Source organism: Flectobacillus longus (assembly GCF_030056705.1).
Lineage (GTDB): Bacteria > Bacteroidota > Bacteroidia > Cytophagales > Spirosomataceae > Flectobacillus > Flectobacillus longus.
Genome location: NZ_JASHIC010000019.1, coordinates 1 through 57,671, shown reverse-complemented (window position 1 = coordinate 57,671; position 57,671 = coordinate 1). Strand labels below are relative to the sequence as shown.

Genomic DNA, 57,671 nt, shown 5'->3' with positions numbered 1-57,671 from the left:
ATGGCGTTTGGCTTGGAGCTTAAACATATCTAACATGGCGCCATAATCATGTTCTGCCATGAGCGCTTCGTCACCCGTTTTCCAATCAAAACCTGCAATAATAGTATCTAATGACTCAGTCGTATTTCTTGTAATTATTAACTCTTCGTGTGAGCAACCCAACAACTCTGCTAATTTTTTTCGAGAAATCATTTTATCATCAAACTGACGAGTTCGCATGTAATACGAGGATACTTTATTGACAGCCTGAATATGCGCCAAATATTTTTGCATCACTGGTTTGGAAGCCATAGAATAATAGCCATTTTCCAAATGAATAAAGTCCTTGGGAACGTCGTATGCCTCTTTGATTTTTGTCCAAAACTGTTCATCTGCTGCTAACTTTTCCGCAGGTAAATGTTCATGGCGTTGTATTAAATCTGTTAAATTAGTCTGCGATAAAACGGCGACACCTGTAAGGTTTTTAAGAAACTGACGTTTGGAGAGATAAGGTTTCATGCGTTTGTTGAAAATTAATTGAATTATGTAAGACGTTAATGGTACATAAGTTAGCGGATTATACGATTAACTAATAACATCTTTTGCTTTCTTTCTAAAAAGATAAGTAAAGAAAACGAAATGAGTATAAGTAATGAGGAGAATTACTATATAGAAAGTGGCTTAATATCATATTCCCAATTTAATTAAAAACAGTATGACCTTTAAAAGTATTATTACCTCTCAGATAGCCAGTTTTTGTCTTACCACAGCACTGCTATCCTCCTATTCAAGCATCAGTATTTCCCAAAATATTCCACAGGCTGTAGGACCCGTTCCTACCGAAAACCAGCTCAAATGGCAAGAAATGGAATATTATGCCTTCGTGCATTTTTCGACCAATACTTATACCAATCAAGAATGGGGGTTTGGTGACGATGATCCAAAAATCTTTAATCCTACTCAACTAGACTGTCGTCAGTGGGCACGTGTGTGTAAAGAAGCAGGTATGAAAGGCATTATCATCACGGCAAAACACCACTCAGGCTTTTGTTTGTGGCCTTCCAAATACACAGAATATTCAGTAAAAAATTCTCCTTGGAAAAATGGGAAAGGTGATATTGTTGGCGATTTGGCAAAAGCTTGTAAAGAATATGGCTTAAAAATGGGTATCTATCTTTCGCCTTGGGATAGAAACTTTGCTGACTATGGTAAGCCTGAATATATCACTTATTTCAGAAATCAATTACGTGAGCTGATGACCCAATACGGCGATATTTTCGAAATTTGGTTTGATGGTGCTAATGGCGGCGATGGCTATTATGGTGGTAGCAGAGGAACTCGCAAAATTGACCGAAAAACCTATTATGATTGGTCAAATACCTACAAACTGATTCGAGAATTACAACCTAAAATCGTGATTTGGAACGACGGTGGCGACCGTGCAGACCTCCGTTGGGTGGGTACAGAAGAAGGATATGTAGGTGAGAAAAATTGGAGTTTACTCAATGCTAAAGGTGATGTGCCTGAGGATATGCTACGTCATGGCGTAGAAAACGGTGAAGTATGGGTACCAGGAGAAGTGAATACTTCGACTCGCCCAGGTTGGTTTTATCATGAATACGAAGATAGTCGTGTTAAAACATTACCCGATTTAATGAATACTTATCACCACTCCATCGGTAGAAATGGAACCTTGTTACTCAATTTTCCTATTGACAAAAGAGGTTTGATTCATGAAAATGATCAAAAAGCGGTAAAAGCCTTGGCAAAAGCCGTAAAAGAAGCTTACTCTGTAAATTTGGCACTAAACAAAAAAGCAACAGCGACGAACATTCGAGAAAATGCCTCTATGTTTGGTGTAGCAAAAGCATTGGATGGCGACAAGAATACCTATTGGGCAACTGATGAAGGTATCACAAATACCTCTATGACAATAGATTTAGGCAAACCAACGCTCTTCAATCGCTTTATGGCACAAGAATTTATTCGTTTGGGGCAACGAGTAAAATCTTTTAAAGTGGAAGCTCTTGTTGATGGCATTTGGAAAGAACTAGCACAACAAACTACCATTGGCTACAAGCGAATTCTCATTTTCCCAACAGTAAAAGCCAGTAAAGTTCGCTTCACGATTTTGGATGCAAAAGCTTGTCCACTGATTTCGAACATTGGTATTTTTAACGCTCCTCAGATACTCACAGCACCAAGTATTACAAGAAACCCAAAAGGCGAAGTAAGCATCAAAGCAGACGACCCAGAATCACTTATATATTATACGCTTGACGGAAGCGCACCAAGCTCAAAATCAACAAAATATACGGGAGCTATTCAAACAACCGGCAAAACAACAGTAAAAGCGATAGCAGTGGAAGCCAGTACCAAAAAGAGTTCGGAGATAGCCGAAGAGAAGTTTGATATGCTGAAAAAAGACTGGAAAATTATGGGTATCGCAGATGAAAAAGCGTATAATGTAATCGATGGGAATTCTCATACAGCTTGGTATCAAGCTAAAACACAAGCTCTACCAGCCGATTTGATTATTGATTTAGGGAAAGAAGTTACTCTTAATGGATTTAAGTATTTGCCTTGGCAAAGCACAGATGGGGTCATTTCCAAATATCAGTTTTCTGTTTCGTTAGACGGTAATAATTGGACAATAGTAAATGAGGGAGAATTTTCAAATATTAAAAATAATCCTCTTTTACAGGTCAAAACCTTTGCTCCAAACAAAGCCAAGTTTATTAAGTTTACAGCTTTAAAAAATACGAAAAACGATAATTGGGCTGGCTATGCCGAATTAGATGTGATAACGAAGTAGACATCCTACATTTAGTGATTGAGTGGTTTAGTGAATTAGTGATTTTACAATGAATCTTACTAGTAAAGACACAATGCTTTGGGTCTAAAGAGGTCTCATTCTGAAATATAGTATCAAAAAAGGCGTTCGAAATTAGTTTTCCGAACGCCTTTTTTGATGGATGACTCAACTTAATACGCAAACATTGCGTCTCTACTGCTAGATTACAGATTTATAAATAATCACTCATTCACTCAACCACAAATCACTCAATTACTTATAAATCTCTCAACATTTTTTCAAGAGCGTCTAAGTCTTTTATATATACTTCACGAGCTTTGGAACCTTCAAACGGACCGACAACACCTGCCTTTTCAAGTTGATCGATGATACGTCCCGCACGGTTATAACCTAATTTTAAACGACGTTGAATTAATGAGGTCGAACCTTGTTGGTGAGTAACTATCAACCTTGCAGCTTCTTCAAAATATTCGTCTTTATCTTTAGAGTCAAAATCACCTTTTTCGTTTCCACCGCCTGAATCACCTTCAAATTCTGGCAACAAATAAGCTGAATCATAACCACTTTGCTCGCCAATATATTCACAAACGTCTTCTACTTCTGGCGTATCCACAAAAGCACACTGCAAACGAATAATATCAGAACCTGTCGAAAGCAACATATCCCCCATTCCGACTAATTGTTCGGCACCACCTGTATCCAAAATAGTTCTTGAGTCAATTTTAGATGTTACTTTAAACGACAAACGAGCAGGGAAGTTTGCTTTAATTGTACCCGTAATAACGTTTACTGATGGACGCTGTGTGGCAATAACCAAGTGTATTCCGATAGCACGAGCCAACTGCGCCAAACGAGCAATTGGTTGTTCTACTTCCTTACCTGCTGTCATCATCAAATCGGCAAGCTCATCGACTACCAACACGATATAAGGCATAAAATAGTGACCTTTATCTGGATTTAATCGACGATTGACAAACTTGGCGTTATATTCTTTAAGGTTACGGCAACCTGCATCTTTCAACAGATTGTAACGATTATCCATTTCGATACACAAGGAATTTAGGGTATTAACTACCTTTTTGGTATCGGTAATAATAGCCTCGGCTGCATTTGGAAGCATAGCCAAGAAATGACGTTCAATTTTATTGAAAAGCGTTAATTCCACTTTTTTAGGATCCACTAACACAAACTTTAATTGCGAAGGATGCTTTTTATACAACAAAGACGTCAGAATCATATTCAAACCTACTGACTTACCTTGACCTGTTGCCCCTGCCATCAACAAGTGAGGCATTTTAGCAAGATCAGTCATAAATATGTCATTACTAATGGTTTTACCTAATACAATTGGTAAATCAGCCGTTGATTTTTGGAATTTTTCTGAGCCAATCACCATTTTTACAGGTACCATTTCACGGTTTTTGTTTGGTACTTCAATACCAATCGTACCCTTTCCTGGAATTGGTGCAATAATACGAATACCCAAAGCTGCCAACGCTAGGGAAATATCATCTTCAAGGTTTTTGATTTTCGAAATTCTAACCCCAGCATCAGGAATAATTTCATACAATGTTACTGTTGGACCAATCGTAGCTTTAATATCGGCGATACCAATACCATAGTGCCCAAGCGTATCAACAATTTTATTTGAATTAGCCTTTAATTCTTCTTGCGAAACCTGAGCTTTCCCCATATCATAATCCTTCAATAAAGAAACTGACGGGAACTGATAATTAGGCAAATCTAAAGTCGGGTCATATAAACCAAATCGTTTTACTAACTCATCGCTAGCTTCATCTTTGGATACTTCTGTAACTGGAATATCTTCTTCTATTTCTTCTATTGTCTCAGGTAAATCTCCTTCTAACGTATTTTCTATAGTCAAAGAGACCTCCTTTCTAGCAGTACTTGCAGGACTAATTGTTTGAGCTGGTGTATTGGCTCTAGCTTCAACAATAGGCGGCAAATATGGTCTAATACTTTCTTCGTCTGCGTTGTCTTCTCTTATTGTATCCTCATCAAGATCAATTTCAGGCTCCCTCATTGTGTTTTTAGCACCTTCAGCTACTTTACCCAAATCTTCTCTAACTCTTTTAATATTTTTGGCTTGGTTAATATCGTCTGTATCTCCTTCTTGTTCAGCAGTTTTGGATTCAGATGGAGCTAGTAATCTTTCCATAAAATCAACTAGTACTTCTGTGCCATAGAAAAATGAAATAAAGAGTATTAGCAGAAATAATATTACAAAAATTGTAAATGGCCCCATAAGGCTATCCATATATTCGTTGAGATAGTAACCCATTCCTCCACATAAATCACTCCAATTATCGGCAATATGAAATAGATACACCCAAAAACCTAAAAAGGTACTTCCCCACAAAATACCAAAAATAGAAAGTTTAGTAAACCTTTCTAAATTAACAAGGCTTCGTTGTAACCCAATTTGTACTCCTGTAAAAAATGTCATTGGCACTAACCAAAAAGCCGAAACACCAAAGTAACGAAGTACTAAAAGATCAGCTAATTTTGCCCCAAATACCCCAAAAAAGTTTTTGGTTTTCTTACCCGTCTCTGCCAAACTCGACAACGAATTATGTATCTCACTTTGATCTGCTTTACCTGTAAAAAGGTGAGAAAAAAATGAGAAAAACATAAATACTGAAAATAATACCAAAACACCACCAATCAATAGGCGGGTACGTTCAACACCTGAGCCTCCAAAATCTAATTTGAATGGACTTGATGAAGCAGAACGAGCTTTTTCCTTAGGTCGGTTTTGTTCAGGATCTTTAGGGATATTTCTAGCCATAATATTTTAAATATTTCGAAGTGAATACACATCGAAATGATGATTCAAGAGAATTCAACATCTCAAATCGGATTAGAGTAAGGAAAAAAATATCAATTATAGACAAAGGTTCAAAGGCACAAAGTGAAATAGTTGTTTTAACTATAAATACTAAACACTTTGTCACTTTGTGCCTTTATAACTTATGCCTTTATTTACTACTTCTTCGCCAAATAACGATTAATTCTACTTACAAGTCCAGGTCCTTCGTAAATAAAACCTGTATATACTTGTACTAAGTCGGCGCCAGCATTTAGTTTTTCTTCTGCATCTTCAGGAGAGTGAATCCCTCCTACCCCAATAATTGGAAACGCTTTTCCTGATTTTTGAGCCAAATAACGAATCACTTCTGTTGAGCGTTTGGTTACGGGTTTTCCACTTAATCCCCCCATTTCTTTTACTAATTCCTCTGAAGATTGTAAACCTTCTCTTGAAATAGTGGTATTAGTGGCAATTACTCCCGCAATTTTAGTTTCTTGTACAATTTCAATAATATCGTCCAATTGTGATTCTGTCAAATCTGGTGCAATTTTCAATAAAATTGGCTTTTGTTTCGGACGACTTTCATTATCTTTTTGCAAAGTTTGTAACAAATCTTTCAATGGTTCTTTTTCTTGTAAAGCTCTCAAATTTGGCGTGTTTGGAGAACTAACATTTACCACAAAGTAATCCACTACATCAAACAATTCATTGAAGCAAATCATGTAATCATTAACTGCCTCTTCGTTTGGAGTTACTTTATTTTTACCAATATTTCCCCCAATCAAAACATTGCTATTGCGTTTTTTTAGACGAGCTGCCGCTTCCTTTACACCATCATTGTTGAAACCCATTCGGTTGATTAGCGCTTCATCTGCTTTCAGACGAAACAAACGAGGCTTGTCATTTCCGGGTTGAGGTTTGGGTGTCAATGTACCTATTTCTACAAAGCCAAAACCCATGGCAGAAAGTTCATCTACGAGTACAGCATTTTTATCCAAACCAGCAGCCAAGCCAACTGGATTTTTGAATTTTAGCCCAAATACCGTTTTTTCTAAAGCAGGATTTTCATACTGGTAAATAGCTTTGAAAATAGTAGAAAAAAAAGGTATTTTAAAGAAAAACTTTACTAAATCGAAAGTAAAATAGTGAGCCTTTTCGGCATCAAAACGAAATAAGAGTGGCTGTAAAAAAAGTTTATACATTGTATTGTCAGAATCTGCGCCCGTATCTGTAGGATTGGAGGACTTTTTAAGATTTATTACAATGACAAAATTACGAAAAGGGCAAACAAAAACCTCACAGCTTTTAGATTTAGCTATGAGGTTTTGACTTTGTTTTGACCAAATAGAAAGGTTTTGGCTCATTCATGGGCTCAAACCTGAATAAGTTGGCAAAAATCCTATATACTATTTCTTAGCAGGCTTTTTAAAGATAGCCTCATCAACACTTGGATTCAACTTAATTGAATCTACTTCCATAGTCATTTGACCTCCACCCATAGGCGATGGAATTTCGGTTGTATATGGGAAAACCAATCCATCAACTGCTTTAAAATTTGAGAAGGATAATTCAATATCTGTACTTTTCGCATTAATCACTCTGTTAGCAGTAGTTTTTACGATATAGTATGTCGACGGAGATACAAATACATTTGTTACATCACCATTCTTTTCTGTTAACTTCAATCGATACGTCTCTACATTATCTACTTTTTCTTTGCCAACTAATTCTAGTGTAGCGCCTTTTTCAGCATAATCTATGAGTGCCCCACCAAAATTCATTTGACCTTTGGTTTGTTTAGTTACCGCATTCGGCAATTCTTGAGGTTCGCCCGTACCACCCATCATTGTAGGAAGGATTGTCCAACCTTGATCGCCATCTAATGCTGTAATAATTTTTTGTCCCATAACCGATGCTTCAGTACGAAGTCCTTTACCCACTAAAATGATAGACTTGGATTCGACTTCCATGCCACCAATCGACATACGATTTTGAATTTCTATACTTTTAATCGCTTTCCATTTTTCTACTCCACCTATAGCATCTATGTGTTTTTTTACTATTTCTTCTGCTGTTTGAGCCATTGACGAAACTGTAGTTGCGACAACAACTAGGGCAGAAACCAAAAATCTTGAAACCTTCATTTTATGTTTAGTTTTAGTTAATAAGGTAAAATAAGATTGTATTATAACGCTTTAAGCAGTAAGCTGTAGGCATTAGTCCAAAAAAGTATTCATGATTTCATAGGAATACTTTTGGCTTACAGCATACTGCTTAATGCCTATTGCAGGTAAAATTAATTTAATTTTACCCACTTAATTCAATCAAAGCTATGAGCTCCAATTTCTGATTGAAAGCTACTTTAATTATCTCTACTTATCAAACGGAATTAGGACAAAACGTATTATTCGCTGACAGATGGTTGTACTTTCTTTTTGGGAAAAGATAAATACGCAATCACAAGCCCGAGAGCAGCCAACACAGAACCAGAAAAAAACGCCGCCCCAGGAAAATAGATAGGAGCATTGGGTGAAGAGAAATAGCTAAATAAGTTAGACGCAATAATAGGCCCTAATATTGATGTCATACTAAAAATACTGGTGATTCCGCCTTGCAATTCACCTTGCTCGTTAGCTCCAACCTGCTGTGTCATAACCGATTGTATGGCAGGACCTGCAATACCTCCCATAGCAAATGGCATCATCACGACATACATCATCCAGCCTTTCCAAGCTAAAGAATACAAGAAAAAACCAGCCGACCAAAAGGCTAATCCTACCAAAATTGATTTCTTTTCGCCAAGTTTAGGAATAATTTTTCTACTCAAATACCCTTGTACAATCGCAACTGCCACACCTGCAAAGCCCAAAGAGAGCCCTATCTCGGTTTTGGACCAGTGAAATACTAATTTGGTATAATACGCCCATGTACTAGGATTAGTTTGTCCAGCCAATTGAATGCAGAATAACGCAATAGACAAGCCAAACAATAAAGGATATTTGGTCATGTTCGACAAAGTTCCAATGGGATTGGAGCGACGCCAGTCAAATGGGCGACGATTTTCTTTGGGTAAAGATTCTGGCAAAATAAAATATCCATATAACCAGTTGATAGCCGTAAGAGCTGCCGAAGCAAAAAACGGTAATTTGATATGAATTTCACCCAAAACACCCCCGATTACTGGTCCAATGATAAATCCAAGACCAAATGCAGCACCAACCATTCCAAAATTTTTGGCACGATCTTCTGGTTTTGTAATATCAGCAATATACGCACTTGCAGTGGTGAAGCTCGCTCCTGTAACGCCTGCAATCAAACGACCCACAAATAACCAAGTAATATTGGGTGCAAAAGCCAACAATAGATAGTCGACAGAAAAGCCCAGTAATGACGCCAGAATAATTGGACGACGCCCAAATTGGTCGCTCAAACCACCTATAACAGGTGACAGCAAAAACTGCATAACCGCATAAGAGGCCATCAGCATTGAACCATAAATGGCCGCATTGGAGGTTCCTCCTCCCACAAACTCCTCGATTAAGTCTGGTAAAATTGGGATAATAATGCCTATACCAAGAACATCAATGAGCATTGTGATAAAAATAAAAATAATTGCAGGGTTGCGTTTGTCCGACATAACGACGAAGTGTTTAGCGATTGTTTAAGGTTTTTCTGGACATTAACTTTTTTACGAGACACGACAATATAACACTATGATAGCACGAATTACAGAATCACTCAGCATGACAGTTTTTCATGAGACCATAAGTATCTTGTCTGAAAATCAGGAAGTCAATAATTACCGAAAAATGTATAATAAAGAATGTTCGAAAGGGCATTTTCGCTGCCAAAAGTCAGCTAATGGGTGTACTAGATAGGGTTATCCAATGCCTACACCAAATCTTAGAGGAAATTGTTAATTCATAATATGCTGGTTTTGAAAACCCTGCAAGATAGGTGTTTTTATAGAAAAAGGCAAAATATGAGGTATTCCTGATTTAGTAAATTTTGATTGAGTGATGAACAGAATTAAAAATAATCACTCATTCACTCAATCTCAATTTACTCAATTGGATATTTATCCAAGTCAGTCCAGTACCTTCAAAAATTCTATATCTTTTGTTTCAACTTATCGTTCAAATAGGTTTTGCTGATAGTTGCTGATTCGAGAGGGGTGCGATTAGGCTCTGGCACACCATCTAACTCAACTACAGCCCAACGATTAAATTTAATTTTTTCTAAAGCCTTAAATACCGCTGGCAAATCCACATTTCCTTGTCCTAACTCTACAAATTTATAGGCTTTTGGGTCATTTGGTTTATCAGCCAAAGGGCTTTTTACATCCTTGATATGCAAGGCAAATAATCGATCTTTATACTGCTCAACGGCCTTAGCTGGTACGCCTCCTCCTTGGTGATAATGAGCCACATCCAAAAGCATTTTTACAAATTTAGGATTAGTCTCTTGCATCAAGATATCTACTTCTTCAGGCGTTTCGCCCCATTGGTGCATGTGATTATGATAGGTAGTTTGAACACCCAAATCAGCCGTTTGCTCCCCTATTTGGTTCATCACTTTCGCTAGTGCTTTCAATTCATCTTTGGTCGGCGCTTGATTGTTTTTTCGCAAACTATTAGTCAACTGAAGGGCATCGCCACCCAATGCTTTCACAAAACTTGCATGAGCCACGTGATAATCTACATTACTCGAAACACGAGCAGGATCGATTTCTACATTACCACTCGAAAACATAGCTAATGTTAAATGATGCTGACTCAATAAGTCCTTTAATTCCTGAACCTTAGTTTTGTAATTATCATACGCATTGGCACGAAGCTGAATTCCCTTGAAGCCCAAAGATGAAATATCTTGCATGGCATTGAGGTCTTTGCCACCCCAAGTAATAGCCGAATAGGCAATTTTGATAGATGATGGTTTGGCTGCAAAAAGCGATTGTGAGAGCATAGAGGCAGCTCCAATCATAGCTAAGTCAGCAATAAACTGACGACGGTTTGAAGTAGACATAAAGGTAGTATGTTTGTTTCTCGAAAAAGTAAACGAGTGGGTATTTATACTGATTTTCAAGGAAAAGCTTTTTCTCTATTTATATTTTAGACGATAAGATACCTCTATTAAATAATAGTGCTGAATTGTGAGTGATGAATTGTGAATGTAATTTTTTTATTATTGCTGATTTCGGAAATAATGTGAAATAGTAAGTTACAAATCCGAAATCAAACATCCCATATTAGCAATCACATCATTGCCTAATAAATTCAACTCGACGGTTTTTCTTTTTATTTTCTTCAGTGATATTCGGCACAACAGGATCTAGCGGTCCACGCCCTACAGCCTTTAGCCTATCTGCTTGGATTCCTTTGGATATCAAGTAAACAATTACTGACTGACAGCGGTCTTGAGATAGTTTTAGATTTAGGTTAAAATCTCCCACATTGTCAGTATGACCACGTATTTCAAGCTTGAGACTTGGGTTATCTCTTAAAAGATTTACTAATGAATCTAGTTCTTGAAACGATTCTTTTCGCAAAACTGGGCTACTTTGGTCAAAATATAAATTGCGTAAGGTAATAGCTTTGCCTTTTTCGATTACACCAAACTCTTTTGATTGGATAACAATATTAGACTCTGCTTTAGGCACTATTTTTTTCTTTTTTAGGATAAAGTCCTTCGAAAATTGTTTACTCTTAATGAAATTTAAGGGCGCAAAACGCACAATCACAGGCTCATAACCATTAGCAGCAACCTGAATACTATATTCTTTGTAAGGGAACAATTCGACCATAGGAAAAAGCCCCTGAAAAGCTAAAGGTAACAGTGTATTGGTTTCCAAATCAAATACTTTATAGGTAGCTTGGATATTTTCTGTAAGTGTTTGGTCTTCCCAAGATTTTAGTAGAAAAGTATAACTCTTACGTTCAAGTGGAATAATCAATTTAGCAAGATTCAGGAGTGTATCTGTCACCAGAAAATGCCTACTGTAGGGTTCATACTCTTTGGCAAATAATTCAATATCTATTTCGTCTCCGTCTACCAATAGTATTTTGTATGGCTTGGTTTCAGTCAACTTTAAGTTAGTCGAAACCATCTCAAATACAGGAATCAAATCTTTGGTCAATTGGTCTTGTGCTACTAATGGAATTACCACACTGGCTTTTTTGACGGGAGTCAACATATAATTCAACACTCTGTCGAGACTAGCAGAGTCTAGTTTGACCGTTTTGGGCTCATATCCTTTTGCCGAAATTTCCAGTTCATATTTAAGCGGCGAATCAAAAAGATTCAGATACACTAAGCCATCTGTACTAATTGACAAGTACTTTTGCGACTCTTCAGTATCAGTATTTCTGACCATATAATTCACCTTTTTAACGGGCTTCTTGGATTCGGCATCAATCGTATTGACACGAATAACCCCCACTGCTTTTTCCATCAATGCTTCAAACTCATAATGTTTTCCGAAAGGGTCAAGTAAAATCTGAAAGGTTCTTTGTTGATGTTGATATCCTTCTGATTGGGCCGTAATAGTTAGTTTTGTCTCTTTTGTAAAAGTAACGATATGAGTAGAGGAGGTTTCTATAAATGTCTTTTGACCATTTTCAAACTTTACGAGAAACTGACCAAAAATAAATTTTCGGGAATGTTTATCACGCATACGTAAAGTAAGCGTAGATGGCGCATAAGCTTGTCCAGTTTCTTGCTTGGTAGAGTCAAAAGCGAACTCTTTGGCAAAAAGAGGAATGGTACAAGTCACCAGTAAAAATATTAAGTACGCATATTGTAAAATACCTTTCATACAGAGCACAAAGAAAAAATCAATAATTCACTCAACAAATAAGTTAGTGGGCAAAATTAATTTTACCCGCTCTAAGCGGTATTTAGCAAGCCGAAAGTTCAAAAGCGTTTCTAATGAATTCATTAATACATTTTTGCCTGATGCCTACAGCTTAAAGCGTATTAATACAATTTCACTTTGCATTAATACTTAAGTGGTTGTGCAACAAAATATATAAATTGAGGTATTGGGTTCGTATAAAAGCTCATCGATTCAAAAGCAATCGAAAGCCACTTAAAATTTAGTAGTGTAAGATTCTTAGGAATTCCTTTTAAAAGGTTATAGAACAACATCAAGTTTGAAATTTTAACGGATAGGATGAGGAGGATTTTGTCCAAATTTAGTAGACTTCTTGAATAAATTCAAAATATTTGGAGACTTCTACATTAAAGCACAAAGCCCCAACTACCGAAGTAATTGAGGCTTTGATATATAGGTCGTTTTAGGACAGAATCCTAATAACGGTATAAGTCAGATTTGAATGGACCTTCTACTGTAACGCCGATATAAGCAGCTTGTTCTGCGTCTAATACTTCTAATTTAGCACCGATGTGAGCTAAGTGCAATTTCGCTACTTTCTCATCTAAGTGTTTTGGAAGGATATATACGTTTTTCTCATATTTGTCTGTGTTCAACCACAACTCTAATTGAGCCAAAGTTTGGTTACAGAATGAGTTAGACATTACAAAAGATGGGTGACCCATTGCACAACCCAAGTTCACTAAGCGACCTTCAGCCAATACAATGATTTCTTTTCCTTCTACAGTGTACAAATCAACTTGTGGTTTGATTTGTTGTTTAGTAGCGCCGTAAGTTCCGTTCAACCAAGCCATATCGATTTCGTTATCGAAGTGACCGATGTTACAAACTACCGCTTTGTCTTTCATTGCTAAGAAATGACGACCTTTGATGATGTTTACGTTACCTGTAGCTGTTACAAAAATGTTTGCACGAGTAGCAGCTTCGTCCATTGTAACTACTTCAAAACCGTCCATTGCCGCTTGAAGCGCACAGATTGGGTCGATTTCAGTAACCAATACACGACAACCAGCACCACGCAAAGATTCAGCAGAACCTTTACCTACATCACCATAACCAGCAACTACAGCTACTTTACCAGCCAACATCAAGTCAGTCGCACGACGGATTGAGTCAACTAATGATTCTTTACAACCGTATTTGTTATCAAATTTAGATTTTGTAACAGAGTCGTTAACGTTGATAGCTGGTAAATACAATGTACCATTTTTCAAACGCTCATACAAACGGTGAACACCAGTTGTAGTTTCTTCAGACAAACCTTTGATACCATCGATTAATTCTGGATAGTTATCAAATACCATGTTAGTCAAGTCACCACCATCATCCAAAATCATGTTCAAAGGTTGACGATCTTCGCCAAAGAACAAAGTTTGTTCGATACACCAGTTGAACTCTTCTTCATTCATACCTTTCCAAGCATAAACAGGGATACCCGCAGCAGCAATAGCAGCAGCAGCATGATCTTGTGTCGAGAAGATGTTACAAGAAGACCAAGTTACATCAGCTCCCAAAGCTACCAATGTCTCAATCAAAACAGCAGTTTGGATTGTCATGTGCAAACATCCTGCGATACGAGCACCAGCCAATGGCTTAGATTCACCATATTCAGCACGAAGCGCCATCAAACCTGGCATTTCAGCTTCAGCCAAACGAATTTCTTTGCGACCCCAATCAGCTAGGGCGATGTCTTTTACTTTGTACGGAGTGTACGGTTGTGTTGTAGTTGACATTTATTTTTTACTTTTATTATTTCTAATATTTGAAAAATTAAGCCTCTAAAAAACTCTATTTCAATTACTTAAAGCCGAAAAGTATTTTTTATTTATTTACTCAATTCTTTATAAAGTACAAAATTAGTAGGTTTTAAGAAGATTTAAAAAGCAAACCAATAAATCATTTAGTATTGTACCAAAAAATAGAAAAAACAGAAGATTAAAGACTATATATTTGATAAATTATCTAAAAAATTACAGTTTGTAAGATAATTTATTTATTTCAGCATATACTATTTTCTAAAATGAAAAGGCACAGTACAAATCAAATAAAATCCTTGACTTGTACTGTGCCTTTTTCATTAAGTCTTAAACGAATACCTACTTAATCTCAAAACCACCATTTCCGATTTTAAAACCTTCAGCAAATAACTCAACGGTGTATTTGCCCGAACGATAAGCAGTTCCTCTATGATAAGCGACTTCTACAAATTGATTGATATTGTCGTAATATATTTCAGCTTTGGTGGTATAAGCGTAATCTTTACCTTCAAAAATAAAGCTCCCTGAACCAGTTGCTGCATCAAAAAGGGTCGAACCATCTGGATCAAGAATTCGAATGAATACTGTTTTCTTTTCATGTTCGGTTAATTCATTTTTTGCCAACATAAAAGAAATTTTTAGACGAGCAAGTTTGTCATTTCTCATCCTTTTATCATCAAACTCTCTACCTTTTTGATTAATACCCGTAATCTTCACAAACTCTGTTTTTAGAGCTGTCGCTCTTGATACCTTTTCGGTCAAGGCTTTATTACGAATATCAGCATCTTCTTTTTGGGCACGTATTCGAGCAGCAGTATTGGCTAGTGCACTTTTCTCAGTTTTAAGCGTTGTATTCTCCTCGCTTAAATTTTCATTTTCTGAGGCCAGTTCTGTGTTTTGGGCTTTTAGGCGTTGTATTTCTTGCTCTTTAATAGTAAGCAAGGATTCGTAGTTCAGAATTTTAGCCTGATACGTTGCCTTAATACTGGCAATCTCTTCAGAAGTATTTTTGAGGAGCTGCGCTTTGTCTAGCTCCAACTTGGCTTTTGCTTTTTGTAGCTCCGATATATCTCCACCCAATTGCTGAATCTCTGCTATTTTGGTATCCAACTGGTGCATAATAGAATCCAGCTTGATACGAGTTTCGGCCAACTGCACCACCTTTTCTTCGATGACTTCTTGTTGACTTTTTTTAATATCATTGCCTTGAATCACCATGTATAGCAACACCGCAGCTACCACCGATACGACAGCGATACCCGCTCGTAGCATTCCATTGACACCTTGATTGGGTCCTCTTAGTTCTTTAAACGAATCATTACTCATATTTTCAAACAAAGTTAGAGAAATTGCACTATAACACTTTAGGCTGTAAGCTATACGCCGTAAGCTAAAAGTTAAATGTTTTTTTAGGAAAGAATCGAAATTTTCTTGCCTAACGCCTATGGCTTACAGCCTAGAGCATATTAATTTACAAAAACTGTAATACACTTTCCAAGCCCATTCCTCTCGAGCCCTTTACCAGAACATGAGTATTTTCGACTTTATGGTCTTGCAACCATACGTGCAAACCAAACTTGTCAGGGAAATAATGGACTTTCATAATGGGCAACTGAGACACAGCGGATTCCATCAATTTTCCTGCCAAAAGAATATAATCAAAATTACAATTCTTCAATAGTTCTCCAATAGCTCTGTGTTCTGTTTCCGCTTCCTCTCCCAACTCAAACATATCGCCCAATATCACCATTTTTTTATCCGCCTTCAAGTTATTAAAATTGGTAATGGCAGCATTCATCGACGATGGATTTGCATTATAGGCATCCATCAAAACGAGGTTCGTTCCTTTTTCAACAAACTGAGAACGGTTATTATTCGGTACATAATCAGCCACTGCCTGACAAGCGATTTGGGTGTCTATGCCAAAATATTGTCCAATTCGAATAGCAGCGCACATATTATAAAAATTATATTTTCCTGTTAAGTGCGTCGTGTATGAATGACCATCCAAGTCTTCAAAAGTTACATTAGGAATTTCCTCAGTCAATGTAACTACGATAGGGAAATCGGTGCTAGGCTCAGCACTGTAAGTAATTACTTCTGCAAAGTTTTTGCCTTGTGTCATTTCGTAGGTTGAAACAGATGCTACATTGACAAAAACGGTACGATGATTTTCTGATAAAAAATCAAATAATTCACCTTTTCCCTTTCTAACGCCTTCAACACCACCAAAACCCTCTAAATGCGCTTTTCCGATATTGGTAATAAAGCCATGTGTGGGCTCACAAATATCCACTAGCTCTTTTATATCTCCTTGTTTGTTAGCGCCCATTTCGATAATGGCAAGTTCTACAGAATCATCAATCGCTAAAACAGTCAGAGGTACGCCAATATGGTTATTGAGATTACCAAGGGTTGCATAAGTTTTATATTTCTTGGATAAAACACAGTTTATCAACTCCTTAGTAGTAGTTTTTCCATTTGAACCTGTGAGTCCTACAAAAGGAATATTCAATTGTTTTCGGTGGTAATTTGCCAGTTGTTGTAAAGCCAGTAGACCGTCCTCCACCAATAAATAGCGCTCATTCTGAACAACTGCTGGATCGTCAACTACCACATAAGCAGCACCTTTTTCTAGTGCTTGGGTAGCAAACTGGTTGGCATCAAAGTTGGGCCCTTTCAATGCCACAAACAAAACACCTTGATCAATCTTACGGGTATCGGTAGAAACACCTGTACATTCTTTGTATTTTTTGTATAATTCGCTAACCGAAATCATCATATTTGTCGTTTAGTTGTTATCAACAATTTCCGAAGAAAAGGTTTGAAGTTTATAGAATCTCTAAAACTAGTTGTGAAGACTACGCTATTTTTTATTTTATTTTGAAAAAACATGCAACCCTCTCTATATTCAATTGGGTCTTTGAAACAAGGTGGTCTTTTCTTTTTTTCGTTAAAAAAAATAATATACTGATTAATAATCAATTAAACCTCACAAACTAGTTATCTGTTAAATACTCATCGAATTTCGTATAATTCAACTACGAAATAAGCAAACAAATATCGAATGAAAAAATTACTTACGCTCTATATAGTTTGGTCTTCTATTCAAATTTATGCCCAAGAAATATCTTTTAAGTACAACGACCAAGTAAAAATCCTTCAGAATGGACAAAACCTTGTCAATGCCTTTGCTGGTGGTTTGAATGCGCCACAATTTTCGACTTGTCAGCTCAATAACGATGGTCCCGAAGACTTAGTGGTTTATGACCGAACCGCTCAAAAGGTATTTACTTTTTTGGCTACAAAGAATACCTCTGGACAATATTATTGGCAATATGCACCGCAATACGAAACGTTATTTCCTACGCTTCAAAACTGGATGTTGTTGGTAGATTATGACAACGATGGTCGCAAAGATTTGTTCACACATTCATCGGCGGGTTTGAAATTATATCGAAATACTACCACAGCCGATAAGGTTTCATGGCAATTGATTGCAAGTCCTTTATATAGTATTGGTTTTTCAGGAAAAATTAACCTCAACGTAACCGCCACAGACATTCCCGCTATTACGGACATTGATAACGATGGCGATATTGATGTATTGTTGTTTGACCCTTCTGGTGATTTTGTCGAATTTCATAGAAATAATGCCGTCGAAAAATACAATGACCCTACTCGGCTCGAATTCGTGAAGATTGGTTATTGCTGGGGTGATTTTATCAAGCAACTATGTCAAGACTTTCAGTTTGGAATAGATTGTGGCAATACTCCTGCAGGACAAAAAGCCACTGAACCAAGTGCTCAAAAAGTCCTCCATTCGGGCAATGCCTTGCTCCTCCTCGACCTAAATGGCGACAATAAAAAAGATGTACTTTTTGGTCATATCACCTGTAACAATATAGCCGCTCTTATCAATCAAGGTACGCAACAGCGAGCCTCTTTTACTTCAGCTAGCTATGTTTATCCAACCAATACTACTGCCATCGATTTCCCTATATTTCCAGCAGTATATTTCGAGGATTTAGATTTTGATGGTATTAAAGACTTAGTGGCAGCACCCAACGGCTTTGATAGCGCCGAAAGAACTATTGATTTTCAACAATCCGTCTGGTTCTATAAAAATACTGGGAAAGATAATTTGCCCATCTGGAATTATCAGGGGAAAAATTTCCTCCAAAATACCATGCTTGATTTGGGCGAAAACGCCTCTCCTGTTTTGGTCGATATTGACGGTGATGGCGACAAAGATTTGGTTATCGGATACAGCGGAAATATCACATCAACTGGAGTAAAGGCAGGTTTGGTTTTACTAGAAAATAAAGGCGATAATATTTTCGAAGTAAAAGATACCGATTATTTAGGAATCGTAAAATCTATGCAATTATTGGATATTCGTCCGTTCGTAGCTGACATCAACGGTGACGGTGTCGATGATTTGGGCTTTAGCTCCAACTCATCTAAAGGCATGGAAATCAGATATATTCCTAACAAGGCTTCACGTAATCAAGCTTTTAATATTCAGTTGAGTAATGCGGTGTTATTGCCCACATTTACAGACTTTTTAGCTGGCGAATCTGTAACTTTTTTTGATTTTGATAAAGATGGTAAAATCGACATTTTGCACGGCACCTCTCGTGGGAATATTCGTTTCATTCAAAATACAGGAAGTAATCAGTCGCCCAAATATGTGGTACAAAATGATAACCTAGGTAAGCTTCAGACGGATTACATTGCAGGAAATATATTTCTGACAACAGGTGATGTCAATCTTGATGGGAAAACAGATTTGTTAGTAGGTAATCGTACTGGTAATATGAGTATTTATAGAAGTTTTCAGGAACAAAACATCAATCAATATGTAGCAGATACTAGTCTGATATTCAACAACTTTAGCAACAAACCTGAAAATTTATTGATTGGAGGAAACGCTACGATTGCTATAGGTGATTTAGACAACGATTTGCTCCCTGATGTAATCGTAGGCACTAATACAGGAGGATTAAGAGTACTTAAAAATCTTAGCAAAGTAGTTATCACAGGTACTGAGCAAGACCAAATTAGTCAGGTTTATCCTAACCCCACCAATAGGTATGTCTATGTAAAAATGACCGAAAACGCACAGGCAACATTAATTGATTTGAGCGGTCGTATAATCCAAAATACCAGAATGTTACGTGCCAATACAGAGGAAGTATTTGACTTGCAGGGACTTCCTTCTGGAATGTATTTACTTAAAATAGAAACAGGTACAAAGTCACAAACCTACAAAATCATCTTAAGAAATTAGGACTAGCTTTCAGCTTTGGGCAGTCGGCAAAAAAATATTTCTCATGAATCAATAGAAGTTTTTCTGCCTAATGACTATAGCTTTTAGCTGGACAAAATTGAAGGTTCTAGTTAAAGACTAAAGAGTTCGTCAAAAAAGCGGTCGGGAATTATTTTTCTGACCGCTTTTTTGATGAAATTAAGGAAATTACCCTACTTTCAAAGTCTGGGATGCTTCCTGTTTTTGCAAAAAAACTTATAACGAAAACCCGAGGAAGTTTGTGCTAACCACTTTATTTGGCTAATGTATTTATTTTCTCATAAAGGGACAATAATTGAATTATTTCTATTTAATTTTGTTTTTAATCACTTACTCGTACGTTTAAATAAATGGAGTAAACATTGATTATTGTCATAAATGATGTTTTTCCCTAAAAAACAAGACACCAAGCTGAATAGATGTTTTTATCTTTACAAAAAGAAAGAAAAGAGTTTTGGTCAACAGAAAAAGAGTTATTTTGAGTAAACCAAAAGTTCAAAGTCATAAAACTATCCCAAAACGATGACGTCTATCCAACATATACTATTGAGTGCTATTGAGGCCACAGCAAACGAAAAAGAATTAGAATGGGTAAAAACCAAGGCTAATTCTGAGGTAAAAGCTATTCAAATAGCCTTTGTTTCAGCGCCTAGGTTTATTCGCAAAGTAGCGATTCGTATCGACGAAAAAGTACTTCATGAGGCAGTACCCAATTGGCAAATTGAAGAGTGGACTTTAGATAGATTAGTGCGTGTATATCTCCTCTTACATATCCCAAGCGATCAGAGTGAAGAATATGTCAAAAATATTGAAATACTTTTTGATACCGCCGAAATCAACGAGCTAGTAGCTTTATACTCAGCATTGCCAGTGCTATCCTATCCAGAAAAATGGCTTTTTAGAGCCACAGAGGCTGTTCGCTCAAATATGGGAGTAGTTTTTGATGCCATCGGGTTTGGTAATCCTTACCCTTTTCTACATTTTTCAGAACTAGCATGGAATCAATTGGTGTTAAAATGTATTTTCAATGATAAGCCTATTCACTTAATTGTAGGATTGGAAAAACGTGCCAACCGCAAACTTGCTGAAACACTTTCAGACTTTGCCCATGAGCGCTGGGCGGCCGACCGTAAAGTGCCTGCGCAAGTGTGGCGTCTGGTAACCAATTTTATGAATGATACAATTTTGGCTGATTTGGATAAACTTTTTCAGTCAAATGACATCCAAAATCAAACAGCAGCAGCTTTGGTATGCTCCGAAACAACGTTTCCTGGCGCTGAGAGTTTGCTAGAAAATTACCCTCAATTAAGAGCTTCCGTGCAAAAAGGACAATTGAGCTGGAAGCAATTGGAGGTTCATCAACTGTGTTATGTGTAGTGAATAAAAGATAAGAAGGAAACGCCAACAACTCACTAACTCACTCATTTTCAATTTACCTGTAATACTGCATAAAGGATTTTATACGATTGCAGATTGAGGATTTTTGATTTCGGAAATAAGGTATAACACACTTTTTTACAACATATAACTTTAAAAGTGGATTATATTTCCGAAATCCAACATCCGATATCCCAAATAGATGGTGCTTACAATCCTTTGTAGTCGACTAATTCACTCATTCGATTATGTGTAATAAACATTCAGAAATACAACAAAACCCTTCGCACTTTGAAGGTTCGGCAGAGGAGAAAGTAACTGCACAACACGTGCAGGCCAATTTCATGGATTATATTAAGGATATGAAGTTTTTTGACCCTCATATCCACATGACTTCACGTACGACCGACGACTACCAAGCCTTAGCCGACGCTGGTGTTGTAGCGATTATTGAACCTGCTTTTTGGTTGGGGCAACCTCGCACAGGTTTGGCAACATTCAAAGATTACTTTAGTAGCCTTGTGGGTTGGGAAAGATTCCGTTCGTCGCAGTTTGGTATCAAACATTACTGCACAATTGGGCTTAATTCTCGCGAAGCCAACAACGAACCTTTGGCAGAACAAGTCATGGAAATTTTGCCATTGTATCTTTACAAAGAAGGTGTTGTTGGAGTTGGTGAAATTGGTTTTGACGACCAAACTCCCGCAGAAGAAAAGTATTATCGTTGGCAATTAGATTTAGCCAAAGAAGCCAATCTGCCAGTACAAGTTCACACACCCCACCGCGATAAACGAAAAGGTACCGAACGTAGTATGGCTATTGCGCTCGAACATGGTATTGCACCCAACATGGTAATCATTGACCACAATAATGAGGAAACCGTAAAAAGTGTGCTCGACCAAGGCTTTTATGCAGCATTTACGATTTATCCATTTACCAAAATGGGTAACGAAAGGATGGTAGAAATAGTAAAACAATATGGCTCAGAAAGAATCATGATTAATTCTGCGGCCGATTGGGGAATTAGCGACCCACTTGCCGTTGCAAAAACTGCTGCTTTGATGAAAATGAAAGGAATTTCAGATCATGACATCAAAATGGTTACTTATCAAAACGCCATCGACGCTTTTGCTCAAAGTGGTCAAATCAATGTGGAGGATTTCGAGAATAATACGGTTATTGACCAAAGTAAAACCTTTAATGGAAATACGATTTTGAGAGGAGGACAACAACCTCGTATTGATAAAAATGCGATAGTGATTAGATAGGTAGGAGTGATGAATTGTATTTTAGGCACAAGGCAACAGGCACAAGGCAAAGAGTGTTAAATTGTTTAGATATGTTTTTGCCGAATGCCCATAGCTGAAAGCCGAAAGCTCAAAAATTGAATTTTATTTTGCTTACTTACTAAGGTGCTGAGCATTATGCTAAATTTGAAAAGTATTTCTCATGAAATAACCAAAGCTTTTTGCCTGTAGCCTACGGCTTACAGCCTAAAGCGCATAAACCAATTCTCTATTTTTAACTTCTTTAATAGACAAATTGAAACTTAAATATTATTTACAACTCATGCGACCGGCGAATATGATAACGGCGGTCGCAGACATTTTGGCAGGTATGAGTATTGTACACTTTGTATTTGACACAAACTATTTTCATGTACAATCTGTTCTATACTTGTCTATATCCACTTTGGGTTTGTATGGTGGTGGAGTGGTATTCAACGACGTATTCGATGCCGAACTTGATGCCATCGAACGTCCTGAACGAGCAATTCCAAGCAAAAAAGTGACTCTTACCGAGGCAAGTATTTTAGGAAGTATTTTATTACTAATCGGTGTGATTAGTGCCTATTTACAAAGTCCATTAAGTGCGATTTTTGCGATTATAACCGCTATTGCAGCCTTAGTATATGACAAATGGGGAAAGCATCATTCATTTTTAGGCCCCATCAACATGGGCTTATGTAGAGGTTTTAACCTGTTACTTGGCATGAGTGTAATGCCAGAACAATGGCAAGATTTCCAATATTTAGCCATTATTCCTGTTATTTATATTGCAGCTATTACGATGGTAAGTCGTGGCGAGGTACACGGAGAAAGTAAAAATATCCTATACTTTGCAGCGCTTTTATATCTATTGGTAAGTTCGGCGCAGTTGTATGTATCTTTTACAAGAGGAACACTTTGGCTAACAGCCATTTTGGTGGTAAGCCATATTTATTTGATAGGAAAACCCTTATTCAAAGCTATTCAACATCCTATAGGTCCCAATATCGGAAAAGCTGTAAAAGCAGGCGTATTATCATTAATCATAATGGATGCCGCTTGGGTGAGTTTATCAGGAAATATTGTTCATACCTTAATCGTTGTATTGCTTTTACCACTATCAATGCGTTTGGCAAAAATGTTTGCCGTAACGTGAGTATGAATGATGAATTGTGAATGGTGAGTTGTGAGTACAAATTTATGATTACTAATATCTTACATCATCAATAGTCAGCTATAGCATTAGGTAGAAAAGCTTCTATGAATTCATAAGAAACATTTTTGCCGAAAGCCCATAGCTGAAAGCCGAATGCCAAATAATTGAATTTAATTTTACATTCACGATTCATTACTAAATAATCACCACATGTTAATTGTATGACTTAGCGCCCAAAAGTATTCTTAGGCACTAAATGACTTAAAATCTTAATTCAATGTCAGTTATTCAGCAATCTTTTCAGGTACAATTTTCTTATAATATCCAATTTACTAAAAACTTATTTGCGCCTGAAAACTCATTATTAATAGATTTTCTCCGTAATTACGGTAGTCCAACCTTCAAAAAGAAAATACTTTTTCTTATCGACGAAGGTGTTGCCGAAGCACATCCTTACTTGCAAGACGCCATTCGTAATTATTTTGCAACACAAGATGCCATTGAACTAGCTTCGGATATTTTGGTATTGCCAGGAGGAGAAATTGTCAAAAATCAACCACGTTATTTCGATCAAGCACTCGAAGCAATTGATACTTATGGCATAGACCGCCATTCGTTTGTAGCTGCCATAGGTGGTGGTGCATTTTTGGACATGACAGGCTACGCTTCGGCAGTGGCACACCGTGGGGTCAAGCATATCCGTATTCCAACTACGGTTTTATCTCAAAATGATTCGGGAGTTGGCGTAAAAAACGGGATTAATTATATCGGAAAAAAGAATTTCCTAGGCACATTTGCTCCTCCCGTAGCAGTGTTCAACGATAGTAACTTCTTAACAACCCTCAACGACCGTGATTGGCGTTCTGGTATTGCAGAAGCAGTTAAAGTAGCCTTAATCAAGGACTTGAAGTTTTTCACTTGGCTTGAAGATCATGCTTTTGCTTTGGCAAATCGTGATGAAGACGCCATGTACCAGCATATTTTCCGCTGTGCCGAATTGCACGTCCAGCATATCTCTAGTGGCGATCCATTTGAAAGTGGTTCGGCAAGACCTTTGGATTTTGGGCATTGGGCTGCACATAAATTAGAATATCTTACCAATTTTAGTATTCGTCACGGTGAAGCTGTTGCGATTGGTATTGCCTTAGATTCTGTTTATTCGCATCTTAAAGGTGATTTAACCGAAAATGATTTACATAGAATCATTACGCTTTTACAAAATTTAGGTTTTGAATTATATCACCCAGCCTTGGCTGAAAACGATAAAATCAATCTTTGGAAAGGCTTAAATGAATTTAGAGAACACCTCGGAGGTCAACTAACCATTACCTTATTAAAGGATTTAGGCAAAGGTGAAGAAGTTCACGAAATAGATTTTGAGTTAGTGAAACAAGCCGTAGATTATTTGGCATCGAAGGTTTGTGTATTTTAAGGCTTTTACGAAATTAACAATAAACTAGCATGAAAACTCTCAATGGTCATTTGACTTATTGTAGCAATATCCATACAGGCGAAGATTGGCAACATCATTTTTCGGTACTTCAAAATAGTATTCCAGTCATAAAACAACAAGTTAGTCCCAACAATCCGATGGGAATTGGCTTACGTTTGGCAAATCAGGCTAGTATTGATTTAAGTCAAAAAGATAACCTTGAAGCTTTCAAGCATTGGCTTTCCGAGCAAAATTGTTATGTATTCACGATGAATGGATTTCCTTATGGAGATTTTCATGATGCTGTAGTAAAAGACCAAGTTCATGCACCCGATTGGACTACCATCAACCGTCGTGATTATACCATCCGAATGTTTGAAATTTTGGCAGATATTTTACCAAACGATATGCAAGAAGGTGGGATTTCGACCTCTCCTCTCTCCTATCGTTATTGGTGGGAAACGCCAGAAAAACTAACTGAAGCCATTGCTATTTCTACGACTCATATCTTACAAGTTGTGGAGAAATTAGCTGAAATTCAGCAAGCAACAGGCAAAGTATTGCACTTGGATATAGAACCTGAACCAGATGGTATTCTCGAAAACTCGACTGAGTTTATCGACTGGTATCAACATATTTTGTTGCCAACAGCAAAAGAATATTTTAAAGATAAAAACCTAACAGACAAGCAAATAGAAGAACTCATTCATACGCATATTCAGCTATGTTATGATATTTGTCATTTTGCGGTAAACTACGAAAAGCCTGAAGAAGCTTTGGCAAAATTAGAGCAATTAGGTATTAAAATTGGCAAATTTCAGGTTAGCTCAGCGATTCGAGTAGTATTTGATGAACAAAAAGCGGAAAAACTCGCAGCTTTGGCACAATACAACGAACCAACCTATTTGCACCAAGTTGTTGCTTTAAAGGAAGATGGAAGTTTTGAAAAGTTCACTGACCTTGGCGATGCCTTAACCGCTGCTCAAACCGTATCTTATCAAGAATGGCGAATACATTTCCACGTCCCTTTGTTTATCGAACATTATGGACTTTTGTCATCTACCAGAAACGATATTGTTGAAACATTGGCTTTGCACAAACAAAAACCAGCCACTAATCATCTCGAAATCGAAACATACACTTGGGGAGTATTGCCCGCAGAAGTGCAAGCGCCTTTAAATGATTCTATCGTTCGAGAAATAGCATGGGTAAAAACCTTAGTCTAGCCCTAAATTTATTGCTCCCAATTTTGTAGAAACATGAAAAAAACTGTTGTTATTGATATAGTTGGACTAAGTACCAGCGTAATTGGTGAACATACACCATTTTTAAAAAAGTATTTTGAAGAACATCATTTTACTCATATCAAACCTGTACTTCCTGCCGTAACTACCACGGCTCAAAGCACGTATATAACAGGCAAATTCCCTGATAACCATGGCATTGTAGGAAACGGCTGGTATGATAGAACTGACTCAGAAGTAAAGTTTTGGAAACAATCTAATAAGCTGGTACTATCAGAAAAAATCTGGGATGCTGCCAAAAAATTAGATCCCAACTTTACTTGCTCAAAGATGTTTTGGTGGTATAACATGTATTCAACAGCCGATTATTCTGTCACGCCAAGACCTCAATATCATGCTGATGGTGTAAAGGCACCCGACTGTTATTCTCACCCTTCGAGTTTGAGAGATGAACTACAAGCTGAACTTGGGACTTTTCCACTTTTTAACTTTTGGGGACCCAATGCCAATCTAAAATCTTCGAAGTGGATAGCAGACGCTTCTGTTTGGGTAGACAAAAAACATGACCCTACTTTGACTTTAATCTACCTTCCTCATTTGGATTATTGTTTACAGAAATATGGCGTTGATTTTTCGAAAATTCATAAAGAACTAGGTGAAGTAGACAAATTGGTTGAAGATTTAGTGACGCATTATCGCCAAAAGGATTGTAACATTATTTTGCTTTCTGAATATGGTATCAATACCGTCAACAATCCTATTCATGTCAATCGTATTTTACGAGAAAACAACCTAATCAATGTTCGTGTAGAAAAAGGATTAGAGCTATTGGATGCAGGCGCTTCACAAGCATTTGCAACCGCCGACCACCAAATAGCACACGTATATGTTAACGACAAAACTCAGCTAGAAAAGGTAAGAACAATCTTAAATAATATTGCTGGTGTAGCTTTAGTATTGGACGAAAACACCAAAAAAGATTATCATCTTGACCATGAACGTTCGGGCGATTTTGTCTTAATGGCTAATGCAGATAGCTGGTTTACCTATTACTATTGGTTTGACGATGCAGTGGCGCCAGACTATGCCCGTTTGGTGGATATTCACCGTAAACCTGGCTATGACCCAGTAGAGATGTTCATGAACCCTAAAAACCCTTTGATTAAGTTACGTGCCGCTTACAAACTTGCGCGTAAACTTTTAGGATTCAGATACTTGATGGATGTTATCCCATTGGATGCCACATTGGTAAAAGGCTCGCACGGTGGTATTAACATCGGCAAAGAATATTATCCAATCCTTGTGACAGACAAAGCACTCGACAAAAAGGAAATCGATGCTACAGAGGTTTATCAAGTGATTTGGGAGCATTTGGTCAACTAGTAGAATTTACTGAGCGATTGTAGAAAATACGACAATCGCTCAGCAATAACTCAACAAATACTATTGATTTGTCATTTCAATGAATTCTACATTTACTCCTGTGTAGTACAAAGTTGTAGTCGCTTCAAAACCAGAGTCGGTACCAATAATGAGCCACAATTGTCCATTTGTATCAGTTTTACCTGTAAAAGTACCTGTTCTCTTCACCAAAGTGTATTGATTTTTATCTGTACCATTAGCCACATTTCCCATAACTTTCATGTCTTTACCATCGGTTGCCTGAGAAATTTTCCCTACATTTTTAATTCTGTAATAGCCATTATCAACCTCTTTTTTCGGTTCGATTGCGCTAAATCCTGCTCCAAAATATACACTTTCGCCGGGCGAACCACCTACTCCCATCATGCCATTGGGTACAGTACTTGCAAACTCAACTTCAAATTTTGCACTATAGGTTTGGTTCGGTTTCAGACCTGTGATTTTCTTCTTCAAGAACATAAATAAATCATCGCTGTGATTATTTCCCGAAATTCGTAGTGCTTTTTTCGCCGTATCTAAAGGTGCAGGTAGTTTGGCATGGCTATAACTTAATTCATAAAATACAGAATCTGTCGTTGGGTAGTCTGCAAAATCACCAATCCAACCTTGACTACTTGTAGTAAATTTATCTGATAAAATAAATCGAGTAGGGATGTTTTCATTGTCTGAGCAAGACATCAAAGTAGCCGCAGCTACGATACTAAAAAAGAATTTTTTCATAATGTTGTGTTGATTTGTTTTGCTTTAAAGAGTCCGCAAAATCAACGGAAGGTTGGAAAGAGGTTATATTTTTCTCAAAAAAAATATTTAATAAATTGACTTTCAGAATATTATTTTTTCTTTTTCTACAAAACCTTTAGGGTATAGGTTTACTAATAAGCTCTTGATTTGTCAAAAAACTGAGTATAATTATTTTTTTTATCATTTTTTTGTAACTTTATCGAATAAGTATTTTCCTTGATTGACACAAACACACACAAAAGCCATTTTTCTCCTCTGTAAGCTACAACTTTCAAGATTTTTTCAAAAAATATTTATAAATACTATCAACAAACTTTAAATTCTACTATTTTCTTAATTCATTCTTCCAACTCAATTTATTTAAGTTTTACATTTTTTAATATTGTACCATTCTCTTTAATTTAATAATTTCCCACTATTGTATAATATTATGACACCTAAGTTCGACAATTTACATCGCTTTGAGCATCTAAGCTCGACCCTCAAAGCAGCTCTTGAGCTAAGAGCAATAACACAAATGAATAAGTATCATGTGTTATTCAAAATCATGAAAGTCACAGATCATGAGATAATTATTCAAACTAGCCAGCTTCAAAAAGTTGAAAATGAATCAAATATTAAGGAGCTTTTGGTAAAAGTAACTGAAGACGTATTTAGTCCATTTTTATATGGTCGAAGATTACGCATTGGCATTAAGCTTTTTATTCCAACCAATACTGACATAGTAGATGCTCAGTGGATTTTGGATAAAATGGCGCAACAAAAACTAAAATTTGAAGACTTGGAAAGAATTTTAGGAATAGAAAAATATACACTTTCGGTCTATACCTCAGGTAAGCACAAGCTCAATCGTGCAGAAAAGGGGATGTTTTTTTACTTTTTCAACTATCGTAATTTGGTGATCCAAATCAAAGCAAGTATGAAAAATAGAGAAAATAGGAAAGAGGAAGAATTTCAACAAAATCAATAGGGTGTCATCCTTTCATTTTGATGCCAGTTTATAAAAATGTGTTATTCAAAAGTAAAAAAATGACCAAACGATTTTCATCGTTTGGTCTGTCAGAAAATGGCTTATTAAGACATTTCACAAAGCTTTTTTCAAATTTGTAATTGTGGCTCCGGCGGGAATCGAACCCGCATCAAACGTTTAGGAAACGCCTATTCTATCCATTGAACTACAGTGCCAGGTGGTCTACAAACAGAGACCACATATCACAAAATTACTTAAAAAAGTAAGTAATAAAAAGTTTCTATAATCGAAACAACAGACTTTATTCCTCCAAGTTTTCGCTATTATCTGTGAATGATTCATCAGATGTGAGCCAATTTGGAAAAATCTGAATATGCTTATTTTTTACCAAATTAAGCACAGTGTCTCTCAATTCATCTAAATTTTCCTTTTGTTCTGCCGAAATAAACACAGCCAAAGGCTGAGGAGTATGTAAGTACGATTTTTTCAAAAATTCTGTAACCTTCTGAATTCTTGAAGCTTGGTCTTTAGGCTCTTCCTCCCAAAGGTTTTCGCCATGAACTACTTCCCAATCTTCTTGTTCTTTTTCGATAGTAACTGGCTCTACTTCAAACTTATCTATTTTATTGAATACCAAAATAGTTGGTTTATCTGCTGCGCCAATTTCGGTCAAGGTGTCATTTACGATACCTATTTGTTCTTCGTAATTAGGATGCGAAATGTCCACTACGTGCAACAAAATATCTGCTTCACGAACCTCATCTAGTGTCGATTTGAATGATTCAATCAACATAGTTGGCAATTTTCGGATAAATCCTACGGTATCAGACAACAAAAATGGGATGGAGTCGATTGTTACTTTTCGAACAGTAGAATCCACAGTGGCAAACAATTTATTTTCAGCAAAAACATCTGCTTTTGCCAAACGGCGCATCAAAGTAGATTTTCCAACGTTGGTATAGCCTACCAAAGATACACGCACCATTCTGTCACGATTTTTACGCTGGGTTAAGGCTTGTTTATCAATTTGGCGCAGTTTTTCCTTCAAAAATGAGATACGGTCGTTGGCTGTACGACGGTCAGTTTCCAATTCTTTTTCACCTGGACCACGCATACCCACACCACCACGTTGTTTGGATAAGTGAGTCCACATACGTGTCAATCGAGGAAGAATATATTGCTGCTGAGCCAACTCAACTTGTGTACGCGCTTGTACTGTTTGAGCACGCATGGCAAAAATATTGAGGATTAGTAAACTTCGGTCTAATACCTTTACCTCTTTTTGGAAATGCGCAAATTCTGCTTCGATGTTACGAATCTGAATAGGAGAAAGCTCATCATCGAAGATAATCATATCCACATCATTGTCGATTACGTACATCAAAATATCCTGCATTCTACCCTTTCCTACATACGTGCGATTATCGGGTCTTTCGAGCTTTTGAGTAAAAGTATATAGTGTTTCGATACCCGAAGTATCTGCCAAAAATGCTAACTCATCGAGATACTCTTTGGTTTGAACAGCATTTTGTTTTTGTGTTTGAACGGCTACTAAAACTGCCGTTTCTTTTTCTTTATAAGTACTATGCATAAAGCTAATTAATCGAATTTACTTATCAAGAGGATAAGATTTATATCGCTGAAACATTATGGTTCAAAACTATATCCACTCTAAGTGTGTGTGCAAATAAAAGGCATAAGGTTTATGAAACCCGATTATGCCAGACAAAATTATTTTATATTTACTAGAGATTTATGTCGTGTCAAATTCCTTGTTGGATGACATAAAGCCGAATTACAAAGATACTGCTTTCTTACGATACTTATCTCTATGAAGTTAGCATGTCAATATTTAAGATATTGATATACTAGGTATTACTATGATTGTTGCTCCAATGTATGCTGATAAGGTGCAATAATCAAGTGATTCTCATTATATACTTTGAGAGTATGACCGAATTTTTGTGCTATTTCGACTACTTCTTGAGGTTGTAAACTACCTTTTTGAAATAAAACCTTTGACAAGGTAACCAAATAGTCCTTATTTTGGACCAAAAGCTCTTGAGTTTCTTGTTCCAAATTTTTCATCATTTTCTCAATCGGCCAATCAGTCACTGTCATATCCATACTATACTCAGCAGAACTCATGTAATAGGACGCAAAGTTGCGGTCAAAACCAAACTTTCGAATGTATTCCATTACTAATCCTGCGGCATCTTCTCGGTCAAAGCTTTGGGCAATTGTAACATTTTCTTCTCCAAAAATCATAGCTTCTGCCAAACCGCCCGCTAAATAAATTTTGATTTTCTTTAACACATTTTGCTCTGACATGTGTATTTGGTGAGGAAATGAAAATCCGCCCGCATACGACGATGCTACTCTTGATTTCAATTGTAATGGTGCAACACCCAAAAGTATTGAATATGCCACTGCATGACCAGATTCATGTACTGAAATATTAGCAATCATATCTGGCAAATTATTTTGGCGAATCAAATCTACTTTTCCTATGTAGGGAATACGCTTTTCGGAGGTTTCGCCCCAAGTGGCTATCAGTTCCTTTTCAGAAAAATTATAATCCAAAGTAATTTCTTCTGCACTTTCAACTAATGCCTCAAAAATAACACTAGATAAATTGGCTTCGACAACATCGACAATACTCGAAAAAACAGGTCGAACTCCTTGTACTGGAAATACACCATTTTGATAAATCAACTGTTTTACGGCATCGGTTATCGTTGTTTTCAATCCGAAATGTTCAATATTTCTTTCCGCAATCTTATGAATTTCTAAATCTATGAGTGCATTAAAATCTTGTTTTTTGAGCGAGCGATAAATCAAATGAATATTTCCAAAGCGTGCGACTTGCTCAGGTTTAAACTTTCGAGACAAAGCCTTCTTGATATCAATGATGGTAATCTTTTCAGTAAAAGCTCTAAAAATATCTGCATCTACATCTGTTTCGCCTGCTTCGTCGGCCATCGAATATGCTTCGTCGAGGTTACCACTGATGATGATTAAAGTTTTGGCATGATTAATTGGTTCAAAAACAATCTTTTTATCTCGTTTTTGTTGCATAATTTTCAACATATCATCCTCTTTCATCTCTGCAATTTCATGTACAGATTCATTGAGAACAAACGTTTTTTTCAAATTATATGCTTCCCATAACCCTACCAAGTCATCATCCTCATCAGACATATCATCATCTGCTGGTTTGTTTTTACGTTTTTGACGCTGTGTTGACGAGTGCATATAACGCTGCATGTATTCATCTATCGACTCTTTGTTGTCTTTTTTAGAAAGTCTTCCATCTGACAACAACTCCCAAAAATCCTGAGAGCGGGTATTAGTTACCACTTTTCCTTCGGGGTCGATAGTGTAAAAGCGTTGTATTTCATCAAATAGTACAATTGCAGGCTTTCCATCATTGATACAGTTGCTCTCAAAAATCGAGGCTACCGATGTGTACCAATAGTTTTCGCCATGTGATAGTTCAACTTCTACAAATCTATCTTGATATTCTAACTTTGAAACCAATCGGCGAATCAAATCCGTTTTACCCACCCCAGTCATTCCCCAAAGGTTTACAACAATAGGACGAGCCAATACATCTGGCATCAAATACCAGATTTGGATGTAACTAATTAATTCGTCGATAATATAGTCAATGCCGATAAATTCGGACTTCAGTTCTTTTTTGATAACCTCTAGGCGACGTTTTTTGGTATTTATTTCCTCTAGGTTTACCTCAACCTTCTGTTCTGTGCTCATAAGTTTAATTGTTAATTACGTGGTGGGAAAACTAAGTCTTTGGGCATCGTATTCATTTCATGCTACGGAACGAACGAATTGGGCAATGACATCCAGAATAGCTTCTGAATACATAACAATTGCTAAAACAAAAAAATTGAAAATTTACAATGACTAAGTTCCCTAAATAATTTGTAATGAATCAAAATATCAATAGACACTAACGTTAAATTACGTTTATCTAATTGATAGATTCTAAAATGATGTAAAGGTTCAATGAAATGCCTTTACTAAGAGAAGAAATTAGGAGAAAAATATAGGAACTTCATGACTTTACCCTAAGGGTGTTTTTATTTTTTTGCAAAGGTACTATTTTTTTATTTATTATAAAATAGTTAAGTGGATTTTATTAGGACGAAATAACAATGAGCAAATTGAGTGATTTAGTGATTAAATCTAGATGTAACCAGCAGAGACGCCATGTTTTGCGTCTAAAGATGAGTAATCCTGTATTTAAGTATCAAAAAAGCGGTCGAAAAACAATTTTCGACCGCTTTTTGATAAATCCATGCTTTAATACCTAAATATTAGGTCAAAAAGTATGTATTATTTCGAAATAAATTTTCTAAATTTTTCGATTTTAGCATACAGCTTACAGCCTAAAGCAAAATATTACTTCAACGTAGTAATCAATTTCTCATTCAATGCCACGTAATCATCGTTTTTAGCCTCTTTAGCCAATGCAATAGACTGATTTGCTGCTGTTACTGCGGCAGTTTTGTCACCCATTTTAGCTAAGATTTTTGCTTTTAAATGTACCATCCAAAAAGCTTTCGGACTGTTTTCAATAGCCTTGTTTGTCCAAGCTAAAGCTTGCTTCAAATCTTTTCCTGTTTCGAAATAGTAGCTAGCCGCTTGGAAATAAGGACGGTTATCAACGTTCATTGCTGTCTCAATTGACTTCGAAATCTTAGAATCGATATCTGCCACTACAGGAATATTGATTTGTGTTTTTTCCCAAGAAACTTGAATATCAGCCGTCGCAGGAGTTACATTACCTAATTGAATTGTGAAAGTCTCAACTGATGATGACAATGCTATAGGTTTTACTTTAAAACGCGCTACATCTTCTTCTTTTTTATAACCGTCGATTCCCCAGTTATTTAATCCTTTGTTGAAAATCACTTCCCATTCATCTTTATTTGGAACTGTGTAAAGCACATAAGTACCTGCTTTTACGGCTACACCTCCTACGGTTACGTCTTCACCAAAAGTTACTTTAGTAGCTGCATTAGCACCTGTTCTCCATAATTTACCATAAGGAGCTAAGTCACCAAATACAGTTCTGCCCTTCATGTTGGGTCTTGAGTAATTTACTTCAATAGAAGAAAGTGCAAAATCCTGCTTGATGGTTTGCGTCGGACTAGGTGCAGGAGTCTTGATACCTTGCGCCTGAGCTGTCATAATAGAAGCCACGGCTACTAATGCTAATAAAATCTTTTTCATGATAATGTTAAAATTGGAGAATTGTTTGAAGACTATTCAATCATTTTGAACACTCAAAAATACGATATTGTTTTACCTAATGGCATATTATAGAGACAAGAAGATATAAAAATTCGACAAATAGCTCTATTCTCTCCCCTATCAACATTTATAATTGTACTGGTAAATGCTTAATTACAGAACCTACCATCCAATGTACACTCACATCATAACCAGTCATTAGATTAATCATTTTCTTATCTTTCAAGGCCATTTTCTGAATAATTTCAGCCGTTTTATAGCCCTGATTATACCAAAAGCACACCTGTTCGGTGAAAGATTCAAAATAGTCAAGTTTTCGTTCCAAGGACCTTCTACCAAATTCTACTTGTGGATTATGTGCACAAAATACTTTATCAAAATCTTCCTCTAAGACTCGCTTAAGTGAATCAATTTGTTGCCAGATGTTCTCTCCTTTTCGAAAAACTTTTATGCGTTGACTTACAAATAAATCTCCAGAAAAGAGCCATCCTTTGTTCGGTTCTAGGTAAACATGATGGTCATCGCTATGCCCTGGCGTATAGATAGGAACGAAAGAATATTTGGAAGTTTGTATCACTTCTGGGAGCGTTTGCATGGGTATATCTTGTGGGCGAATTTTCCCGAAGAAATACTTTTCGTACAACATTACGTCAAAACCTTGTCGTACTTTTTCGGCTGTTAAAGGATGCGCAAAAACAACTGGATGAAAATGATTATAGAGTGTAGAAACGTTTCCAATATGATCTTCGTGCCAATGCGTAAGTGCAATTTGTTGAAGAGGCATCTGTTTAAACAATGATAAAACTGTCTGACGACAATTATACTGTCCTGTATCTATCAAAAGTCCGTCAATATAGTAAATATGTACTGTAAAAGTTGGCAAACCAGGCCAATGATATCCTAGTTCAAAAGCTTTGACAGGACCATATTGTTTTGTTTTGAGATACTGCATATTCGTTCAGAATCCTAATTGCTTCGTTGGTCGAAAAGTTTGGATGAAAACTTAAATATAGCATTTTACTACCATAATAATATGCTAAATTTTGCTATGTCTTTCCTCGGTAACCCATTTCCAAAGTAAAGGCACAAAAGATAAACTCAAGAGCAATGTATTCATAATTAGTGATGAATTATGAGTTTTGAATTGTGAATGTAAAATTTTAATTATCAATATCTTATATCTCCAATTGATCAAATTAATCAGATAAAATATTAGTAATCATAAAATTACACTCAAAACTCATCACTCACAATTCAGCACTCATACTTAAGTCTCTGATTTCATGGATTATTTTCTTTTGTACCTTCATCTCAAACAATCCCAATCTGATAAATTTTAGTTTTTAAGAAAACATACGAATCATTCCTTTCTCTAAATTAAATACAACTCTAACAATCATTTCTATGCAAAGAAGACTCTTTCTCCAACATTCTGCTTTCTTGATGGCAAGTCTCGGTGTGAGTTCCTATAAATTTCCATTTGATACTCCCTTCAAAATCAAGGAGTTACGCAATGGCGTAGGAGTATTTACCGAAAGGGGTGGTACCATTGCCTTCGCATCAACCAGTAAGGGAATTGCTGTGGTAGATTCTCAATTTCCCGAACAATCTAACCATTTGATTGAAGCACTAAAAGGAATGTCAGAAAATCCTATAAAATTGCTTTTCAATACGCATCACCATGGCGATCATTCTAGTGGAAATATTGCTTTTAAAGGTATTGTTGAACATGTTATTGCTCACGAAAACTCCTTGAAAAACCAAAAAGCTGTTGCTGAAAAACAAAACACTGTAGAGAAACAGCTTTTCCCAGATATAACTTATCAAGACACCCATAAAGAGAAATTAGGAAAAGAGAGCATTAAATTGCACTATTTCGGAGCAGGACATACCAATGGTGACTCTATCATTCATTTTGAACGCGCCAATGTAGCTCATTGTGGAGATTTGGTATTCAATCGCCGTTTTCCCGTGGTAGACCGCAATGCTGGTGCTAGTATGAGTTCGTGGGTAAATGTGTTGGATAAAATCAATTCTACTTTTGACAAGGATACGATATTTGTTTTTGGACATGCTTTTGACCCTGAGAAAATTACGGGCACACATGAAGATATAAAGGCATTCAAAAACTATATAGAACAACTTTTGGGCTATGTTTCGCAAGAAATAAAAGCTGGGAAAAGCAAGGAGGAAATCCTTAAAACTACCGCTATTCCCAATGCTCCAGAATGGAAAGGCGATGGAATCCAACGAAGTTTGACGGCAGCTTATGACGAATTGACCAGCAAATAGGTAAACTATAGTAATGCAAAATAACAATTCTATTATTTTCTTGTTTAAGCAATATCCTTCCTTTAGTTTTGAACTAGAAAAAATCGAAAAATTCATGAAAAACATTGCCTATATATTACTGTTTATAGCTATTATCGCCACAGTTACATTAATCACTTGGGGTGCTATTGCACTGTTTGATTCGACCAATGGATTTAATGAAAAAACCTTTTTTATTCTACTAATTGGAGGAATTATCTCGGTAGGATTGATTGGGCGAGTAGTAATTGTAATCAAAGATTCGAGAAAATAGGAAAGAAAATAACGAGTTTAAAATTTTGTAGATGTTAAAGTCTAAACATAAAAAAAGACCTTTCTTTCGGAAGGTCTTTTTTATAATCTTTTTAACAAGACTAAGCTGAGGCTAACGCTTCGGCACCACCAACGATTTCGAGGATTTCCTTCGTAATCGCAGCTTGACGAGAACGGTTGTAAACGAGTTTTAAGTCTTTCAACAATTCACCTGCATTTTCTGTAGCCTTATCCATTGCAGTCATACGAGCACCGTGTTCAGAAGCATTTGATTCTAAAACAGCTTTGTAAACTTGCAATTTCAACGCTTTAGGAATCAACTCGCTGATGATTTCTTCTTCCGAAGGTTCGAAGATATAATCAACAGTTGAAGCTTTCACGTTACTATCTTGTTTATCAACTAATGGCAACATCTGTTCTGCTCTCAAAATTTGAGTTGCCACGTTTTTGAACTCATTGAAAATAACTTCTACAACATCAAACTTTTCAGTAACAAACCCGTCCATTGCATATTCTGCTGCTTGACGAACCGACGTGAAAGATAATTTTGAGAAGATATGAACAAATTTATCGTTTACTTTATAACCACGACGAGTTAAGTATTCAGCACCTTTTTTACCCAAAGCCAAAACCTCAACATTGCCTGCGGCATTTTGACTAGCGTATTTTTCAGCGATAAGGTTTACTGTAGCCTTACCAACGTTGGCGTTGAATGCTCCACAAAGACCACGGTCAGAAGTAACAACGATTACTAACACTTTTTGAATATCGCGAGTGATAGTATATGGGTTCGATTGAGCACCTTCTGCATTAGCCGAAACAGTTGCAATCATTTCGGTTAACTTCTGCGAATAAGGGCGCATTTGAACAATAGCATCAGTTGCACGGCGAAGTTTAGCCGCCGAAACCATTTTCATGGCTTTAGTAATCTGCTGAGTAGAGTTTACTGACACTATTCGGTTACGGACTTCTTTTAATGAAGGCATCTTTTGCTAATGTTTGAAACAGTGAATGATAGAAATGATGTATTTGATGTAAATAAAATCGCTACTTGTGATTGGCGTATCTATAATTAGTAAGAACTCAGAAAGTTTACGTTAAAGTTACCTCAAGTCAAGTAATGATTTTATGTTTTGTAACGGTAATCATTTTTCGAAAAAGTATTGTGGTGATTTCTCATTCACAATTCAAAACTCGTCGATTGATTAATTACTGTAAAAGAGAGAGTAGCGTACTACCCTCTCCTACATTCAAATATTATCCTTGGTATTTAACTGCCACTTCTTTCGCCACTTTCTTCAATACATCAGTCAAAGAATCGTCAAATTTACCTGCCTTCAAAGCATCCATAGTAGATTTTTGAGTAGCATGCATAACTGTAACGAAATCCTTCTCGAACTCACGTACTTTTGATACCGCAACAGAATCAATTAACCCGTTTGTAGAAACATAAATCATTGCGACTTGATCTTCTACACGTTGAGGGCTACCATTTGGTTGCTTCAACATTTCGAGGTTACGACGACCACGTTCGATAGTCAATTTAGTAGAGGCATCCAAATCAGAACCAAATTTAGCGAAGGCTTCCAATTCACGGAATTGAGCTTGATCCAATTTTAATGTACCAGCTACTTTCTTCATTGATTTGATTTGAGCGTTACCACCTACACGAGATACAGAGATACCTACGTTGATAGCTGGACGGATACCTGCGTTAAACAAGTTAGTTTCCAAGAAGATCTGACCGTCAGTAATAGAGATTACGTTAGTCGGGATATAAGCAGAAACGTCACCCGCTTGAGTTTCGATAATTGGAAGAGCCGTTAATGAACCACCACCTTTTACGATTCCTTTTAAAGATTCAGGAAGGTCGTTCATATTTTTTGCGATTTCGTCAGATGCGTTGATTTTCGCAGCGCGCTCCAACAAACGGCTATGTAAATAGAATACGTCACCAGGGTAAGCTTCACGACCTGGAGGACGACGAAGAAGCAATGAAACTTCACGGTAAGCTACCGCTTGCTTAGACAAATCGTCATACACTACTAATGCTGGACGACCTGTATCGCGGAAGAATTCACCAATAGCAGCACCTGTAAATGGAGCAAAGAACTGCATTGGAGCTGGGTCTGCTGAACCAGCTGCTACGATTACTGTGTAATCCATAGCACCTGCTTTGCGAAGAGCTTGCTCAACTTGTTTGATAGTTGAAGCTTTCTGACCACAAGCTACATAGATACAGTACACTGGTTGACCTGCATCGTAGAATTCTTTTTGGTTGATAATTGTGTCAATACAAACAGTTGTTTTACCTGTCTGACGGTCACCAATAACTAACTCACGTTGACCACGACCTACTGGAATCATAGCGTCGATCGCTTTGATACCTGATTGAAGAGGTTCTGTTACTGGTTGACGATAAATTACACCTGGAGCTTTACGCTCAAGTGGCATATCGTATAATTGTCCTGCGATTGGACCGTTGCCGTCAATTGGCTCGCCAAGTGTGTTCACGACACGACCTAAGATACCGTCACCTACTTTGATAGAGGCGATTTCGTCTGTACGTTTTACGGTGTCACCTTCTTTGATTTCAGATGATTCACCCAATAATACCGCACCTACGTTGTCTTCTTCGAGGTTAAGGGCTAGGGCTTTCAAGCCGTTTTCAAATACGAGCAACTCACCCGCTTGTACTTTCGATAGTCCATAAATACGAGCTACACCATCACCGATTTGTAGCACGGTACCTACTTCTTGGAGTTCAGCCTCTGACTTAGATCCTGAAAGTTGTTCTCTCAAGATGGCTGACACTTCATCTGGTCTGACTGATGCCATTTCTTTATAGTTGGATTTGTGATTTTGGAATTCGATTTGAGAGGTTATTCGTTGGATGCAAGTCCTTTACAAGATAAGGAAAGAGATTTTTTTCGCTTTGCTTGGCTGGGGTTTATTACATCTTAAACTTACTAACTCTTTTCGGGTGCAAAATTAGGGAAGAAATTTCACAATTCCACGACAATCTAATTTTTTTCGTGCTAAACGTTATACTTTTTTGAGAGAGCCATTTTTGCTATAGCATCCGTTTTCACTTCAAAACATATCCTCTGCAATGCTTTTTTTGGCGTTAATCTTTATTTATTCTAATTTTTAAAGAAGATTTTCTGAGATATTGTCTAATCCTTATAGCATCTTCGTTTATTGTACCAAACAGGATAAAACAAAGAATTTTATCTTAAAGTATCTACCAACACAATATTATTCCATGACAAACGAAGTTTTACCAAATTATTCAAAGATTACAACTAGCAAATTTTCGCTAAATACAAGTCATATTAAATCTTGGGATTGTACTAATGTGTTGATAGGATTTGATTTATCTTCTTTTTATTCAAAAAGTAGGAACGCTTTGCAACTAATTCCATATTTAATATTTCTGTCAGGTATAAGAGTAAAACTGCCTATCTATACCCAAATACAAAGTAGATTTATTCTTTTTGATTAAATACTTTCATGGTGCTTCATGTGTATCAATATGCTTCTCCTTAGCTGTTGGGCACAACCGCTTATTGAATCCTAAAACCACTCATCCTTTTCTCTCAATCATTTCCAACTTTCTATGATTTTCCTGTATCTATTCAACTCAGAACCATTTAGACTTTGTAAAAGTCGAACATACTGTTCTCTAAAATTTCTGTTTATCACTCTTTAAATGTAACAATCTATCATGAAAGCGTTTAGTGTTTTTCTCTTTGTCTTGTTTATACTAACAGGATGTAGCCAAAATGAGGATCAAGTAATTACCTCCCAACCTTCTAAAATTCGATTTTTGTCTACCTCAAAAGCCACCTATGAAGAAAGTAAATCCGATACTTTTAGCATCAAACTTGTACTGGACAAACCTTCGAAAAAAGACGAAGTTGTTGAATTAGTTTTTAAAGGTACGGCCTCATTAGGTCAAGACTTTCAATTAATCACCCCTTCCCCTTTGACAATCAAAGCAGGAGAAACGTCCACTCTGATTAAGTTTAAAATCAACAAAGACGCTAATGCCGAGAACGCATTAGAAAATTGTATCATTACGCTCAAACCTCTCAATGGTACTCTTGTAGTTGATAATAACAGTAGTATAGAATTTGAGATTGTCGAAACTCCTGCCAAATCAATCATTGGATTTGAGTTTAAGACCTTGGATATTGAAGAATCAAGTGAAGTAAAAGTTAGACTCAAAATCGATAAGCCTTTAACGGAGGATGTAACTATATTGCTAGAAAATCAAACGGAAAATCAATACTATAGACAAAATGCCAACTCTATGTATTGTGTCATGCCTGCTGGAAAAACAGAGACAACTGTATCACTTAACTTGATGGATTATAGACCAACAAAAGGACGAAATCTTTTTTACAATCTAAAAATTAAGAGTATAGATAATGATAAAATAGATATTGACATCGAAAAACAAGCAATAGCGATTAGAGCTATCGACGCCAACCAAGGTTTGCTTCTGACCATAGAATGGGAAGGAATTGCTGATATTGATTATTACGAAATTATTGACAAACAAGGAAGTAGATCTGATTGGGAATACACACATAAAGGCTCGGTTAGTGTTCAAAATCTACAGGAGGATGGTTTGTATTATTTGAAATTTAAAGCTAGCAAGCCTCTGAATAAGAAGATTCCAATCACTATCATTGCCCAAAACAATACCACAGTACCAACCTCGACAGTAGGAAAATATAAATTTGATTTTAAAGATACTAATGACTCTCTAGCCCTAAAGATATACAAACAAGGTCTCAACTATACGATTATCCCACGCGATGTGGTCATAGTCCCACCTGTAGGGATTGGATAAAACAAAAAAAGGTGCTGGACAATAATCCAGCACCTTTTTTTATATTTAGTATTTAATCGTAAAAAATTTATGAGATTAATTCAATTACTATACCTCTTAGTCATACTCAGTTCATGTAATGAGCAAAAGCAGTATAAAGCATTTAAAAATAATTTTTATGTAATCAAGCATGAGTATGGAAAATCGGACACCCTCTGGGTAAATCATATTCCTGAGGGTTCAGATAGGATGGTCATTGTAGATTCTTTTGACTATACTATCCATCAAAAATCTATTCGGATATTAAAGTTTACTAATCCTGATGCAGGTATAGACAGCAAAGTAGAGGCTTACTTCGAAAAATCTTTAGGAATATTTTTGGTAAGAAATAAAACTTGGTCGTTAAACTATCAGCTGAAGTCTACGGATGATTCGGTTGAGGCTTGCATTGATAAAATTCAGCATTTGGATTTCGTCAAATAATCTACAGATATTCATCTTAAACTTTAATGATATATGGGCTTTGGATTTCGCCTATTCATGATATTATTTATGGTTCCTTTATCCGTAATTCTTTTGATTACATGGTTCATAACAAGGAAAAACCATTGGGGGAAAATCATTGGTTTCTTGTGGTTAGGTCTTTTGGCGATGGTTATGTTTTTATCTGGTCTAAATTGGATATTAGGAAAACCCAATCTAGAAAAAGATGATTACTATGGGCAGTACATTGTAGATAGAACCTATTTTTCGGGGAAACAAGCCGATTGGCAATACAATCATTTTCGATTTGAAATAAAGGATAACGACTCTCTCTACTTTTACGTTACCGAAAAAGAGAAAATTATAAGAACTTATGTTGGTAAAATCAAGGTTACTGAAAACTATATTTCTGAGCATTTACTGATAAACATGCCTCAACCAACACATCATATCCTTAGTTCTAATCCTACAACTTACCGTTATCCTTGGTACTTTCATTTAGTTTTTTACTCACCTAAATTCAATAATCTTTATTTCAAAAAAGGAAAATGGGAGGCAATAGATCCCAACTGATATGATTCTATCACAAATTTCAAATACAATTTACCCTTTACCTAAAGCTTCCATGCAAAAACTGGAAGAACATATTTCTGAGGTTAGTTTCCCAAAAGGTCATATTCTACTGCGAGCCAATAAAGTGGAAAGTAGTATTTATTTTATAAAAAAAGGAATTGCAAGACTCTATACTCAAACGCCTGACAATGAAATTACTTTTCTGTTTTGCAAAGAAGGGGATACTTTAATGTCTTTAAAAAGCTATGTCACTGGACAAAAAGGCTATGAAGATGTAGAGTTATTGGAAGACTGTGAACTGTACCAATTAAAGGCTGAAGTGTTGGAAAATCTTTATCAAAGTGATATTCATATCGCTAATTGGGGACGAAAATTGGCAGAACTAGAGCTCGTCAAAACGGAAGAAAGATTTATTGCCCGACAATTCAGAACCGCCAGCGAACGCTATCATGAACTTCTGCAATTACATCCTGACCTAATTCAGCGAGTCCAACTGGGGCATATTGCTTCATACCTTGGCATAAGCCAAGTAAGTCTGAGTAGAATTAGAGCTGAGATTCGATAGAAAGTATTTTTTAACATTTGTAAAATTTATTTCCCTCTCCGATTCAGACCTTTGCTAGTGAATTTTAACACAAAAAATATGAATTGGATTATATTGATTATCGCAGGATTGTTTGAAGTGGCCTTTACATTTTGTTTGGGCAAAGTAAAAGAAAGTACAGGAAACGAAGTATATTTTTGGTACGCAGGATTTATCATGGCTTTGATTATCAGCATGGGACTTTTGATGAAAGCCATTGAATCGCTTCCTATTGCTACAGCTTATGCTGTTTGGACAGGCATTGGTGCCGTTGGAACGGTACTTTTGGGAATTCTTGTGTTTAATGAACCTGCTACTTTTTGGCGCTTATTCTTTATCAGTACCTTAATTGGCTCTATTATTGGATTGAAAATGGTGTCACATTAATATCGAATATCTAAAAAGCATTTATGACAGAAAGACCTCATATTTTGGTTGTTTGTGCTCGAAATAAAAAGCGAAGCAGAACAGCAGAATGTATTTTAAAAATGATATGCTCATTTACTAACCAATCTTTTGCATCAGCTCCGTAGGAGCTTTTCTACAAAAGAAACAAAGACTCTAGCTTGTTAAAGCTTATTTACATGACTTATTTTCATTTGGAAATTTTTGCTATATCTTTATTTATAAAACTTAGTCTATAAATAAAGATATGTATGTCTGACAATACGTTTCTGTTGAAGAATAGTAAATTTAACCTATAAATAGAACTATCAAATAATCTTTCGCTTTACTAATGAATCCCAATACCAGAGTTTTCAAAATGTCTTTTGCGAGTGTATATCCTCACTATGTACAGAAAGTTGAGAAAAAAGGACGTACTGTTGATGAATTACATGAGGTGATTTGTTGGTTAACAGGCTATGATGTTACCAATATTCAACACATTATTGAGCAAAAAATAGATTTTGAAAGCTTTTTTGCCAACGCTCCTCAAATAAACCCCAATGCCCATAAAATTACAGGAGTCATTTGCGGATACCGCATAGAGGAGATTGAAGGTACATTGATGCAACAAATTCGTTATCTTGACAAACTTGTCGATGAGCTAGCAAAAGGTAAAAAAATGGAGAAGATTTTGAGAGCTTAGTCCTAGTCCCTTTTTATTCTATTTTGATTTTTATTAAATTGTATTTTTAGAAATATTCTTGCAATATTTCCTCTTAAAAGCAAACATCATCATAATTTGAACAATAGCCCGACATCCAAAGTATCACACTTCTTCATTCCATCTTTGACACCTTTTATCCAAAAACCAAATCTAAATGACACAGGAGCAAGTTTTAAATGGCCTTCAAGCAGAAAAGGATAATTCTCTAGCGCAAGAATGTGTAGTTGCCCTCCAACAAAACCCAGAGGGTTTTCAAAAAGGGATTGTGCAAACGAGAGAATTTTTAGCAGGTTTATATGCTACAAGATTGAGAATCAACAAAAGTTTAAAAAGGAGTTTTTTTGAAAATGAAGAAATAAGTTCTTGGGAAGAGGCTATCAAACAACTTTCGGCTTCATCTGCTGAGGAGGTGCTCCTAAATTCTGTAATTACTGAAGAAAAAGCTTACTTGATGTTTTGGGATACTGCAACAAACCAACTGATTACTATTTTCTATTTATATCGAGAAAATGCTCAAGATTTATAACAACTCTTTTCGTGCAAGACTTTAACCTTATTATTCAAGACAACTTTGGGCAACTTTCTGAGGTAGAATTAACACTTCTTCGCACTTACTTTAAGGAAGAAAAACTTCCTAGAAATGCTTTTTTTACCCAATCGGGCAAAGTTTGTGACAAGCTCAGTCTAATCAAAAGTGGGATTCTAAGAGTTTATGCAGTTGTGGACGGCAAGGAAATTACACAATGGATTTCGACTCAAAACTATCTTCTAACTGAAATCTCAGGCTTTTTCTTCAACCAGCCCAATCGTTGGTCGATTCAGGCTTTTACCGATGTCGAATTACTGACGCTTTCTAAAAGTAATTATCTTAAACTTTGCCAGGAATTTCCCAAATGGCTCGATATTGAAAAACGATTCATTGTCAAATGTTTTGCCATGATTGAAAACCGTGTGTTTTCGCATTTGTCAATGACCGCCGAAGAACGCTATGATGCGTACTTCGAACACAACAAAGAGCTTTTTAATCAAGTTCCGCTTCAGTACATCGCTTCGGTATTGGGCATGAGCGCCGAAACATTTAGTCGTATCAGAAAACGTAAATCCGAGAGTTCTTGATTTTTGTCAAGAGTAAATACTTTTTAATGCTCGAATTTTGTGTCATCACAAAAACAAAAACGAACATGACAAAAGATATGAATTTCCTCCTCAAATTAGAAGAACTTGGTCAGCTACTTCTTTCAATACTATTATTTCAACAACTAGATTATGTTTGGTGGATATACACAGCGTGTATTCTATTACCAGATGTTTCGATGTTGGGATACCTATTTAATACCCAAATTGGCGCTTGGACATACAACTTATTTCATCACAAATTATTGGGTATCGCTATAATTGGTCTTGGATATTGGCTCAATCATGACCTTATGACTCTATCAGGTATCATTTTGTTTGGTCATTCAGCAATGGACAGAGTCATGGGCTATGGACTAAAATATACGGATAGCTTTCAACATACGCATTTGGGATGGGTGGGAAAGAAGTGACATTTGCTCTCACAAATGATATGAGTATTTTATAAAAAAGGATAGAATCTTTAGAAAAAGAGTGCTGGATAGGAATCCAGTACTATCGAGAGAAATGTTAACATGTAAATCTGACCATTATGAATGTATTTCTTAATTATTTCCGTGCGGTAATGCTCTCATGTTTGTTACTCTCAATGTTAATTTCCTGTCAAGGACAAAATCAAAATGCTTCAGAAAAAACCGAAATCTTTATTCTTAAACTCACAATTGGGGAAAAAGTCCATGCTATTGGAAAGTCTGTTCGAACCATTCTGCAAGACAAACAGCAAAATATTTGGATAGCGACTTTTGGCGATGGAATTTTTAGATATGATGGCAAGGATCTTATCCAGATTACCCAAAAGCATGGCTTGCCCAGCAATAACATTTGGGATTTGAAAGAAGATTCGAAGGGACTTATCTGGATAAAAACTCAACAGAAACTTTACTCTTTTGACGGTCAGTCTTTTAAAAATCAGCAAATTGAAGTTATTAGTGGTCTTTCTGTAAACACACAAAAAATAGATTTATTCACAGAATACTATTTAGAAAACAATCAGGTAAAAAAGTTTCATCTCTCTGACAACCCTTTAATTCCTGCCATCAGCAACAATAATAATGGCTATAGTCCTTTCGGAATTTATCGTACCTTAAAAGATAGCAAAGGCAATATTTGGTTTGGTACGGATAGAAAAGGTATTTGTAAATACGACGGAAATACCTTCACGTGGTACAATCAACCCGATTTGTGTTTGGCGGTTCGGGCGCTTTATGAGGACAAAAGCGGACATATTTGGGCAGGGAATAATGGTTATGGGCTATTTCAACTCGATGATAATATCTTTAAGAATATTTCTCAAAAATATCATCTGGACAATCCCGATTTTGTAAACAAATTGCTGAGTAAAAAAGGAGCCATGTCACGAATCTGGGCGATTACCGAAGACAAAAGTCAACATCTTTGGGTAGCCACTATAGACAATGGCATCTGGATGTTTGATGGACAAACCTTTCAGAATTATACTACAAAAGATGGTCTTGTGAGTAATAATATTTGGACTTTATTCTGTGATAATAAGGGAAATATTTGGATAGGAAGTGACGATAATGGTATCAGTATTTTTGATGGAAAAACTTTCAAAACGCTTTAAAAGGATAGAATCCTTAGAAAAAAGGGGCTGGATTCCTATCCAGCACCAGCGAGCCCTTAAATAGCACTGACAAAATTCATATACTAATCGGAGAATGAAAAAGAAAAGAAAGCCTACTAAATATTTTCCTCCCTTGCCTCAAAAGAGTATAAATATTTTACGAATACTTGATGGACTAGCATTCATATTGGTTTTTATTACTATACTTACTTGTTTAGAAATCAAACAAATGGATCAGATTTTCTTTGGAGGCACGTTGTTTGTAATCTTCTTAGTGGTTGGATTGATTCTAGGCTATCAAACCATATACTTTATAAAAGAAAGAACTCCCTTACTTAGTCATCCTATGGCCCAAAAGAACTTTTTTCTTAAAAGTCTATTTTTCCTCTTTCTGATAGGTACTCCTTCTTTGGCAAGTTTTTATAACCGAACATTTCCATTTAATTCAACAACGTGCGCCATTTTCCCTATTTTAAAAAAAGGACAAAGTTCAAGAGCCCCTTCTTCGTACTTCATTTATTTTCAATACCAAAACCAAAAAGAACGGTTAAGCATCAATAAAGATATGTGGATGTCAATCAAAGAAAATCAACCTATGGAAATCTGTATTGCAAAAGGCGGATTAGGGTTTGAGTTTGTAAAAGAAATTTACTTTGTTCATGAGTAAAGCAACTCCTCTATTAACCTAGCGGAAGAATTAATACTTCTCTTTTAGTTTTTTAGGTTTTTGAAAAGGATAATTTTATTCTTCCTGATTCCCAGCGGCTAATAGCATATAGCGTTATAATTTATTACTTCATTAAAAGCAGAAATATAAAATGTATTATTTCGACATTAACACAACGTTTGCTAATGTTTGGGGCTACTCCTTGAGCTATATAGAATTTGTTGGGACGTTATTTGGTCTATTATCCGTATATTTTGCGACAAGGCAAAATATTTTAACTTGGTCTACAGGGATTGTTAATGTCGTATGTTTTTTCCTCATTTTTTCCCAAGTCAGTCTATATTCTGATATGTTTTTACAAGTATATTTTTTTATAGTAAGTTTGTACGGCTGGTTCATTTGGAAAAGAAAAGAAGATAATACCCTTAAAATCACACAACTTTCGTCTCGTCAAAAGCAAGCTATATTGATCATTCTAGTTTTGTCTACGGGCATTTTGGGCTATTTCATCGAACATATTCATTTGTTTTTTCCCAGCTTATTTACTAAGCCAGCCTCCTATCCTTATATTGATACATTTATTGCTATTTCGAGCATCATTGCCAATGTTTTATTAGCCCGAAAGATTCTTGAAAACTGGCTTCTTTGGATTCTAACTGACATATTATGTGTTTTTGTGTATTTTCAAAAAAACATATTATTCATTAGCATCGAGTACTTCATATTTCTATCTTTAGCCATTCATGGTCTGTCGACTTGGAAAAAATCTCTTAAATCATGACAAAAGGGCTTACACTTGGCAAATTTTATCCCTTACACCTTGGACACTTAAAACTAATTGAGTTTGCGAAGACACAATGTGATATACTTTTCGTGTTGATTTGTGCTTCAGATACAGAAAGCATTGATGGACAAACCAGATTAGAATGGATAAAAAAGTCATATAATAACTGTCCTAATATTAATCCCATACTTCTTGAATACCACGAGTCAGAGCTTCCTAATACTTCTGTTTCTTCCAGAGAAGTTTCGCAACTGTGGGCAAATAAAATTCTGAGCCTTATTCCTGATTTAAATTATATTATTAGCTCCGAACCCTATGGAGCTTATTTAGCAGAATACCTTCAATGTGAATCAATTTTTTACGACATTGCTCGTACAATCACAAACATCTCTGCTAGTTTGATTAGGCAACATCCATTAAGGTATTGGGATTATATTGCTGATTCAGCCAAACCATATTTTGTAAAAAAAATCTGTATTTATGGTTCTGAGAGTACAGGAAAATCGACTCTTACTGTTAACCTTGCACAGTATTTCAAGACTAATTATGTCCCAGAAATGGCGCGTGAGGTTATTGAAAAAACAGAGGAATGTACGCTATCACATCTTGAACAAATTGCTAGTTTACACGCCAAAACTATACTAGAAAAAACACCTTTGTCCAATAAGATATTAATTGTTGACACCGATGTGAACATCACAAATTCGTATGCCAAGTTTTTATTCAACAAAGAATTATTAATAAACGATTGGGTTAAGCAAGCGAATACGTTTGATTTATATCTTTTCTTAGACATTGACGCCCCCTTCGTACAGGATGGGACTAGGCTTGAAAAGGAAGATAGACTCAAGTTGCATTTTTCCCATAAGCAAGAATTAGCATCTCAAAAAATCGATTATATCTTACTTTCTGGTGATTGGGATAGTCGTTTTCAACAAGCTGTAGATGCTATACAAAAGCTATTATAAATATCCTGTTATTAGAATTTTCGCAATTTGTAACTATTTACTTCTGAACAACAAAAGCTCCATGGGTTGTTACCAGATTAACTGTTTTTGCATTATTCCTCTTGTCATTACTTGCTTGTCAAGGGCAAAATAACCATTAACCAAAAGACTTAAACCTTTGTATTTTAAACTCACAAATGACGAAAAGTCCATACAGTTAAGAAGTCAATTAGAATCATTATGCAAGACTAACAAAAAACAGTTGAACTGGAAGTGAAGAAAACAATAGGAGTATTTTATAACATCCTTAGAAAAAAAGGGCTGGATAAGAATCAAACTCTAACGAGAGGTTCTAGCACCAGCTTGGAAATTCCTCATCAATATTTTTCTTAAATATTTCGTTATTCCTCTAAACAACATTTATGAAAATCTTTATCCTATTTCTTTGTCTTATGGCTCAGTTTAGTACAAGCCACGGACAAACTATTCAAAAAGGGAAAGCCAAATCACTGGATAAATCTTTTTCTTATTTCTATCTAAAACCACAAGAAGAAATCAAAGGCATCCTTTTGCTTATTCCTGCTTGGGGAGAAAAGCCCAAAAGTGTTTTTTACAAAAATAAACTCCCTTATTTACTACTAGAAAAAGGCTTTGTGACAATTATTCCAGAGCTTACTCCATCATTTACCCCAGAACCAAACACGTTCGCCCAACTAGATGAGTTGATTCGTACATTCCAAAACACCTCCTCGACAAAACATATCCCATGCGTTTTGGGAGGCTTATCGATTGGAGGAACTATTGCTTTGCACTATACGGAATACTTGGCATCGCAACAATCATCGTCAAAAGTAGATGCTATTTTTACGATAGACCCTCCTTTGGACCTAACTAGGCTATATATTTCTTCGGTGAGAAAAATAGAGTATGCTTGCTCCAGCAATCTTATTAAAAAAGAAGGATTATCAATCAAAAAGAACTTGGAGGATAAGTTAAAGGGTTCATCTGATGAACAACAAGAGGCATATATTCATAATTCTGTATTATCAGCGAATCAGGCAGATGGTGGAAACGCCAAACTATTATCCAATATTCCAATTCGCTTATATGCCGAACCTGATTTGGCTTTTGTACAAAAAACGTATTGTGAGGCCCTACAATTTGAAGACATTAATGCGGTAGATTCTGAAAAGCTTCAACAGTTGCTACAAAGACTGGGAAACAAACATGTTGAATATATTGCGACAAAAAACAGAGGCTTTCATAGTTGGAATATCCTAGAGCCTCATGATTTCATCAAATGGCTAGCCTCACTCCTTCCTTTTAATTAACTATAAATCAAAAGGATACCAACAAATTTATTATTCTATTCTGTAAACATTCAAAACCTTGAACAAACCTGTTACTCACAAATTTTATGGCTTAGATCACCTTCGTGCCTTTGCCATTCTGGTTGTTTTCTTGTTTCATTATTATATTCTAAGTGGAGGTCAGCCCGAATGGTTACCTGAAGTGGCAAGCTTTGGCTGGACAGGAGTTGATTTATTTTTTGTATTGAGCGGCTTTTTGATTTCATCCCAGTTGTTTGAACAAATTAAAATAGGTGAGAAAATTTCCTTCAAAACATTTTTCCTGAAACGCTTTTTCAGAATTATTCCTGCATTTGGCTTTACGGTGATACTCTATTTTTGTGTACCTTTTTTTCGAGAAAAAGATAGCTTGGCTCCTCTATGGAAATATCTAACTTTTACGCAAAACTTAGGCTTAAATCTTAAATTAAATGGTGCTTTTTCACATGCTTGGTCACTGTGCGTAGAAGAGCATTTCTATTTATTTCTTCCTTTGGTACTACTTTTATTACAAGCAAAATCATTGTTTAAGTATTCCTATTGGTTATTATTCATACTGTTTTTGGGGGGATTTGCCATTCGTTATTATAGCTACACGTATTTATATCTGCCCAAAAGTACCGATGACTTAAGTTGGATGTATTGGTACAAATATCTCTATTATCCAACCTACACAAGGCTCGACGGACTGTTGGTAGGCGTTTCAATCGCAGGATTTTATCAACTTTCACCCAAGATATGGGCTCGTATATCGCAGTATGGCAACTTATTATTGGTGGCATCATTAGCAATTTTGTCCTTTGCTTATTTTTTGTGTGAAGATCAAACAACTTTCAACGCCTCTGTATTTGGTTTTCCTATAATTGCCCTAGGTTATGGTTTGATGGTAGCGGGAGCTATTAGTCCAAATAGTTTTTTGTATCGAACTAAATCGATGGTAACTAGTCAACTAGCTAGCTTGTCTTATGGTTTATATTTGACCCACAAAGGCATTATACATGTCACACATCAAATGTTATCTAAGTATATATCGAACCCCAATCTTATGTTGGCCATCTCGATGATAACATGTATCGTATTCGCTTACTTTTTACAAATTTTGATAGAAAAGCCCTTTATGAGACTGAGAAATCGGGTTTTGTAGTGGAGATTTTAGGTTGGATTAATTAAAACATAACCATGGAGGGATATGTAGGATAGAATCCTAAGAAAAAAGGGGTGCTGGATGGGAATCCAGCACTAGCGAGGAGAATCCTGCACTAGCGAGGGAAAGTTAACAAAAGTTTTAACCAACTAAATCTGAGAAGATAAGGTATTTAGTTTTTGATCTAACTGGAATTTTTATTTTAATAACGGATTTTCTATGAGAACCATTATTCTCTTGCTTTACGGTATCATTGGGTTTATGATCTAAATAAATTCTATTTTTTTCAATTCTAGAAATAAAGGTTTTCAAAACTCCTGTATCGATCGACAGATAATATATTGTGACTTGCGCGGTATCCTTATTCATTACGCAAGCCAATGGTACTTGTTTCATATATGGTAAAAATGATAAATTTGGAAATTTTTCTTCATTTGCAATCCTTTGGTCTAATGAGTCAATCAGGCTTTTTTTTGATACTACAAAATCACGAGACTCTATTATATAGATAGAATCACTAAACATTTCCTTTGGAGTATAGTTAATTTGTACCCCTTCAACCTGTTTGGAATTTGGATGTTTTTGACAACTACAGAATAAAAGAAATATGAGTGTAATTAGCCGATTTTTCATAAATTTTCACCAAAATGGTATTGCTAAATGATTAGACTCTCTCAACAGTACTTTAGTACATAAGATCGGAAAAACAATAATATTAAAAGATAACTTAGAATAGTATGAATCTGAAAGCTATTACTCTTTCTTCTGCGATTTCTAGGTTATCGAGTAAACTATTCTACTATGATTTCAAATTTATCTGTATCCTTTACTCTTTCAAGTGAAGTTCCAAATGGAAGGTTCAAATATGGAATTATTGCTTTATCATAATTGGCAATTGTATTCACATGATAAAACATCGTATTGTTAGGGTCGTCAACATATTCTTGGTTTTCAGTTCCTGAAAAAAAACGCCAACCACTATCCATCTTATCCTCTGGCTCCTCGCGATACATATAACCAACATTCATACCATCGACCGTTATTTTATCTGTGGCGCAACAAAATCCCATTGGCGGAATCAAGTCAATAAATTCTTCTGCTTTCATTTTATTTTCTTTGCTTGGGTATCATCAAAATAACATTCTGCTACTTGCTTGATTTAGATTTGCTCATGGGTTAAATTTGATATTGGCGAAAATACGTCAAAATATTGTTTTCCATTCATTCACCCAAACTAAAACCATGAAAAAACTACTGTATGTATGCCTCTGCCTTTGGGTAGGTATTCCGTGTGCGATGGCTCAACAAGAAATTACCCAAGAATTACAACAAAAGTCCATCCAATACGCTGCCTTGTCAGATAAAATTTGGCAATGGGCCGAACCGGGATATTTAGAAGACAAAACCGCCAACGCACTGATAGAAGAATTGCAAGCGGCTGGCTTTCAAATACAAAAAGGGGTTGGAGCGATACAAACGGCTTTTATAGCTACCTACGGCACTGGCTCTCCAGTGATTGGTATTTTGGCAGAAATGGATGCCTTGCCCGGTTTATCACAAGAAGCAGTGCCTTTTAGAAAAGCTAAATTTGTGAATGCCTATGGCCATGCTTGCGGACACAACTTGTTTGGTGTGGGCTCGGTTGCGGCAGCCATTGCCACCAAAAATTGGATGGCAAAAGCTCATGTCAAAGGAACCATTCGCCTGATTGGCACACCAGCCGAAGAAGGTGCTGGCGGTGGCAAAACCTACTTGGTAAAAGAAGGCATTTTTAAAGATGTAGATGCTGTATTACACTGGCACCCAGGCGATAACAACAACGCTAGTCCGAACTCGTCTTTGGCGTATCGAGTAGCCAATTTTAGTTTTACGGGCTTGGCGGCTCATGCTTCGGCTAGTCCCGAAAAAGGTCGCTCGGCTTTAGATGCCGTTGAAGCCATGAACTATATGGTAAACTTGATGCGAGAACATATTTCTCCCGAAACGCGTATTCATTATGTGATTAAAAACGGTGGACTTACCTCCAACATCGTACCTGATTATGCGATGGTCGAATATACAATTCGTAACCCTACAGCACAGGGTTTAGAAGAAATTTGGCAACGCCTCCTCAAAACCGCAGAAGCGGCAGCCCATGGTACAGAAACGAAAATGAGCTACGAAATTTTGGCAGGATTATACAATTTACTCCCCAATGATATTTTGGCAAAAGAAATGCAAAAAAGCCTTGAAAAAGTCGGAGGCGTACCTTACACACCTGAAGAAATAGCTTTTGCTGAAAAAATTCGTCAGACGGTAAATGCCCAAACACTTGCACCCATCAGTTCTGCCCAAACGGTGCGTCCTTATACCACGGGATTGGCGTTTCCTGCTTCTACAGATGTGGGCGATGTGAGTTGGGTTACGCCTACGGCTGGGCTTTCTACTGCCACGTGGGTGCCAGGTGTGCCTGCCCATAGCTGGCAAGCTGTTGCATGCAATGGTATGAGTATTGGGCATAAAGGCATGATGAACGCTGCCCAAACAATTGCCCTTACGGCACAAAACTTGTTTAAATCGCCCAATTTGATTGAACAAGCCAAAGAAGAATTGTACCAAAGAAGAGGAACAAAAACATTCGAATATAAATCTTTGGCAGGCGATAGAAAGCCTCCATTAGACTACCGAAAATGATAAACACTTCACATCATCCAAATTGGACTTTACTAAACTAAGGGCTGGAAACTATAGCTTGCGATAAAATTGACTTTTGCAGGAGGCTATCCTTTTTGGACAGCCTCCTGTAAGGGATAAAATCCTTAGAAAAAGGAGTGTTGGATAGGAATCTAGCGGTAGCTACGATATTCTACTTGAAAGAATCATACTTATTCATAACTATGTAAGCTGTTTTAATCAATCCTGTTTTTTTATCACTATATCCCTCAATTTCTATTCCATCTTTTGTTTTTGAAATCCATTTATCGTTGTTTCTTTTTATTGTCGAACATAAATAAGCCTCCACAATTTTTTGAACGATTTTTTCAAAACTCCAAAACTCAGGCCAAAAAGTTGTTTCTCCCTTTTTAACCTTAGATCCATTTCCTGAGTTATCTAATTCGGGACATATAAATAAAATTTTTCCTTTGTATATTTTATCTCCATTAGGCAAAAAAATGAGAGATTTCTCTTCATTTTTAAATTGAACTTTCCCTAAATTGATTAAATCAAATGTATGACAACCAGAGACTTCAACTGTAATACATTCATTTTTCTTTAGAGAAATCTTAACTCCATCGTTATTTCCATTACGAATTATGGTTTGAATTACCCTTTGAGAATTCCTATCTTTTATGATTATCTTAACCTCTCCATATCTAATATGTTCTAAAGCTTTCTTTGCAAAAAATAGATAATGGAAAGCCTGAAAATTACTTAATGTGCAACAAGGAAGATAACTGTTATATGTGTAGCCGTTTTCTGAACTAGAGAATTTGGTCATTTATTTATAAGTATAAATAAATGAGTTTTAAGCCCTCTTTTTTCGTTAAACTATTCCAATATATTGTATAATTTTTTAAAGTATTTTCGGATTTATTTTACCGAAATTTGACCTACTTTTACCTGTAGTTTACCCACAAAAAAGAGGTTGGCAGATTATACCAACCTCTAGTACTCCTGAAGTATTGATTTTCGCTCGCAATGAAAAAATAGTTACTCCTTTTCTTATTGCTGTCCTCCTTAGGCTTATATTTCTTTTCTTTAATCAAAAATTAATTAAAGTCTGTTGATTCCTCCTGCGCTTACGCCACAACCAATACTGGTGGTATTACTTGTAGCATTGTTGTTATTGGTGTTGGTTTCTCCCCCACCCGATACTTGTGCGGTGATGGTAAAAGCACCCAGACTTGTTGGTGTTACCGTTAATGGAAAATTGATACTTCCGCTTGCAGGCAAATTGGGTGCGGGATTGGTACAGGTGACTGTCGTTGTCCCTGAGGATGTGCCTGCAACGGCACAAGTCCAGCCGTTGCCTCCTCCACTATTGAAAGTCAAACCTGCGGGCAAGCTAAAACTTTCTGACACAATTCCTGAACTAGCTCCTGAGCCTACATTCATGACACTGACGGTATAGCTGTAAGCTGTATTGGGAGCACCAGAAGATGGTGCAGTCAACGACGTCATCAAGTCGGGGACGAGAGCTGTAAGACATACTGCGGGTCCACCATAATTATCTTTGTAGGCGTCAGCTAAACCTTTACTAATGCCTGTGATATAGACAGAGCAATCCGTATTTAGCAAGGCTGTTCCCGAACGGCTTGGTAAATCTATGCCATTTTGATACATACGGATATTTCCTAAACAATTTTGCAGTCTAAAACGAAACAAGGGAATTTCAACGTCTTTTGTGATCGTATTTGTAAGCCGTGGTGAGCCAGTCATTCCTATAAAGGCATACTCTGTATTAGCATCGTAGGTAGATCGCTGAATAGTCCACAAATATGAACCAAGATTGTCTGAAGATACTAAATCTTCAATACTTCCTAGGAGGTTAAGTACCGTTGAGCCTGTATAAGAGATAGGAGAAAACGTTCCTATGGGGGCAACTACCGTAAATTGTATGGTAGAAATGTTGTTACTGGGACTTAATGAACTCAGCGTGGTATCCGACTTCATGGTTCCATAGTAGTAGCCATCTGGGCGTAACTCTATCTTGAAACTAATATGAGGATTCACTGATTTTTGAGCAAAAGTAGTATTGCAGATTGCTATAAGTCCTATTAGAGGGAATAAATAATGTAGAAACGTTTTCATAAGATTTTATAAATTTGATGTTTTTGAGCTACATAAAACATGCCAAACAAACTTTAAAAGGCTATTGGGTATCAGCTATTTAAGAAAGACAGCCAATACCCTAACCAATTTTTTTATTTAGCGATTTTATAAGTACTAATGCAACATAAAATTGCATTAATACGCTTTAGGCTGTAAGCCGTAGGCATTAGGCAAAAAAGCATCTAATACTTCATAAAAAATACTATCTAACTTTTAGCCTACTGCATAAAGCCTAGAGCTTAGTGAGGGTAAAATTAATTATATTTTGCCCACTAACTTAGGTATTAGTACAACATAAAATTGAATTAATATGCTTTAGGCTGTAAGCCGTAAGCATTAGGCAAAAAAGCTTCTATTACTTCATGAGAAATACTATCTAACTTTTAGCCTACTGCATAAAGCCTAGAGCTTAGTGCGGGTAAAATTAATTATATTTTGCCCACTAACTTAGGTATTAGTACAACATAAAATTGAATTAATACGCTTTAGGCTGTAAGCCGTAAGCATTAGGCAAAAAAGCTTCTATTACTTCATGAGAAATACTATCTAACTTTTAGCCTACTGCATAAAGCCTAGAGCTTAGTGCGGGTAAAATTAATTAT

General features: G+C 36.3%; 48 protein-coding genes and 1 tRNA gene (1 of these 49 running past the window's edge). 27 read left to right on the top strand and 22 right to left on the bottom strand.

Annotated features, from left to right (window positions below; all coding sequences use genetic code 11):
• Positions 1-498, bottom strand: partial view of an aminotransferase class V-fold PLP-dependent enzyme gene (locus QM491_RS14675; RefSeq protein ID WP_283328239.1) — the start only. It extends 774 nt beyond the left edge of the window; only the first 498 of its 1,272 coding nucleotides appear in the window; the start codon lies at positions 496-498; its stop codon lies beyond the left edge, outside the window.
• A gap of 196 nt (positions 499-694) precedes the next feature.
• Here QM491_RS14675 and QM491_RS14670 point away from each other — a divergent pair, with 196 nt between their 5' ends.
• Entirely contained in the window at positions 695-2,794 is a 2,100-nt protein-coding gene (locus QM491_RS14670) for an alpha-L-fucosidase (protein ID WP_283328238.1), read from the top strand.
• A 256-nt stretch (positions 2,795-3,050) separates the two neighbouring features.
• On the opposite strand, the gene QM491_RS14665 is transcribed toward QM491_RS14670, so the two are convergent.
• The 9 genes from QM491_RS14665 to QM491_RS14625 all read right to left on the bottom strand — a co-directional run bounded on the left by QM491_RS14665 (position 3,051) and on the right by QM491_RS14625 (position 17,055).
• Complete coding sequence (locus QM491_RS14665) at positions 3,051-5,603, bottom strand: FtsK/SpoIIIE family DNA translocase (protein ID WP_283328237.1); 2,553 nt, start codon at positions 5,601-5,603, stop codon at positions 3,051-3,053.
• Positions 5,604-5,800: 197 nt separating this feature from the next.
• Positions 5,801-6,826: a quinone-dependent dihydroorotate dehydrogenase gene (locus tag QM491_RS14660; RefSeq protein WP_283328236.1), complete on the bottom strand. Its 1,026-nt coding sequence runs from the start codon at positions 6,824-6,826 to the stop codon at positions 5,801-5,803.
• A 204-nt stretch (positions 6,827-7,030) separates the two neighbouring features.
• The gene (locus QM491_RS14655) at positions 7,031-7,768 is read right to left on the bottom strand and encodes a LolA-like protein (protein WP_283328235.1); all 738 of its coding nucleotides are present in this window, start codon (positions 7,766-7,768) and stop codon (positions 7,031-7,033) included.
• Between the two features lie 260 nt (positions 7,769-8,028).
• Positions 8,029-9,261 carry a TCR/Tet family MFS transporter gene (locus QM491_RS14650; RefSeq protein ID WP_283328234.1) on the bottom strand — a complete coding sequence of 411 codons (1,233 nt, stop codon included), beginning with the start codon at positions 9,259-9,261 and terminating at the stop codon, positions 8,029-8,031.
• 473 nt (positions 9,262-9,734) lie between these two features.
• A complete protein-coding gene (locus tag QM491_RS14645; protein ID WP_283328233.1) occupies positions 9,735-10,649 on the bottom strand; it encodes a sugar phosphate isomerase/epimerase family protein in 915 nt (304 codons plus the stop codon).
• Positions 10,650-10,884: 235 nt separating this feature from the next.
• Positions 10,885-12,438 carry an OmpA family protein gene (locus QM491_RS14640; protein WP_283328232.1) on the bottom strand — a complete coding sequence of 518 codons (1,554 nt, stop codon included), beginning with the start codon at positions 12,436-12,438 and terminating at the stop codon, positions 10,885-10,887.
• A gap of 494 nt (positions 12,439-12,932) precedes the next feature.
• Complete coding sequence (gene ahcY / locus QM491_RS14635; RefSeq protein WP_283328231.1) at positions 12,933-14,249, bottom strand: adenosylhomocysteinase; 1,317 nt, start codon at positions 14,247-14,249, stop codon at positions 12,933-12,935.
• 363 nt (positions 14,250-14,612) lie between these two features.
• Positions 14,613-15,599: a DUF8428 domain-containing protein gene (locus QM491_RS14630; protein ID WP_283328230.1), complete on the bottom strand. Its 987-nt coding sequence runs from the start codon at positions 15,597-15,599 to the stop codon at positions 14,613-14,615.
• A 145-nt stretch (positions 15,600-15,744) separates the two neighbouring features.
• Positions 15,745-17,055, bottom strand: a complete 1,311-nt coding sequence (locus tag QM491_RS14625; RefSeq protein ID WP_310589571.1) for a UDP-N-acetylmuramoyl-tripeptide--D-alanyl-D-alanine ligase — start codon at positions 17,053-17,055, stop codon at positions 15,745-15,747.
• A gap of 285 nt (positions 17,056-17,340) precedes the next feature.
• Here QM491_RS14625 and QM491_RS14620 point away from each other — a divergent pair, with 285 nt between their 5' ends.
• The 7 genes from QM491_RS14620 to QM491_RS14590 all read left to right on the top strand — a co-directional run bounded on the left by QM491_RS14620 (position 17,341) and on the right by QM491_RS14590 (position 27,444).
• Positions 17,341-19,566 (top strand): T9SS type A sorting domain-containing protein, encoded by a 2,226-nt coding sequence (locus QM491_RS14620; RefSeq protein WP_283328229.1) that lies wholly within the window; start codon positions 17,341-17,343, stop codon positions 19,564-19,566.
• Between the two features lie 540 nt (positions 19,567-20,106).
• Positions 20,107-20,961 (top strand): EboA domain-containing protein, encoded by an 855-nt coding sequence (locus tag QM491_RS14615; protein WP_283328228.1) that lies wholly within the window; start codon positions 20,107-20,109, stop codon positions 20,959-20,961.
• A gap of 248 nt (positions 20,962-21,209) precedes the next feature.
• Complete coding sequence (locus QM491_RS14610; RefSeq protein WP_095162375.1) at positions 21,210-22,229, top strand: TatD family hydrolase; 1,020 nt, start codon at positions 21,210-21,212, stop codon at positions 22,227-22,229.
• A gap of 301 nt (positions 22,230-22,530) precedes the next feature.
• Positions 22,531-23,385 (top strand): UbiA-like protein EboC, encoded by an 855-nt coding sequence (eboC, locus tag QM491_RS14605; RefSeq protein ID WP_283328227.1) that lies wholly within the window; start codon positions 22,531-22,533, stop codon positions 23,383-23,385.
• Positions 23,386-23,662: 277 nt separating this feature from the next.
• On the top strand, positions 23,663-24,817 hold the full coding sequence (locus QM491_RS14600) for a 3-dehydroquinate synthase (protein WP_283328226.1): 1,155 nt from the start codon (positions 23,663-23,665) through the stop codon (positions 24,815-24,817).
• A gap of 29 nt (positions 24,818-24,846) precedes the next feature.
• Positions 24,847-26,043 (top strand): metabolite traffic protein EboE, encoded by a 1,197-nt coding sequence (eboE, locus tag QM491_RS14595; protein ID WP_283328225.1) that lies wholly within the window; start codon positions 24,847-24,849, stop codon positions 26,041-26,043.
• A 33-nt stretch (positions 26,044-26,076) separates the two neighbouring features.
• Positions 26,077-27,444: an alkaline phosphatase family protein gene (locus QM491_RS14590; RefSeq protein ID WP_283328224.1), complete on the top strand. Its 1,368-nt coding sequence runs from the start codon at positions 26,077-26,079 to the stop codon at positions 27,442-27,444.
• A gap of 60 nt (positions 27,445-27,504) precedes the next feature.
• On the opposite strand, the gene QM491_RS14585 is transcribed toward QM491_RS14590, so the two are convergent.
• Complete coding sequence (locus QM491_RS14585) at positions 27,505-28,203, bottom strand: hypothetical protein (RefSeq protein WP_283328223.1); 699 nt, start codon at positions 28,201-28,203, stop codon at positions 27,505-27,507.
• Between the two features lie 451 nt (positions 28,204-28,654).
• Between QM491_RS14585 and QM491_RS14580 the strand changes: the two genes are divergently transcribed.
• The gene (locus QM491_RS14580; protein ID WP_283328222.1) at positions 28,655-29,194 is read left to right on the top strand and encodes a hypothetical protein; all 540 of its coding nucleotides are present in this window, start codon (positions 28,655-28,657) and stop codon (positions 29,192-29,194) included.
• Positions 29,195-29,337: 143 nt separating this feature from the next.
• Here the strand turns inward: QM491_RS14580 and QM491_RS14575 are convergent.
• The 5 genes from QM491_RS14575 to QM491_RS14555 form a co-directional block, all read right to left on the bottom strand.
• A tRNA-Arg gene (locus QM491_RS14575) sits at positions 29,338-29,409 on the bottom strand.
• Between the two features lie 86 nt (positions 29,410-29,495).
• A complete protein-coding gene (gene hflX, locus QM491_RS14570; RefSeq protein WP_283328221.1) occupies positions 29,496-30,785 on the bottom strand; it encodes a GTPase HflX in 1,290 nt (429 codons plus the stop codon).
• 287 nt (positions 30,786-31,072) lie between these two features.
• Complete coding sequence (locus tag QM491_RS14565; RefSeq protein ID WP_283328220.1) at positions 31,073-32,968, bottom strand: ClpB D2-like domain containing protein; 1,896 nt, start codon at positions 32,966-32,968, stop codon at positions 31,073-31,075.
• Positions 32,969-33,619: 651 nt separating this feature from the next.
• Positions 33,620-34,453, bottom strand: a complete 834-nt coding sequence (locus tag QM491_RS14560; RefSeq protein WP_283328219.1) for a DUF2911 domain-containing protein — start codon at positions 34,451-34,453, stop codon at positions 33,620-33,622.
• Positions 34,454-34,601: 148 nt separating this feature from the next.
• Complete coding sequence (locus tag QM491_RS14555) at positions 34,602-35,426, bottom strand: MBL fold metallo-hydrolase (RefSeq protein ID WP_283328218.1); 825 nt, start codon at positions 35,424-35,426, stop codon at positions 34,602-34,604.
• A gap of 452 nt (positions 35,427-35,878) precedes the next feature.
• On the opposite strand from QM491_RS14555, the gene QM491_RS14550 reads away from it, so the two are divergent.
• Both QM491_RS14550 and QM491_RS14545 read left to right on the top strand, forming a co-directional pair.
• Positions 35,879-36,766, top strand: coding sequence for an MBL fold metallo-hydrolase (locus QM491_RS14550; RefSeq protein WP_283328217.1), 888 nt, complete (start codon positions 35,879-35,881; stop codon positions 36,764-36,766).
• Positions 36,767-36,779: 13 nt separating this feature from the next.
• Positions 36,780-37,058 (top strand): hypothetical protein, encoded by a 279-nt coding sequence (locus tag QM491_RS14545; RefSeq protein ID WP_283328216.1) that lies wholly within the window; start codon positions 36,780-36,782, stop codon positions 37,056-37,058.
• A 100-nt stretch (positions 37,059-37,158) separates the two neighbouring features.
• Here the strand turns inward: QM491_RS14545 and atpG are convergent, their stop codons facing one another.
• Complete coding sequence (atpG, locus tag QM491_RS14540) at positions 37,159-38,043, bottom strand: ATP synthase F1 subunit gamma (RefSeq protein WP_283328215.1); 885 nt, start codon at positions 38,041-38,043, stop codon at positions 37,159-37,161.
• Positions 38,044-38,314: 271 nt separating this feature from the next.
• Positions 38,315-39,895 (bottom strand): F0F1 ATP synthase subunit alpha, encoded by a 1,581-nt coding sequence (gene atpA / locus QM491_RS14535; protein ID WP_166549198.1) that lies wholly within the window; start codon positions 39,893-39,895, stop codon positions 38,315-38,317.
• Between the two features lie 889 nt (positions 39,896-40,784).
• Here atpA and QM491_RS14530 point away from each other — a divergent pair.
• The 15 genes from QM491_RS14530 (at position 40,785) to QM491_RS14465 (ending at position 52,257) form a co-directional block, all read left to right on the top strand.
• Complete coding sequence (locus QM491_RS14530) at positions 40,785-41,918, top strand: hypothetical protein (RefSeq protein ID WP_283328214.1); 1,134 nt, start codon at positions 40,785-40,787, stop codon at positions 41,916-41,918.
• Positions 41,919-41,987: 69 nt separating this feature from the next.
• Entirely contained in the window at positions 41,988-42,380 is a 393-nt protein-coding gene (locus QM491_RS14525; protein ID WP_283328213.1) for a hypothetical protein, read from the top strand.
• A gap of 33 nt (positions 42,381-42,413) precedes the next feature.
• Positions 42,414-42,953, top strand: coding sequence for a hypothetical protein (locus QM491_RS14520; protein WP_283328212.1), 540 nt, complete (start codon positions 42,414-42,416; stop codon positions 42,951-42,953).
• Between the two features lie 52 nt (positions 42,954-43,005).
• A complete protein-coding gene (locus tag QM491_RS14515; RefSeq protein ID WP_283328211.1) occupies positions 43,006-43,518 on the top strand; it encodes a Crp/Fnr family transcriptional regulator in 513 nt (170 codons plus the stop codon).
• Positions 43,519-43,596: 78 nt separating this feature from the next.
• Positions 43,597-43,923 (top strand): DMT family transporter, encoded by a 327-nt coding sequence (locus QM491_RS14510; protein ID WP_283328210.1) that lies wholly within the window; start codon positions 43,597-43,599, stop codon positions 43,921-43,923.
• 349 nt (positions 43,924-44,272) lie between these two features.
• Positions 44,273-44,626: a DUF2200 domain-containing protein gene (locus tag QM491_RS14505; RefSeq protein WP_283328209.1), complete on the top strand. Its 354-nt coding sequence runs from the start codon at positions 44,273-44,275 to the stop codon at positions 44,624-44,626.
• Between the two features lie 175 nt (positions 44,627-44,801).
• On the top strand, positions 44,802-45,173 hold the full coding sequence (locus QM491_RS14500; protein ID WP_283328208.1) for a hypothetical protein: 372 nt from the start codon (positions 44,802-44,804) through the stop codon (positions 45,171-45,173).
• Positions 45,174-45,184: 11 nt separating this feature from the next.
• A complete protein-coding gene (locus QM491_RS14495; protein WP_283328207.1) occupies positions 45,185-45,763 on the top strand; it encodes a Crp/Fnr family transcriptional regulator in 579 nt (192 codons plus the stop codon).
• 65 nt (positions 45,764-45,828) lie between these two features.
• Positions 45,829-46,194 (top strand): DUF4260 domain-containing protein, encoded by a 366-nt coding sequence (locus QM491_RS14490; RefSeq protein ID WP_283328206.1) that lies wholly within the window; start codon positions 45,829-45,831, stop codon positions 46,192-46,194.
• 119 nt (positions 46,195-46,313) lie between these two features.
• The gene (locus tag QM491_RS14485) at positions 46,314-47,366 is read left to right on the top strand and encodes a ligand-binding sensor domain-containing protein (protein WP_283328205.1); all 1,053 of its coding nucleotides are present in this window, start codon (positions 46,314-46,316) and stop codon (positions 47,364-47,366) included.
• A 94-nt stretch (positions 47,367-47,460) separates the two neighbouring features.
• Positions 47,461-48,033: a hypothetical protein gene (locus QM491_RS14480; RefSeq protein ID WP_283328204.1), complete on the top strand. Its 573-nt coding sequence runs from the start codon at positions 47,461-47,463 to the stop codon at positions 48,031-48,033.
• A gap of 151 nt (positions 48,034-48,184) precedes the next feature.
• Positions 48,185-48,814, top strand: a complete 630-nt coding sequence (gene pnuC, locus QM491_RS25545; protein WP_374761261.1) for a nicotinamide riboside transporter PnuC — start codon at positions 48,185-48,187, stop codon at positions 48,812-48,814.
• Positions 48,811-49,785, top strand: coding sequence for an AAA family ATPase (locus tag QM491_RS14475; protein WP_283328203.1), 975 nt, complete (start codon positions 48,811-48,813; stop codon positions 49,783-49,785). The genes pnuC and QM491_RS14475 overlap by 4 nt, the downstream gene beginning before the upstream one ends.
• 401 nt (positions 49,786-50,186) lie before the next feature.
• Entirely contained in the window at positions 50,187-51,095 is a 909-nt protein-coding gene (locus tag QM491_RS14470) for an alpha/beta hydrolase family protein (protein WP_283328202.1), read from the top strand.
• A gap of 58 nt (positions 51,096-51,153) precedes the next feature.
• On the top strand, positions 51,154-52,257 hold the full coding sequence (locus QM491_RS14465) for an acyltransferase family protein (RefSeq protein ID WP_283328201.1): 1,104 nt from the start codon (positions 51,154-51,156) through the stop codon (positions 52,255-52,257).
• A gap of 141 nt (positions 52,258-52,398) precedes the next feature.
• On the opposite strand, the gene QM491_RS14460 is transcribed toward QM491_RS14465, so the two are convergent.
• The gene (locus QM491_RS14460; protein ID WP_283328200.1) at positions 52,399-52,890 is read right to left on the bottom strand and encodes a hypothetical protein; all 492 of its coding nucleotides are present in this window, start codon (positions 52,888-52,890) and stop codon (positions 52,399-52,401) included.
• A 158-nt stretch (positions 52,891-53,048) separates the two neighbouring features.
• A complete protein-coding gene (locus QM491_RS14455; RefSeq protein ID WP_283328199.1) occupies positions 53,049-53,363 on the bottom strand; it encodes a DUF2185 domain-containing protein in 315 nt (104 codons plus the stop codon).
• A gap of 136 nt (positions 53,364-53,499) precedes the next feature.
• Here QM491_RS14455 and QM491_RS14450 point away from each other — a divergent pair, with 136 nt between their 5' ends.
• Positions 53,500-54,930, top strand: a complete 1,431-nt coding sequence (locus tag QM491_RS14450; RefSeq protein WP_283328198.1) for an amidohydrolase — start codon at positions 53,500-53,502, stop codon at positions 54,928-54,930.
• A gap of 172 nt (positions 54,931-55,102) precedes the next feature.
• Here the strand turns inward: QM491_RS14450 and QM491_RS14445 are convergent, their stop codons facing one another.
• Both QM491_RS14445 and QM491_RS14440 read right to left on the bottom strand, forming a co-directional pair.
• A complete protein-coding gene (locus tag QM491_RS14445; protein ID WP_283328197.1) occupies positions 55,103-55,735 on the bottom strand; it encodes an EndoU domain-containing protein in 633 nt (210 codons plus the stop codon).
• Between the two features lie 275 nt (positions 55,736-56,010).
• Complete coding sequence (locus tag QM491_RS14440) at positions 56,011-57,048, bottom strand: hypothetical protein (protein ID WP_283328196.1); 1,038 nt, start codon at positions 57,046-57,048, stop codon at positions 56,011-56,013.
• Positions 57,049-57,671: the final 623 nt, after the last annotated feature.

Excerpts from the sequence above, each read along its gene's own strand:
- QM491_RS14670 (WP_283328238.1), top strand. The coding sequence starts at position 695 with ATGACCTTTAAAAGTATTATTACCTCTCAGATAGCCAGTTTTTGTCTT.
- QM491_RS14665 (WP_283328237.1), bottom strand. The coding sequence starts at position 5,603 with ATGGCTAGAAATATCCCTAAAGATCCTGAACAAAACCGACCTAAGGAA.
- QM491_RS14660 (WP_283328236.1), bottom strand. The coding sequence starts at position 6,826 with ATGTATAAACTTTTTTTACAGCCACTCTTATTTCGTTTTGATGCCGAA.
- QM491_RS14655 (WP_283328235.1), bottom strand. The coding sequence starts at position 7,768 with ATGAAGGTTTCAAGATTTTTGGTTTCTGCCCTAGTTGTTGTCGCAACT.
- QM491_RS14650 (WP_283328234.1), bottom strand. The coding sequence starts at position 9,261 with ATGTCGGACAAACGCAACCCTGCAATTATTTTTATTTTTATCACAATG.
- QM491_RS14645 (WP_283328233.1), bottom strand. The coding sequence starts at position 10,649 with ATGTCTACTTCAAACCGTCGTCAGTTTATTGCTGACTTAGCTATGATT.
- QM491_RS14640 (WP_283328232.1), bottom strand. The coding sequence starts at position 12,438 with ATGAAAGGTATTTTACAATATGCGTACTTAATATTTTTACTGGTGACT.
- ahcY (WP_283328231.1), bottom strand. The coding sequence starts at position 14,249 with ATGTCAACTACAACACAACCGTACACTCCGTACAAAGTAAAAGACATC.
- QM491_RS14630 (WP_283328230.1), bottom strand. The coding sequence starts at position 15,599 with ATGAGTAATGATTCGTTTAAAGAACTAAGAGGACCCAATCAAGGTGTC.
- QM491_RS14625 (WP_310589571.1), bottom strand. The coding sequence starts at position 17,055 with ATGATGATTTCGGTTAGCGAATTATACAAAAAATACAAAGAATGTACA.
- QM491_RS14620 (WP_283328229.1), top strand. The coding sequence starts at position 17,341 with ATGAAAAAATTACTTACGCTCTATATAGTTTGGTCTTCTATTCAAATT.
- QM491_RS14615 (WP_283328228.1), top strand. The coding sequence starts at position 20,107 with ATGACGTCTATCCAACATATACTATTGAGTGCTATTGAGGCCACAGCA.
- QM491_RS14610 (WP_095162375.1), top strand. The coding sequence starts at position 21,210 with ATGTGTAATAAACATTCAGAAATACAACAAAACCCTTCGCACTTTGAA.
- eboC (WP_283328227.1), top strand. The coding sequence starts at position 22,531 with ATGCGACCGGCGAATATGATAACGGCGGTCGCAGACATTTTGGCAGGT.
- QM491_RS14600 (WP_283328226.1), top strand. The coding sequence starts at position 23,663 with ATGTCAGTTATTCAGCAATCTTTTCAGGTACAATTTTCTTATAATATC.
- eboE (WP_283328225.1), top strand. The coding sequence starts at position 24,847 with ATGAAAACTCTCAATGGTCATTTGACTTATTGTAGCAATATCCATACA.
- QM491_RS14590 (WP_283328224.1), top strand. The coding sequence starts at position 26,077 with ATGAAAAAAACTGTTGTTATTGATATAGTTGGACTAAGTACCAGCGTA.
- QM491_RS14585 (WP_283328223.1), bottom strand. The coding sequence starts at position 28,203 with ATGAAAAAATTCTTTTTTAGTATCGTAGCTGCGGCTACTTTGATGTCT.
- QM491_RS14580 (WP_283328222.1), top strand. The coding sequence starts at position 28,655 with ATGACACCTAAGTTCGACAATTTACATCGCTTTGAGCATCTAAGCTCG.
- hflX (WP_283328221.1), bottom strand. The coding sequence starts at position 30,785 with ATGCATAGTACTTATAAAGAAAAAGAAACGGCAGTTTTAGTAGCCGTT.
- QM491_RS14565 (WP_283328220.1), bottom strand. The coding sequence starts at position 32,968 with ATGAGCACAGAACAGAAGGTTGAGGTAAACCTAGAGGAAATAAATACC.
- QM491_RS14560 (WP_283328219.1), bottom strand. The coding sequence starts at position 34,453 with ATGAAAAAGATTTTATTAGCATTAGTAGCCGTGGCTTCTATTATGACA.
- QM491_RS14555 (WP_283328218.1), bottom strand. The coding sequence starts at position 35,426 with ATGCAGTATCTCAAAACAAAACAATATGGTCCTGTCAAAGCTTTTGAA.
- QM491_RS14550 (WP_283328217.1), top strand. The coding sequence starts at position 35,879 with ATGCAAAGAAGACTCTTTCTCCAACATTCTGCTTTCTTGATGGCAAGT.
- QM491_RS14545 (WP_283328216.1), top strand. The coding sequence starts at position 36,780 with ATGCAAAATAACAATTCTATTATTTTCTTGTTTAAGCAATATCCTTCC.
- atpG (WP_283328215.1), bottom strand. The coding sequence starts at position 38,043 with ATGCCTTCATTAAAAGAAGTCCGTAACCGAATAGTGTCAGTAAACTCT.
- atpA (WP_166549198.1), bottom strand. The coding sequence starts at position 39,895 with ATGGCATCAGTCAGACCAGATGAAGTGTCAGCCATCTTGAGAGAACAA.
- QM491_RS14530 (WP_283328214.1), top strand. The coding sequence starts at position 40,785 with ATGAAAGCGTTTAGTGTTTTTCTCTTTGTCTTGTTTATACTAACAGGA.
- QM491_RS14525 (WP_283328213.1), top strand. The coding sequence starts at position 41,988 with ATGAGATTAATTCAATTACTATACCTCTTAGTCATACTCAGTTCATGT.
- QM491_RS14520 (WP_283328212.1), top strand. The coding sequence starts at position 42,414 with ATGGGCTTTGGATTTCGCCTATTCATGATATTATTTATGGTTCCTTTA.
- QM491_RS14515 (WP_283328211.1), top strand. The coding sequence starts at position 43,006 with ATGCAAAAACTGGAAGAACATATTTCTGAGGTTAGTTTCCCAAAAGGT.
- QM491_RS14510 (WP_283328210.1), top strand. The coding sequence starts at position 43,597 with ATGAATTGGATTATATTGATTATCGCAGGATTGTTTGAAGTGGCCTTT.
- QM491_RS14505 (WP_283328209.1), top strand. The coding sequence starts at position 44,273 with ATGAATCCCAATACCAGAGTTTTCAAAATGTCTTTTGCGAGTGTATAT.
- QM491_RS14500 (WP_283328208.1), top strand. The coding sequence starts at position 44,802 with ATGACACAGGAGCAAGTTTTAAATGGCCTTCAAGCAGAAAAGGATAAT.
- QM491_RS14490 (WP_283328206.1), top strand. The coding sequence starts at position 45,829 with ATGACAAAAGATATGAATTTCCTCCTCAAATTAGAAGAACTTGGTCAG.
- QM491_RS14485 (WP_283328205.1), top strand. The coding sequence starts at position 46,314 with ATGAATGTATTTCTTAATTATTTCCGTGCGGTAATGCTCTCATGTTTG.
- QM491_RS14480 (WP_283328204.1), top strand. The coding sequence starts at position 47,461 with ATGAAAAAGAAAAGAAAGCCTACTAAATATTTTCCTCCCTTGCCTCAA.
- pnuC (WP_374761261.1), top strand. The coding sequence starts at position 48,185 with ATGTATTATTTCGACATTAACACAACGTTTGCTAATGTTTGGGGCTAC.
- QM491_RS14475 (WP_283328203.1), top strand. The coding sequence starts at position 48,811 with ATGACAAAAGGGCTTACACTTGGCAAATTTTATCCCTTACACCTTGGA.
- QM491_RS14470 (WP_283328202.1), top strand. The coding sequence starts at position 50,187 with ATGAAAATCTTTATCCTATTTCTTTGTCTTATGGCTCAGTTTAGTACA.
- QM491_RS14460 (WP_283328200.1), bottom strand. The coding sequence starts at position 52,890 with ATGAAAAATCGGCTAATTACACTCATATTTCTTTTATTCTGTAGTTGT.
- QM491_RS14455 (WP_283328199.1), bottom strand. The coding sequence starts at position 53,363 with ATGAAAGCAGAAGAATTTATTGACTTGATTCCGCCAATGGGATTTTGT.
- QM491_RS14450 (WP_283328198.1), top strand. The coding sequence starts at position 53,500 with ATGAAAAAACTACTGTATGTATGCCTCTGCCTTTGGGTAGGTATTCCG.
- QM491_RS14445 (WP_283328197.1), bottom strand. The coding sequence starts at position 55,735 with ATGACCAAATTCTCTAGTTCAGAAAACGGCTACACATATAACAGTTAT.
- QM491_RS14440 (WP_283328196.1), bottom strand. The coding sequence starts at position 57,048 with ATGAAAACGTTTCTACATTATTTATTCCCTCTAATAGGACTTATAGCA.